Annotated in this window: 49 protein-coding genes and 1 other RNA gene (1 of these 50 only partly in view); 25 read left to right on the top strand and 25 right to left on the bottom strand. The window is 40.1% G+C overall.

The window, feature by feature from the left end; all coding sequences use genetic code 11:
- The 4 genes in view from cydD to ATS71_RS15920 are tightly spaced (at most 12 nt apart) and all read right to left on the bottom strand, a layout consistent with a single transcriptional unit that may run on beyond the window.
- On the bottom strand, positions 1 to 858 hold the start of the coding sequence (cydD, locus tag ATS71_RS15935) for a thiol reductant ABC exporter subunit CydD (RefSeq protein ID WP_058405702.1). The gene continues 930 nt to the left of window position 1, outside the view; 858 of the gene's 1,788 nt are visible here — the first part of the coding sequence; the start codon lies at positions 856 to 858; its stop codon lies beyond the left edge, outside the window.
- Positions 848 to 1,012, bottom strand: a complete 165-nt coding sequence (cydX, locus tag ATS71_RS15930; protein WP_006793620.1) for a cytochrome bd-I oxidase subunit CydX — start codon at positions 1,010 to 1,012, stop codon at positions 848 to 850. The genes cydD and cydX overlap by 11 nt, the downstream gene beginning before the upstream one ends.
- 12 nt (positions 1,013 to 1,024) lie before the next feature.
- Complete coding sequence (cydB, locus tag ATS71_RS15925; protein ID WP_058405701.1) at positions 1,025 to 2,164, bottom strand: cytochrome d ubiquinol oxidase subunit II; 1,140 nt, start codon at positions 2,162 to 2,164, stop codon at positions 1,025 to 1,027.
- 2 nt (positions 2,165 to 2,166) lie between these two features.
- A complete protein-coding gene (locus ATS71_RS15920) occupies positions 2,167 to 3,741 on the bottom strand; it encodes a cytochrome ubiquinol oxidase subunit I (protein WP_058405700.1) in 1,575 nt (524 codons plus the stop codon).
- Between the two features lie 299 nt (positions 3,742 to 4,040).
- Here ATS71_RS15920 and lpxB point away from each other — a divergent pair, with 299 nt between their 5' ends.
- From lpxB to ATS71_RS15890, 6 genes are all read left to right on the top strand, one after another.
- Positions 4,041 to 5,198: a lipid-A-disaccharide synthase gene (lpxB, locus tag ATS71_RS15915; protein ID WP_058405699.1), complete on the top strand. Its 1,158-nt coding sequence runs from the start codon at positions 4,041 to 4,043 to the stop codon at positions 5,196 to 5,198.
- Positions 5,188 to 5,790 (top strand): ribonuclease HII, encoded by a 603-nt coding sequence (gene rnhB, locus ATS71_RS15910; protein ID WP_058405698.1) that lies wholly within the window; start codon positions 5,188 to 5,190, stop codon positions 5,788 to 5,790. Before lpxB ends, rnhB begins: the two co-directional genes overlap by 11 nt.
- 3 nt (positions 5,791 to 5,793) lie before the next feature.
- Positions 5,794 to 9,285, top strand: a complete 3,492-nt coding sequence (gene dnaE / locus ATS71_RS15905; RefSeq protein WP_058405697.1) for a DNA polymerase III subunit alpha — start codon at positions 5,794 to 5,796, stop codon at positions 9,283 to 9,285.
- 16 nt (positions 9,286 to 9,301) lie between these two features.
- Positions 9,302 to 10,258 carry an acetyl-CoA carboxylase carboxyl transferase subunit alpha gene (accA, locus tag ATS71_RS15900; RefSeq protein WP_006793614.1) on the top strand — a complete coding sequence of 319 codons (957 nt, stop codon included), beginning with the start codon at positions 9,302 to 9,304 and terminating at the stop codon, positions 10,256 to 10,258.
- Between the two features lie 91 nt (positions 10,259 to 10,349).
- Positions 10,350 to 11,654 (top strand): tRNA lysidine(34) synthetase TilS, encoded by a 1,305-nt coding sequence (gene tilS, locus ATS71_RS15895; RefSeq protein WP_058405696.1) that lies wholly within the window; start codon positions 10,350 to 10,352, stop codon positions 11,652 to 11,654.
- Complete coding sequence (locus ATS71_RS15890; RefSeq protein WP_058405695.1) at positions 11,655 to 12,005, top strand: hypothetical protein; 351 nt, start codon at positions 11,655 to 11,657, stop codon at positions 12,003 to 12,005.
- 65 nt (positions 12,006 to 12,070) lie between these two features.
- Here ATS71_RS15890 and ATS71_RS15885 read toward each other — a convergent pair whose 3' ends face one another.
- Positions 12,071 to 12,967 carry a GGDEF domain-containing protein gene (locus tag ATS71_RS15885; RefSeq protein WP_058405694.1) on the bottom strand — a complete coding sequence of 299 codons (897 nt, stop codon included), beginning with the start codon at positions 12,965 to 12,967 and terminating at the stop codon, positions 12,071 to 12,073.
- Positions 12,968 to 13,100: 133 nt separating this feature from the next.
- On the opposite strand from ATS71_RS15885, the gene ATS71_RS15880 reads away from it, so the two are divergent.
- Entirely contained in the window at positions 13,101 to 15,074 is a 1,974-nt protein-coding gene (locus tag ATS71_RS15880; protein ID WP_058405693.1) for a monovalent cation:proton antiporter-2 (CPA2) family protein, read from the top strand.
- Between the two features lies 1 nt (position 15,075).
- Here the strand turns inward: ATS71_RS15880 and ATS71_RS15875 are convergent, their stop codons facing one another.
- Entirely contained in the window at positions 15,076 to 16,221 is a 1,146-nt protein-coding gene (locus ATS71_RS15875) for a patatin-like phospholipase family protein (RefSeq protein ID WP_058405749.1), read from the bottom strand.
- 237 nt (positions 16,222 to 16,458) lie between these two features.
- Between ATS71_RS15875 and ATS71_RS15870 the strand changes: the two genes are divergently transcribed.
- From ATS71_RS15870 to ATS71_RS15860, 3 genes are all read left to right on the top strand, one after another.
- Positions 16,459 to 17,331 (top strand): DUF3014 domain-containing protein, encoded by an 873-nt coding sequence (locus tag ATS71_RS15870; RefSeq protein ID WP_058405692.1) that lies wholly within the window; start codon positions 16,459 to 16,461, stop codon positions 17,329 to 17,331.
- Between the two features lie 138 nt (positions 17,332 to 17,469).
- An RNA gene (gene ffs, locus ATS71_RS18525) (signal recognition particle sRNA small type) lies at positions 17,470 to 17,566 on the top strand.
- Between the two features lie 195 nt (positions 17,567 to 17,761).
- Complete coding sequence (locus ATS71_RS15860; RefSeq protein ID WP_058405690.1) at positions 17,762 to 20,524, top strand: hybrid sensor histidine kinase/response regulator; 2,763 nt, start codon at positions 17,762 to 17,764, stop codon at positions 20,522 to 20,524.
- A 54-nt stretch (positions 20,525 to 20,578) separates the two neighbouring features.
- Here ATS71_RS15860 and ATS71_RS15855 read toward each other — a convergent pair whose 3' ends face one another.
- Both ATS71_RS15855 and zigA read right to left on the bottom strand, forming a co-directional pair.
- Positions 20,579 to 21,268: a DUF1826 domain-containing protein gene (locus tag ATS71_RS15855; RefSeq protein ID WP_058405689.1), complete on the bottom strand. Its 690-nt coding sequence runs from the start codon at positions 21,266 to 21,268 to the stop codon at positions 20,579 to 20,581.
- Positions 21,268 to 22,467 (bottom strand): zinc metallochaperone GTPase ZigA, encoded by a 1,200-nt coding sequence (gene zigA, locus ATS71_RS15850; protein WP_058405688.1) that lies wholly within the window; start codon positions 22,465 to 22,467, stop codon positions 21,268 to 21,270. Before zigA ends, ATS71_RS15855 begins: the two co-directional genes overlap by 1 nt.
- Before the next feature lie 223 nt (positions 22,468 to 22,690).
- On the opposite strand from zigA, the gene ATS71_RS15845 reads away from it, so the two are divergent.
- Positions 22,691 to 24,826, top strand: a complete 2,136-nt coding sequence (locus tag ATS71_RS15845; RefSeq protein WP_058405687.1) for a TonB-dependent siderophore receptor — start codon at positions 22,691 to 22,693, stop codon at positions 24,824 to 24,826.
- Positions 24,827 to 24,855: 29 nt separating this feature from the next.
- On the opposite strand, the gene ATS71_RS15840 is transcribed toward ATS71_RS15845, so the two are convergent.
- The 8 genes from ATS71_RS15840 to ATS71_RS15810 all read right to left on the bottom strand — a co-directional run bounded on the left by ATS71_RS15840 (position 24,856) and on the right by ATS71_RS15810 (position 31,464).
- Entirely contained in the window at positions 24,856 to 25,935 is a 1,080-nt protein-coding gene (locus ATS71_RS15840; protein ID WP_058405686.1) for a mechanosensitive ion channel family protein, read from the bottom strand.
- A 103-nt stretch (positions 25,936 to 26,038) separates the two neighbouring features.
- Positions 26,039 to 26,440 (bottom strand): DUF6691 family protein, encoded by a 402-nt coding sequence (locus ATS71_RS15835; protein ID WP_058405685.1) that lies wholly within the window; start codon positions 26,438 to 26,440, stop codon positions 26,039 to 26,041.
- Between the two features lie 3 nt (positions 26,441 to 26,443).
- Positions 26,444 to 26,857 (bottom strand): YeeE/YedE family protein, encoded by a 414-nt coding sequence (locus ATS71_RS15830; protein ID WP_058405684.1) that lies wholly within the window; start codon positions 26,855 to 26,857, stop codon positions 26,444 to 26,446.
- Position 26,858: 1 nt separating this feature from the next.
- Complete coding sequence (locus tag ATS71_RS19225) at positions 26,859 to 27,071, bottom strand: hypothetical protein (RefSeq protein WP_235591514.1); 213 nt, start codon at positions 27,069 to 27,071, stop codon at positions 26,859 to 26,861.
- Positions 27,072 to 27,158: 87 nt separating this feature from the next.
- Positions 27,159 to 28,118 (bottom strand): OmpP1/FadL family transporter, encoded by a 960-nt coding sequence (locus ATS71_RS15825; RefSeq protein ID WP_235591513.1) that lies wholly within the window; start codon positions 28,116 to 28,118, stop codon positions 27,159 to 27,161.
- A 219-nt stretch (positions 28,119 to 28,337) separates the two neighbouring features.
- Positions 28,338 to 29,768 (bottom strand): sugar porter family MFS transporter, encoded by a 1,431-nt coding sequence (locus ATS71_RS15820; RefSeq protein ID WP_058405683.1) that lies wholly within the window; start codon positions 29,766 to 29,768, stop codon positions 28,338 to 28,340.
- Positions 29,769 to 29,804: 36 nt separating this feature from the next.
- Positions 29,805 to 30,899, bottom strand: a complete 1,095-nt coding sequence (locus tag ATS71_RS15815) for a FecR family protein (protein WP_058405682.1) — start codon at positions 30,897 to 30,899, stop codon at positions 29,805 to 29,807.
- Entirely contained in the window at positions 30,892 to 31,464 is a 573-nt protein-coding gene (locus ATS71_RS15810; protein WP_058405681.1) for an RNA polymerase sigma factor, read from the bottom strand. Before ATS71_RS15810 ends, ATS71_RS15815 begins: the two co-directional genes overlap by 8 nt.
- 351 nt (positions 31,465 to 31,815) lie before the next feature.
- Here ATS71_RS15810 and ATS71_RS15805 point away from each other — a divergent pair, with 351 nt between their 5' ends.
- The 5 genes from ATS71_RS15805 (at position 31,816) to ATS71_RS15785 (ending at position 38,981) form a co-directional block, all read left to right on the top strand.
- Positions 31,816 to 35,109 (top strand): TonB-dependent receptor, encoded by a 3,294-nt coding sequence (locus ATS71_RS15805; RefSeq protein ID WP_082653640.1) that lies wholly within the window; start codon positions 31,816 to 31,818, stop codon positions 35,107 to 35,109.
- Positions 35,110 to 35,179: 70 nt separating this feature from the next.
- Positions 35,180 to 36,736 carry a tryptophan halogenase family protein gene (locus ATS71_RS15800; protein WP_058405680.1) on the top strand — a complete coding sequence of 519 codons (1,557 nt, stop codon included), beginning with the start codon at positions 35,180 to 35,182 and terminating at the stop codon, positions 36,734 to 36,736.
- Positions 36,737 to 36,774: 38 nt separating this feature from the next.
- Positions 36,775 to 37,515 carry a SapC family protein gene (locus ATS71_RS15795; RefSeq protein ID WP_058405679.1) on the top strand — a complete coding sequence of 247 codons (741 nt, stop codon included), beginning with the start codon at positions 36,775 to 36,777 and terminating at the stop codon, positions 37,513 to 37,515.
- A complete protein-coding gene (locus ATS71_RS15790; RefSeq protein WP_058405678.1) occupies positions 37,508 to 38,227 on the top strand; it encodes a DUF6445 family protein in 720 nt (239 codons plus the stop codon). Before ATS71_RS15795 ends, ATS71_RS15790 begins: the two co-directional genes overlap by 8 nt.
- Positions 38,228 to 38,552: 325 nt before the next feature.
- Entirely contained in the window at positions 38,553 to 38,981 is a 429-nt protein-coding gene (locus ATS71_RS15785) for a DUF6491 family protein (RefSeq protein WP_058405677.1), read from the top strand.
- A 128-nt stretch (positions 38,982 to 39,109) separates the two neighbouring features.
- Here the strand turns inward: ATS71_RS15785 and ATS71_RS15780 are convergent, their stop codons facing one another.
- Complete coding sequence (locus ATS71_RS15780; protein ID WP_058405676.1) at positions 39,110 to 39,604, bottom strand: phosphatase domain-containing protein; 495 nt, start codon at positions 39,602 to 39,604, stop codon at positions 39,110 to 39,112.
- A gap of 89 nt (positions 39,605 to 39,693) precedes the next feature.
- On the opposite strand from ATS71_RS15780, the gene ATS71_RS15775 reads away from it, so the two are divergent.
- The 3 genes from ATS71_RS15775 (at position 39,694) to ATS71_RS15765 (ending at position 43,967) form a co-directional block, all read left to right on the top strand.
- Positions 39,694 to 41,931 carry an exonuclease domain-containing protein gene (locus tag ATS71_RS15775; protein ID WP_058405675.1) on the top strand — a complete coding sequence of 746 codons (2,238 nt, stop codon included), beginning with the start codon at positions 39,694 to 39,696 and terminating at the stop codon, positions 41,929 to 41,931.
- Between the two features lie 134 nt (positions 41,932 to 42,065).
- Positions 42,066 to 42,947 (top strand): hypothetical protein, encoded by an 882-nt coding sequence (locus tag ATS71_RS15770; protein ID WP_058405674.1) that lies wholly within the window; start codon positions 42,066 to 42,068, stop codon positions 42,945 to 42,947.
- A gap of 66 nt (positions 42,948 to 43,013) precedes the next feature.
- Complete coding sequence (locus tag ATS71_RS15765) at positions 43,014 to 43,967, top strand: surface lipoprotein assembly modifier (RefSeq protein WP_058405673.1); 954 nt, start codon at positions 43,014 to 43,016, stop codon at positions 43,965 to 43,967.
- Here ATS71_RS15765 and ATS71_RS15760 read toward each other — a convergent pair.
- Entirely contained in the window at positions 43,951 to 45,297 is a 1,347-nt protein-coding gene (locus tag ATS71_RS15760; protein ID WP_058405672.1) for a S8 family serine peptidase, read from the bottom strand. The two genes, ATS71_RS15765 and ATS71_RS15760, sit on opposite strands and share 17 nt — an antisense overlap.
- A 140-nt stretch (positions 45,298 to 45,437) precedes the next feature.
- Here ATS71_RS15760 and ATS71_RS15755 point away from each other — a divergent pair, with 140 nt between their 5' ends.
- The 3 genes from ATS71_RS15755 to ATS71_RS15745 are packed head-to-tail and all read left to right on the top strand — an operon-like array spanning position 45,438 to position 47,207.
- Positions 45,438 to 45,929: an RNA polymerase sigma factor gene (locus tag ATS71_RS15755; protein WP_058405671.1), complete on the top strand. Its 492-nt coding sequence runs from the start codon at positions 45,438 to 45,440 to the stop codon at positions 45,927 to 45,929.
- The gene (locus ATS71_RS15750) at positions 45,926 to 46,669 is read left to right on the top strand and encodes an anti-sigma factor family protein (RefSeq protein ID WP_058405670.1); all 744 of its coding nucleotides are present in this window, start codon (positions 45,926 to 45,928) and stop codon (positions 46,667 to 46,669) included. Before ATS71_RS15755 ends, ATS71_RS15750 begins: the two co-directional genes overlap by 4 nt.
- Positions 46,670 to 46,694: 25 nt before the next feature.
- Positions 46,695 to 47,207, top strand: a complete 513-nt coding sequence (locus ATS71_RS15745; protein WP_058405669.1) for a CC0125/CC1285 family lipoprotein — start codon at positions 46,695 to 46,697, stop codon at positions 47,205 to 47,207.
- A 17-nt stretch (positions 47,208 to 47,224) separates the two neighbouring features.
- Here the strand turns inward: ATS71_RS15745 and ATS71_RS15740 are convergent, their stop codons facing one another.
- Entirely contained in the window at positions 47,225 to 48,109 is an 885-nt protein-coding gene (locus ATS71_RS15740) for a DMT family transporter (protein ID WP_058405668.1), read from the bottom strand.
- 103 nt (positions 48,110 to 48,212) lie between these two features.
- Here ATS71_RS15740 and ATS71_RS15735 point away from each other — a divergent pair, with 103 nt between their 5' ends.
- A complete protein-coding gene (locus ATS71_RS15735) occupies positions 48,213 to 48,737 on the top strand; it encodes a sel1 repeat family protein (RefSeq protein ID WP_058405667.1) in 525 nt (174 codons plus the stop codon).
- 2 nt (positions 48,738 to 48,739) lie between these two features.
- Here the strand turns inward: ATS71_RS15735 and ATS71_RS18520 are convergent, their stop codons facing one another.
- The 6 genes from ATS71_RS18520 to dinG are packed head-to-tail and all read right to left on the bottom strand — an operon-like array spanning position 48,740 to position 53,579.
- The gene (locus ATS71_RS18520) at positions 48,740 to 48,892 is read right to left on the bottom strand and encodes a YbaM family protein (RefSeq protein WP_082653639.1); all 153 of its coding nucleotides are present in this window, start codon (positions 48,890 to 48,892) and stop codon (positions 48,740 to 48,742) included.
- Positions 48,876 to 49,157 (bottom strand): late competence development ComFB family protein, encoded by a 282-nt coding sequence (locus ATS71_RS15730; protein WP_058405666.1) that lies wholly within the window; start codon positions 49,155 to 49,157, stop codon positions 48,876 to 48,878. Before ATS71_RS15730 ends, ATS71_RS18520 begins: the two co-directional genes overlap by 17 nt.
- Before the next feature lie 51 nt (positions 49,158 to 49,208).
- A complete protein-coding gene (locus tag ATS71_RS15725; RefSeq protein ID WP_058405665.1) occupies positions 49,209 to 50,108 on the bottom strand; it encodes a histone deacetylase family protein in 900 nt (299 codons plus the stop codon).
- Positions 50,109 to 50,117: 9 nt separating this feature from the next.
- Positions 50,118 to 50,726, bottom strand: a complete 609-nt coding sequence (locus ATS71_RS15720) for a primosomal replication protein (protein WP_058405664.1) — start codon at positions 50,724 to 50,726, stop codon at positions 50,118 to 50,120.
- 1 nt (position 50,727) lies between these two features.
- The gene (locus tag ATS71_RS15715) at positions 50,728 to 51,504 is read right to left on the bottom strand and encodes a TSUP family transporter (RefSeq protein WP_039038085.1); all 777 of its coding nucleotides are present in this window, start codon (positions 51,502 to 51,504) and stop codon (positions 50,728 to 50,730) included.
- Positions 51,504 to 53,579, bottom strand: coding sequence for an ATP-dependent DNA helicase DinG (dinG, locus tag ATS71_RS15710; protein ID WP_058405663.1), 2,076 nt, complete (start codon positions 53,577 to 53,579; stop codon positions 51,504 to 51,506). The genes ATS71_RS15715 and dinG overlap by 1 nt, the downstream gene beginning before the upstream one ends.
- Positions 53,580 to 53,639: 60 nt before the next feature.
- Between dinG and ATS71_RS15705 the strand changes: the two genes are divergently transcribed.
- Positions 53,640 to 56,000 carry a DNA polymerase II gene (locus ATS71_RS15705; RefSeq protein WP_058405747.1) on the top strand — a complete coding sequence of 787 codons (2,361 nt, stop codon included), beginning with the start codon at positions 53,640 to 53,642 and terminating at the stop codon, positions 55,998 to 56,000.
- Between the two features lie 331 nt (positions 56,001 to 56,331).
- Positions 56,332 to 57,671: TonB-dependent receptor plug domain-containing protein (locus tag ATS71_RS19220; RefSeq protein ID WP_235591512.1), on the top strand; the 1,340-nt coding region annotated here is incomplete at its 3' end.

The following is a 57,671-nucleotide window of genomic DNA, read 5'->3' as shown; positions in this document are numbered from 1 at the left end:
AGAAAAGTCGAGGGTGCCGAAAAACAGTCTAAAGCCAATAATAACAGCCACCAAGGCTACACTAATGGTAGCTAAAAACTCCAAAGCAAAAGACGATAAAAACGCAATTTTTAATACGCCTAGTGTTGTATGTCTAAAGTCATCAGAAATTTTAGCGATTTGTTTTAATTCGGTTTGCGTTGCGTTAAACAGTTTTAATTGTGTTAATCCCTGAACTCGATCAAAAAAGTAATTACCAAGCACTGCGAGTTGTTGCCAACGTTTTTGATTTAGAGCTTCTGCTTTAGAGCCGACTAAAATCATAAAAAAGGGAATAAGTGGGGCCGTTAATAAAAATATTAATCCCGCTTTATAATCGGTTGGAAAAATAACAACCAATATTGCCAGTGGAATAAGGGCACTGTAAGCAACACCAGGTAGATACTTTGCGTAATAGTCGTGAAGTTCTTCTACACCATTGTGTAATGTATTTAAGGTTGCGCCTTGACCGTGTTGCTCAATGTAACTAGGGCCCAGTAAACTTAATTTAGTTAAAAGTGTTTGGCGCATAACTGATTTGATTTTAAGTGCAGCCAATGCGCTTAGCCTTTCACTTAGTGCTAAAAAAATTGCTCGTAATAAAATAATGCCTGCAAGTGGCCAAAGTAAATGGGCTACTTGAGCAAGGCTTTCACCTTCAAACATTACATTATGAATAGTTTGAGCAAGTAAATAAGCACCTGTAATCATTAAAATGGCGTTAAAAGTACCTAGCGCAATACTGAGCTTTAACCATAATGAGGCGGGTTTACTTTGTGTTTTTAAAAAAGCGCGCAGTGTTTGCTGCTGCGCGCGATTTGGTCGGGGTTTAGTCGTCATTGTTGGTCGAGTTAGCCTCGTTCAATAAATCATGCATCGGTTGTTCATCATCAGCAATGCTGTTTTTATTTTGATGAAATTCATACCACATTACATTTATTACGCCTAAGGTACAGGCTAAAAGTACACCTAAAATCCAAGCAAAATACCACATAGTTTAGTCTCCTTAGTAGCTGCCATGAGTGTTAGTTTCAATTTCTTCTACGGTTACTCTGCGCCACATTTTTACGTAACACCATGTTGTGTAAGTTAAAATTAATGGTACAAAAATGGCCACGGCTACAAGCATAATGTTAAGTGTTTTATGGCTCGAAACGGCGTCCCAAATTGTTAAGCTAATATTAGGGTTGTTAATTGATGGCATAATAAACGGGAATAATGAAACGCCCGCAGTCATAATGACACCCACTAGCATAAGTGCTGTTGAAATAAGCCCTAACGCTGGTTTATTGAGCTTAGAAAAAATTAGCGCGCTCAGCGCCATTGCAAACGCCAAAATAGGAAAGGTCATTGTCCATGAGCGTTCTGCATAATTATTTAGCCAAGCCCCTTTTGCTGTTGTAACCACTTTAGCTAGCGGATCAGCATGGCCTTGAGTATCGCCCATAGACACAATTTGGTAGCCATTCAAATTAGCAACCCATGCCCCCGCAGCTGCAAATAAAATAATAAATGCAATTAATGCATAACGTCCATACTGGCCAGAACGCTGTGCAACTGCATCAGCCGTTCTAAGTTGTAACCACATACCAGCATGGGCAATTAACATAGCCACACTAATTAAACCTGCAAGCAGTGCGAATGGGTTTAGCAAGCCAAAAAATGAACCTTGGTAACTCACACGTAACAGGTTATCGATATTAAATGGGACACCTAAAAATAAATTACCAAATGCCACACCAAACACGAGTGCTGGAATAGCGCTACCTGCAAACAGGCCCCAATCCCAGTTATTACGCCAGCGTTTAGAGTCAATTTTAGAACGATAATCAAACCCAAGTGGTCTAAAAAAGAGGGCAAATAGTACAAGCATCATTGCAAAGTAAAAGCCCGAAAAAGCGGCGGCATACACCATGGGCCAAGCAGCAAATAACGCGCCACCGGCGGTAATGAACCATACTTGGTTACCATCCCAGTGCGCACCAATTGTGTTAATGACAGTGCGTCGTTCTAAATCTGTTTTACCTACTAGACGAAGGAGCATAGCAACCCCCATATCCATACCGTCGGTAATTGCAAAGCCGATTAAAAGCACCCCAATGATCAACCACCACAACATTTTTAATGTTTCATAATCAAAAATCATGATTATTCTCCTTTTGCTTGTGTGTTGTTTGGCAGCTCAAAATGATATTTACCAGTGTGTAATGAGCTAGGGCCTTTTTTAATAAAGTGAATCATTAACCAGCCTTCAACAATGGCAAGGCCTGTATAGAAAATAATGAAACCTGTTAAGCTAATTAAAATATCGTTGACCGTCAGTGATGACGTTGCTAAGAAGGTTGGCAATATTTCAGAAATAGCCCAAGGTTGGCGGCCATATTCTGCAACAATCCAGCCAAATTCAATCGCAATCCATGGCAATGGAATACTTAATACAGTGGCCCAAAGCAGCCAGCGTTTTTGTTCAATTATACGGTGTGCGTTGTAATAGAATGCTAATACAAACACCGCAAGCATAGCCACGCCACAGGCAACCATGATCCTAAACGACCAAAACATAGGGCCTACTTTTGGAAACGAATCTTTTACTGCTTTTTGAATTTGCTCATCTGTTGCATCAACAACATCTGATGTATATCGCTTAAGCAATAAGCCATAGCCTAAATCGTCTTTTACTGCGTCAAATTTAGCAATGTTTTCAGGCGTATCTTCGCCATTTCTGAGTTTAGTGAGGTAGCCATAAGCAATCATACCGTTACGAATACGTACTTCATGTTTTTTCTCTAGATCAGAGATGCCCATTACTTGCTCATCTAAAGAACGCGTAGCAATAATGCCCAATGCATAGGGTATTTTTACGGCTGCATGCGTTACTTGCTCTTCTGAGTCGGGAAAACCAAACGCAGTGAATGCAGCGGGCGCTTCTTCTGTATGCCACTCAGCTTCAATTGTCGCTAATTTTACTTTTTGAATTTCACCGACTTCGTAGCCTGATTCATCACCGAGTAAAATAACACATAAAATTGAGGCTAAGCCAAACCCCGATGCCACCGAAAATGACCGTTTAGCAAACGCTAAATCGCGGCCTCTGAGTATGTACCAGCTGCTTATGCCCAAAACAAACATAGATGCGGCAACATAGCCCGCCGACACGGTATGAATAAACTTAACCTGCGCTACGGGGTTAAATACCAGTTCTGCAAAACTGGTCATTTCCATACGCATTGTCTGGTAGTTAAACTCAGCCCCTACTGGATTTTGCATCCAACCATTCGCAATTAATATCCATAAAGCCGATAAGTTTGTGCCCAGCGCCATTAAAAAGGTAGCACCTAAATGTTGACGTTTAGACAGCCTATCCCACCCTAAGAAGAACATTCCCACAAAGGTTGATTCTAAAAAGAATGCCATTAACCCTTCAATAGCCAGAGGAGCACCAAATACATCGCCCACATAATGGGAGTAATAAGACCAGTTAGTGCCAAATTCAAATTCCATCGTGAGGCCTGTGGCAACACCAATGGCAAAGTTAATGCCAAATAACTTACCCCAAAACTTAGTCATATCACGATAAATTTCGCGACCAGTCATAACGTAAACTGATTCCATAATAACTAAGATCCAAGTCATACCTATTGTTAACGGTACAAATATGAAGTGAAAGAGTGCAGTAATGGCAAACTGCAGTCGCGATAGATCCACAAAGGTTTCATCTATCATTTTATGCTCCTTGAATGTGACGGATTAACTGGACAATGAGGTATTGGCAGAGTTAATTATTAAGTGAACTTTCAGTAATTACTGAAAGTTTGTAATATTATTCACACTTGTTCAATACTTGTCAACATATATTAGTAAAACTTAATATATTATTTGTATGCTACATCAGTATTAAAAGTAAACAACAATAGAGATTATATTTATAGATAAAAAACGAGTTGTTTAAAGCGTTTAATCACATACCAAAACGCGGTAAACTAAACTTATGACGCCCGATTTAAATATGAACCAAAAAGCAAATGACTAAAGAAAAAAAACAACTACGAATAGGTATAGTGGCAGGTGAACTGTCGGGCGATATTTTAGGCGAAGGCCTGATAAAAGCATTAAAAATATATTTTCCAGACGCCACCTTTGAAGGGATTGCAGGGCCAAAAATGCAGGCGCAAGGCTGTAAAACGCTTTACGATATGGATGAGCTATCGGTAATGGGGTTGGTTGAAGTGCTAGGGCGCTTGCCTCGATTACTTAAAATACGTAAGCAATTGGTTCAACATTTTGTAGATAATCCACCCGATGTATTTATTGGAATAGACGCCCCCGATTTTAACCTACGCGTTGAGAAACCGTTAAAAGAGGCTGGTATTAAGACCGTTCAATACGTGAGTCCGTCTGTTTGGGCATGGCGCGAAAAACGCATACATACAATAAGCGCTGCTACTAACTTAGTGCTTGCATTATTACCGTTTGAAAAAGAATTTTACGATAAGCACCAAGTACCGTGTACGTTTGTAGGGCACACATTAGCTGACGATATAGCGCTTGAGCACAACGACAGCCAAGCACGTGCGGAACTAGGGTTAAGTCTTGATGACAAAGTACTTGCGTTACTGCCAGGTAGCCGAGGCTCTGAAGTAGGCTTACTAAGCGAAACCTATATAAAGACAGCTGCGCAGTTACAAGCGCAAAACCCCAACCTTAAAATTGTAGTGCCGCTGGTAAACGAAAAGCGCAAAGCGCAGTTTACTGATATTTTAAATGCCACAGCACCTAGCCTTAATATTAGTTTGTTAGATGGGCAATCAAAATTAGCGATGCAAGCGGCAGATGCCATATTACTTGCATCAGGCACCGCCACGCTAGAAGGCATGCTCTATAAAAAGCCCATGGTAGTGGGTTATAAAATAAAGCCGATGAGTTATTGGATTTTTAAAACTTTATTCACCTTTAATATTAAGTATTTTTCACTGCCTAACTTATTGGCCGATGAAGAACTCGTGCCTGAATTTTTACAAAGCGAATGTAACGTAGCCAATTTAACAGGCGCACTTACACCTATGCTAGAGACAGATAACAAACAATTAAAAGCACGGTTTTTAGCAATTCATGAAAAAATTAGATTAAACGCCAGCAAACAAGCAGCGCAAGCTGTAGCGGAGTTAATACATGCAAATTGAACGACCTAATGTAACCTTAATTGCCGGTGTAGATGAAGTAGGGCGCGGCCCGCTTGTAGGTGATGTTGTTACCGCTGCGGTAATACTCGACCCAACTAAACCTATTGCAGGTTTAGCCGACTCTAAAAAGTTAACAGATAAAAAGCGCCAAGCATTGGCTTCAGAAATAAAAGAAAAAGCACTGTGCTATGCCTATGGGCGTTGCAGCCCATCAGAAATTGACGAGTTAAATATTTTACACGCTACCATGCTTGCTATGAGCCGCGCAGTTGAAGGGTTAAGCACACAGCCTGAATTTGTATTTATAGATGGTAATCGTTTACCGAAATTAACAATGCCGGCACAAGCGGTTGTTAAGGGCGATAGCCTAGTGGCTGAAATATCAGCAGCGTCTATTTTAGCTAAAGTAGCGCGTGATGATGAAATGGTTGAACTCGATGCACGCTACCCACAATATGGGTTTGCAGGGCATAAAGGTTACCCAACTAAAGCGCACTTTGCAGCGCTTGAGCAATACGGCGCAATTGACGAACACCGTAAAAGCTTTAAGCCTGTACAACGTGTGCTAATGCAAGCTAAGGGTGAGGCATAAACCATGGCTGCACCAGAGTTTGTACATTTAAGGGTTCACTCAGACTTTTCGATGGTTGATGGCTTAGCCAAAACCAAGCCAATAGTCGCTAAAGCGCAAGAGCTTGAAATGCCTGCGCTTGCTATTACCGATCAAATGAACTTTTGTGGTTTAGTGCGCTTTTATGGCGCCACGCACAATGCGGGTATAAAGCCGATTGTTGGCGCTGATTTTTGGCTGCGTAGCCCTGAATTCTCCGATGAACCATGCCGTATTACAATTTTAGCTAAAGACAATGTAGGTTATAAAAATATAACGCTATTAATTTCTGAAGCGTATCAGCGGGGTCATGTTTTTCATCGCCCAGTCATCGACAGAGAATGGTTAGCTAACCACAAAGAAGGGTTAATTATCCTATCTGGCGCGAAAGATGGTGATTTAGGTAAGGCGCTTTTAAAAAATAACCCTGGTGTTATTGAATCCGTTATTAGCTTTTACAAGCAGCACTTTAGCGATCATTACTATTTAGAATTGGTTCGCACAAATCGTCCACTTGAGGAAGACTACTTACACATGGCGGTAGAGCTTGCCGCTAAAGAGCAGTTACCCGTTGTAGCAACCAACGAAGTGGTATTTTTAAAGCCCGAAAATTTTGAAGCGCATGAGATTCGAGTTGCTATTTTTGATGGATACACCCTTGATGATAAGCGCCGTCCAAAACGTTTCTCAGAAGAACAGTACCTAAAAACGCCTGAGCAAATGGCTGAGCTATTTAGCGATATACCCGAAGCACTGCAAAATACTGTAGAAATAGCCAAACGCTGTAATGTGACTGTAAAGTTAGGCGAATACTTTTTGCCAGATTACCCAACAGGCTCTCTTAATATAGATGAGTTTTTGGTTAAAGTTTCAGAAGACGGCCTTGAAGAACGTCTCCAGTTTTTATTCCCAGATGAAGAAGACCGTAAAGTAAAACGTGTTGAATACGACGAACGTTTAGCAATAGAGCTTGGTGTAATTAACCAAATGGGTTTTCCTGGTTACTTCTTAATCGTAATGGAGTTTATTCAGTGGAGTAAGGATAACAATATTCCGGTAGGTCCAGGGCGTGGTTCGGGTGCGGGTTCATTAGTAGCATATGCACTTAAAATTACCGACCTCGATCCGCTTGAATTTGACTTACTCTTTGAGCGATTTCTAAACCCTGAACGTGTATCTATGCCCGATTTCGACGTCGATTTTTGTATGGATAGACGCGATGAAGTAATTGATCACGTATCGGCGCTTTATGGGCGGGACGCGGTATCGCAAATTATTACCTTTGGTACTATGGCGGCAAAAGCGGTAATACGCGATGTAGGCCGTGTACTTGGCCACCCTTATGGCTTTGTTGATCGTATTTCAAAGATGATCCCAGGCGATCCAGGGATGACCCTTGCCAAAGCTTTTGAAGTAGAGCCGCGCTTACAAGAAGCCTACGACGGCGACTCTGAGGTAAAAGATTTAATAGACATGTGTCGCATCCTCGAAGGGTGTACGCGTAATGCCGGTAAACACGCCGGTGGTGTTGTAATATCGCCGACCACCATTACCGACTTTGCTGCACTTTATTGTGACGATGAAGGTAAGTTTCCGGTTACCCAGTTTGATAAAAACGACGTAGAAACCGCAGGCCTTGTTAAGTTCGATTTCTTGGGCTTACGTACCTTGACCATTTTGCAGTGGGCAGTAGATATGACCAACGTGCGCATGCAGCGCGAAGGCAAAGATCCTGTTGATATCAACACCATTCCACTGGATGATAAAAAAAGCATAGAGCTATTACTGCGCGCCGAAACAACGGCAGTGTTTCAGCTAGAATCGCGCGGCATGAAAGACCTAGTACGCCGCCTTAAGCCCGATTGTTTTGAGGATATGATTGCACTCGTGGCGTTGTTTCGCCCAGGGCCACTGCAATCAGGCATGGTAGATAACTTTATTGACCGAAAACTCGGCCGAGAAGAAATCTCATACCCAGATGCGCAATACCAACACGAAAGCTTAAAACCAATACTTGATCCGACATACGGCATTATTTTGTATCAAGAACAAGTAATGCAAATAGCGCAAGTGCTCGCAGGCTATACGTTGGGTGGCGCTGATATGTTACGCCGTGCAATGGGTAAGAAAAAACCCGAAGAAATGGCAAAGCAGCGTTCAACGTTTGAAGATGGCGCGCGTAATAATGGTATTGACGGCGAACTAGCCATTAAAATCTTCGACTTGGTAGAAAAGTTCGCAGGTTATGGTTTTAATAAATCTCACTCCGCGGCCTATGCATTGGTGTCGTACCAAACACTGTGGATGAAAACGCACCATCCGGCAGAGTTTATGGCTGCAGTAATGTCTGCTGATATGGATAACACCGATAAAATAGTAATTTTGGTGGATGAGTGTGAAAACATGAAACTCACCTTATTACCGCCCGATGTAAACGCGGGTGAGTTTAAGTTTACGGTAAATTTGCAAGGTGAAATTGTTTACGGTATTGGCGCTATTAAAGGCGTGGGCGAAGCGCCCGTAGACGCTATTTTAGAAGCGCGCGCAAAAGGTGGCCCGTTTAAAGATTTATTTGATTTTTGTGCTCGCGTTGACTTGAAACGCTTAAATAAACGGGTTACTGAAAAATTAATTTATGCCGGCGCGCTTGACCAATTAGGGCCAGAGAAAACCCAAGCAGGGCGTGCAACGTTACTGGCAAGTTTAAAAGATGCCATGCGCGCAGCCGATCAGCACAACAAGGCAGAGCAACTAGGGCAAAGTGATTTATTTGGTTTATTAGCCACCGAGCCTGATGAAGTTGAGCAAGCCTTTATTAAGGCGACGGGGCTGACCGACAACGAGTGGTTAGAGGGTGAAAAAGACACGCTAGGTCTTTATTTAACAGGGCATCCGATAAATCAGTACCGAAAAGAACTTAGGTATTACACCAGCGGAAAGCTGGTGGATTTACAACCAACTAATCGTGATGTACTCTCAACCGCTGCTGGTTTGGTTATTTCTGCTCGCACCTTAATTAATAAAAAAGGGAACCGCTGGGGCTTAATAACTTTAGATGACAAGAGCGCCCGTATTGATGTACGCTTGTTCCCAGAACAGTTTGAAATGTACCAAGAAATGCTGCAAGTTAATAATATCTTGGTAATATCTGGACAGGTCAGCTTTGATAACTTCTCTGGTGGCATTACAATGACCGCCAGAGAAATAAACACCATTGCTCAAGCGCGTGAAAAACGCATTAAAGCGATTAAAATGACGCTGAACATGGTGCAAATCGAGGCAGGTTTCTTCGATAAATTACAAAAAGTACTCGAACCTTATAAAATGGGAACGTGTCCGATCAAGGTTTATTACCAACGCCCCGATGCGTTGGCGCAATTAACCCTAGGGATCGAATGGTGTGTCACGCCGAGCGACGACTTAATTCATAAGTTATCACTTATGGCGGCACAAAATGTAGAACTAGAATTTAACTGATTAGGTAGTTTAGAGCATGAGCCTCAATTATCTTGATTTTGAGCTTCCAATTGCAGAATTAGAAGCAAAAATTGAAGAATTACAAAGCATAAGCCGCGCTGGCGAGTTAGACCTTGAGTTAGAAGAGGAAGTCAGCAAATTAAAAGAAAAAAGTGCTAAACAAAAAGAGGAAATATTCTCAAATTTAGGCGCTTGGCAAGTATCACAGTTAGCACGTCATCCGTTGCGTCCTTACACTCGAGACTATATCGAGCGCATTTTTACGGAATTTGACGAGTTTGCAGGCGATCGTACATTTGCTAATGATCCGGCTATTTTAGGCGGTGTTGCACGTTTAGATGGCGAACCAGTGATGGTTATTGGCCAACAAAAAGGGCGTGACACAGCTGAAAAAATCAAACGCAATTTTGGCATGCCAAAACCAGAAGGTTACCGTAAAGCACTACGCTTAATGGAAATGGCTGAGCGCTTCAAAATGCCAATTATGACCTTTATCGACACACCAGGTGCCTACCCAGGTGTGGGCGCTGAAGAGCGTGGTCAGTCTGAAGCAATCGCACGTAACCTTAAAGTAATGGCTGCACTTAAAGTGCCCACTATTTGTACGGTTATTGGTGAAGGCGGTTCAGGTGGTGCATTAGCCATTGGTGTTGGCGACAGAGTTAACATGTTGCAATACAGCACGTACTCGGTGATTTCGCCAGAAGGGTGTGCATCAATTTTATGGAAAAGCGCAGACAAAGCACCACTTGCAGCAGAAGCCATGGGTGTAACGGCAGAGCGCGTTAAAGAGTTAGACTTAATCAATAACTTAGTTGATGAGCCTTTGGGTGGCGCGCACCGCAATTACGATGCAATGGCGCGTAACTTAAAAACGCGTTTAAAGCGTGATTTAGCAGACTTACAAGCGCTTTCGCTTGAAGACATGCTTGATCAACGTTACAAGCGTTTAATGTCGTTTGGTTACTGCTAACAGTAATTACTGATATTAAATGTTAAAAAAAGCCGCCTATGCGGCTTTTTTGTTTTAAAATACATTAAATTATAATTTTATAGCGTGTTGTATGCAGTCATCAGCCATTTACCAGCAATTAAAAAAGTCATTAAGTAGCTATATTAAACAACCTAATAGTGCATTTACTGTTGCGCTTTCAGGTGGGGTAGATTCGGTTGTGTTGCTGCATTTAATGAGTAAGCTAAAAAGTGAAGTTGATACGATTACGCTCAGTGCTGTGTATGTTAATCATGGGTTGAGTAAACATGCTCATGATTGGCAACAGTTTTGTAAACGCTTATGTATAGATCTTGGCGTGTCATTTCAGGCAGTGAGTGTCAATATAGCGGTTCAATCACGAACAAGCTTAGAAGCTCAAGCACGTGATGCTCGCTATAAAGCGCTCGACGAGCAAAGCCCAAAAAACAGTATTATATTGCTAGGGCAACACTTAAACGACCAAATAGAAACTTTTTTACTGCGTTTAAAACGAGGTTCTGGTTTAAAAGGTCTCGGCGCTATGCATCAAAAGCGCGTATTAAAAAGTGGCAGAGTGTGTTTTAGGCCACTTTTAGATGTGAAACGAAGTGAAATTGAAAGCTTTGCTGCACAATATGGTATTGATCATATTACAGATGACTCCAATACTGATGAGCGCTTCGATCGTAACTTTTTGCGCGCCAGTATTGTACCCGTACTTGCAGAACGGTTTGATGGCTTTGAACAGTGTGCAGCTCGTAGTATTGAGTTACTTCAGCAACAACAAGCTCTACTTGATGAATATATTTTTACTGATTTAAATCAAAGCTTAAATGCGCAACAAGCGTTATGTATTAACAACATAAAGTCATACAGTGAGCCGCGTTTAGCGAATGTGGTAAGAGCGTGGCTTGGTTTGTTTACTGAAATAATGCCATCTCAAAAGCAGTTGTCACAAATTATCAACCAGGCAATAAATGCTCAGGCCGACGCACAAATTCAAATTGACTTAGTTGATGGACAAGTTAGACGCCATCAAGGGAGTTTGTATTTTGTAATTCAAAATAACATTGTGAATGATGATAAGTTAATCACTTATGAACTCACCCTCAATGATGGCCGCATATTAACAAAGCAAAGCGGTGCAGGAATAAGAGCGCCGTATGCTAATGAGCAGGTTTCAGTAAGGTTTAATTGCAATAGCGCTCGTATAACACCACTAAAAAAGCCAGGAAGCAACACCGTTAAGCACTGGTTTAAAGATGCAAAAATAGCGCCTTGGCTTCGAAGTCATGTGCCGCTTATTTTCTACAACGACGAATTAGTCCAAGTGGTTGGCTATTTTATAAGTGAAAAACATTATGATGAAAATGGTATTTATTGGGAGTGTAAATAAATGAGTAAACAGCCACATGTTGGGTTATCGCTGGTTAATAAAGCCCCATTAGGCATGCTATTTACAGCCCTAATAGCGTTAGTTGCTAATGTATTACTCGATTTGAACATTGTTACTTTAGCCTATGCTATTTCGGGTGGTGCTGTATCAGCAGTTATTTTAATGGCTTACTGGTTAGGTAAAGGCGGCATATTTTTTATACTAGGGGTGAGTTTACCATTAGTTTTAGTGTTATTTACGCCTCTGGGTACCGCCACTGCCTTAATTAATTTAGTGAGTGGTTACTTTTTTGGTTTTTGTGTAGCGCTTACTATTTATAAGTTTTTACCCGCAAAGCCTATTAAACAATAGGGTCGCGGTTTGCATAAAAAAGGCCCCGCGGGGGAAGCGAGGCCTTTTTTAATTAAATCGTTAAGTTAATATGCTTTAGCGCAATTTCTACCAGACGCTTTAGCTTTGTACAATCCTTTATCTGCTCGTGAGAATAATTCTATATCGCAGTCTTTACTTGTCGCTAATGTGTAACCAATACTTACCGTTACGCTGTATTTAGACATTAAACTTGAGTGTTTTACAAATTGCATAATGCGTTCAGAAATCACTTTGTTAGTTGTAAACTCAGGGTCTTCAATTAGTATTGCAAATTCATCACCACCAAATCTAAATACAGTATCTGTCGCACGTATACTTGAATTTAATACAGTAGCAAATTCTTTAAGTGTATCGTCACCAATTTTATGACCAAACTGATCATTGACCTGCTTAAAGTTATCAAGGTCTAATAACATTAAACTGAAAGGGCGTTGATAACGACGACAGTTTTCTAGTTTTTGAGATAAAATGTCATTAAATTGACTACGGTTATTTAGACCCGTTAGAGAGTCTTTTGTTGCCAATTTAAGAACGCGGCTATACATCATCGCATTACGTAGCGGGTAAACCAGCGCTGAGTGAAGCGCCCGTAGCTTGCTTTCAATTGCTTTGCCTAAAGGGTATTTACTAAAGTAAATAAGTTGCCCTAAATGCTCTCTTCCAATTGCTAAATCAAAAATATAGGGTGTACTGTTTGTATCACTTTCAGACGTTTGTGCGTTACCAAGCGTTGATTGAAACTGCAACCCCGTAAAGTTTAAAAGCTTTTTTGTAAACTTTGCATATATGGCTAATACATCTTCAATAACTAAGCTAGTTTGTAGCTCAGCGACTAACTCGTGTGTTGCCGTTGTTTCGTGATTTGGTGTGTGCTCAGCCGAAAACGGCAAAAAATCGCCGCGACCAGAGACACGTTGCGTCAAAATATGGACATTTTCCATTAAATTCTCCCCCGAGGGTGTTGCTTTGCCATTATTAAGCGATTTCTATGCCATATTTTAAAACTAGCTTAAAAACAATTGCTTGCTATATTTAAACTACATCCCTTAGTTTAATTGACGCCGGAGGCCAAATTTGCAAAGTATTAATGCTCAGTTTTTTGGCTTGCTTGTGGCTGCCGTAATTTTTGTGTGGTTTTTTAAGCGTATCGGTTTGCCGCCAATTTTGGCGTACCTGGCAACAGGTGTTTTAGCAGGCAGCCATGGCGTTGGTTGGTTGGAACATACGCACGAAATAGACTTTGTTGCAGAGCTAGGCATTGTATTTTTGCTTTTTAGTTTAGGGCTTGAGTTTTCAATTTCCCGATTAATGGCAATGCGCAATATTGTATTTGGATTAGGGTCACTGCAAGTGATTGTAACCAGTTTAGTGCTCATTATAATTTTGTATTGTTTAAACTTTAGCTTGCTTACCAGCTTTACTATTGGCTCTATTATGGCGCTGTCTTCAACGGCAGTCGTTGTTAAATTACTAAAAGAAAGTGGAGAACTTAATCAGCGCAGAGGGCAATTAGCAATAGGTATATTGTTGTTTCAAGATATTGCGGTCGTACCTCTACTTATTATTCTTCCCTTATTTGCCGCAAGCGATTCACAAACAATTGGATGGGCGTTGGCTTTTTCTTTAACTAAAGGGGCTTTTGTTTGCGTACTGCTTTGGGCTATTGGTAAGTGGGTACTGCCTAAAGTATTTAACGAAATAGCTTTAGTACGAACCGATGAGCTATTTGTACTGACTACGCTACTCGTTGCTTTATTTGCAGGGCTACTCACTTATATGTTTGGTTTATCAATGGCGTTAGGTGCATTCCTGGCCGGTATGATGCTAGGGGAAAGTCATTACAGACATCAGCTTGAAGCAGATATACGACCATTTCGCGATATTTTAATGGGGCTATTTTTTGTAACCGTAGGTATGCAGCTCGATTTACTTTATGTATTAAGTAATGGCGTTATTATCGTTGCTGCCTTACTAGGATTGTTGGTTTTAAAAATAGCCGTGGTTGCTATTAGTGCACAACTAATGGGTGAGCGAAAGCATGACTCATTAGCGTGTGGGATTATGCTGTGGCAAATGGGGGAGTTTGGTTTTGTGTTAATTGCTTTAGGGAGACAGCACCAACTATTAACAAGCGAACACATTTCATTTTTAATTGCGCTTGGCGTGTTATCAATGGCGTTAACCCCATTTTTAATTGAAAAAACACCCACCATTTTAAGGCGTTTGGGGTTATTAAATAGCCCAAGCGTAGCATGGGATAGCGAGCCACAAGTAAGTATGCTTTACACAAATCATGTAGTCATTTGTGGTTTTTCGAGGGTAGGGCAAACAATAGCGCGTTTTTTAAAACCAGAGGCAATTGAATATGTTGCTGTAGAAAGTAACCCCATACTTGTGCAAGAAGGAAAGGCAGCGGGTGAGCCTGTAATATTTGGCCACGTTAAACAAAAAGATATTTTAAAGTGTGCCGGTGTAGAGCGTGCACGCTTGGTGATTATTACATTTACTGAATTTGACCAAACACAAATAGTGATAGACGCAATAAAGCAAATCGCACCCGAGGTAAAAATACTGATACGTACACGAGACGACAGTCAACTTGAAAAGCTTCGTGAGCTTGGTGTAACGGAAGTAGTACCAGAATCACTTGAAGCAAGTTTAATGATAGTCTCGCATGTTTTATCTATGTCGGGTGTCCCCATGAGCCGAATTATTAGGCGTGTTAGCGATGAGCGAAGAAATCGCTATCAGTTTCTACAACGTTTTTTTACGGGCGAACATATAAACAATGATGAGGGGAATTCAGATAAGTTAGAATATTTACATGTGGTTGCTCTTCCCGATAAAGCACATGCGGTTAATAAAAGCATACACGAGCTTAATTTAGTAAAACGCAGGGTGTCTATAAAAGCATTGCGACGCCAAGACCGAGAAATAGACGCCCCTTCAGATCAAATTATCCTGCTAGCAAACGATATACTCGTTTTACAAGGTAAACCACGGCGGGTAGAACGAGTAGAACACTTTTTACTAGATGGCATTGAATAAGTTAATCGAGCCCTAAAAACGCCCTTATTTCGGGTAGCTTAGCCATACCGTCTTGATACCCTATTTCCATTAAATGTTGGGTGTAGCGTTTTTCAAATAATAAGTAACTAGTTAAACTTGATTGAGAGTGTTTTTTAACACCAATAATTCGCAACAATACTTTTATCGCCCATGGCATATCGTTGTAATACTGCGCCGCAATGACATTAAAATTTTGTGAGGGATTAATAATAAAGCTATCTATTTGTTTTAGCTCTTGGTGTTTATCTCGTGCAGGTAAAAGCCCCAAAGTGCGGTTTATTCTGCCTAAACGTTCTAAATCTGACTGCATGGTGTCGGTAAATACACTATCAAGCAAGTGCCCTGCAACAGCCGAAAGCCCGGGGTAATGTGCAGAATACCCCGGTGGATGCGGCTCTTTAGGTTCATCGACACCAATAATAAATATTTTTTCGGCGCCTAAATGTATTGATGGGCTAAGCGGTGACAGTTGATGTATAGAGCCGTCACCAAAGTAATGGTTATGAATATTAACGCTTGGAAACACCATTGGAATAGCACTTGATGCCATTAAATGATCAACATTGATGCGTGTAGATCGTCCTTCACGCTTAGCTCTTTGCCAAGGTGTTTGCGTATTTGATTGAAAAAAAGCAACCGAGTCACCCGTTGTGTAACTTGAAGCGGTAATAGAAAGAGCTTCTAAATAGTTACGGTGTAAATTACGCTCTATGCGGTGAAGGTCTAAAATCTCGTTAAGTAAGCCACGCAAAGGACGATTATTCAGTAAGCTCGCAGGTGGGTGGTTAATATGTTCGGATTGAAAACTGGTTAAAATATTACGCGCAATGTGACCAAACACACTCAAAAAATCACTTTTGTAGACCATAGAGGTCGAAAAGTTTTTCCATACAGATTCTAATTTACGCACAGCTAAATGAGCGCAAGAGGCATAACACGCTAAGGCCGCAGAATTTATAGCTCCGGCAGATGTACCATTAATTATTCTAAAAGGAAGAGGTGCGGTACGTGGCATGCTATGAGCTAATGCTTTTAAAACACCTACTTGATACGCAGCTCTAGCACCACCACCGGTAAGTAATAAGGCTGTTTTAGGCTTTTTTGGATCTATTTGCTTAATTTTCATATTGGTGGTTAAACTGTTCAACGTCTTTACTTTATTTATCAACTGTAAGTCTTTAAGCTAGAAGAATCAAAGGATAACTGTTCTTGAAAAAGTGCTTGCTTTTTTATAGCGCAATTTAATGCGCAATTCAGGCCGAATAATTTAAGGTATTAATTTAATAAAAGCCCGAACAGAATGAATTTAATCCACTTAGGCTACTCTAAGTGATATCGCATTTTAATTTTTTATGGAGTTAGTATGTCAGACTCATCAGATGTTCAAAAACGCTCACCAAACAGTAATCTACTTCTTGCCATTATTACGCTAATTGTTGTTGCCTGTGTTGTTGCTTTCTTATTACTCAAACCAAGTGACGAACCAGTGTCGAGAACAGAGGTAACAAAGCCGATAAAAGAGCAGCCAATAATGGAACTTAAGCCATTAAATGAACCAGATATAATTGAGCCAGAAGAGCCAACAGCCATTGAGCAACCCGCAGAGCTCGAAGTGCCAGCGCAGCGAATAGTTGAACCAGAACCAGAAGTAGCTACGCTACCTGCCTTAAATGATAGTGATACTGTGGTTGTTGCTAAAATTGACGAGTACTTGAGTGACTCTGTTATGAGCCTATTGGTCACTGATGATGTTATTCGCCGAGGTGTTGTTTTTATTGATAACTTAGCCCAAGGTAAAGTTGCTAAAAAACATAACCCTGTTATCAAACCCCAAGAAAGCTTTAGTGTCAGCGAAGGGGACATTTTAACCATTGATCCGAATAGTTATGAGCGTTATACACCTTATGTAAAAGTATTTACGAGTATGAGTGCAGCGCAAGTGGTCCGATTGTATGAAGAGTACAAGCCACTTATTAATGATGCATACACAGAAATTGGTTACGGCGATGATGAGTTTAAACAAACATTGAACGACGCAATTGATTTACTGCTTGATACACCAGAACCAGAAGGCGCCTTACCACTTCTTCGTGACTCAGTGACTTATCAGTATGCGTTTTCTGAATGGGAGCAACTACCCGCAGCTCAAAAGCAGTTATTACGTATGGGTCCAGAAAACATGAAAAAAGTGAAAGGCGCATTACGTAATATAAAAGCGCAATTAGAGAGCAATTAACAGCCACAAATTAAATTTTAATACGGCGATTGTATATGAAGTATGCAATCGCACTTTCTTTTTTGATTATCCCTTGAATAACACAGCAAAAGTAGAGATAATCCCTCCCGCGCCAACCAAGGCCCTCAATGGTAGTCTTATTGGTCCTCTCGCAACACTAGCAGGCGAACCTGGTCAGGCCCGGAAGGGAGCAGCCACAGTTTGTGACGTGTGTGCCGAGATGTGGCTGGTAAGACTGCCACCCAAATTCCTCATTTGGGTGACAACCTCTCAACTCATTTAAAAAATTATAATTAAATACCAGTAGTTTATTTTCTGTTGTTCCCTCTGTTTCTACCTTATAGACAACACTTAGATATTGCGCAATAATGAAATAAAGCGTTAACGTTAACGCTACACATGTTAAATCAGATGCCCAAGGGTTGTTGTAATGTCTCAAAGAAGTAAGTGGGCACTAGCTATTTTATTAGGGTTAATAGGCGGGTTGGTTAACCTTTTACCCCTGTATTTTTTCGATAGTTCTGAATTTTTATTTGGACAAATTTTTGTTTTATGCAGCTTAGTATTCACTGGGTTGCGCTACTCCTGTCTTACGCTTGCGATTGTCTCGAGTTTTTTACTTTATAGGTGGGGCCACTGTTGGCCCAGTGTAGTGTATTTGCTTGAGCTTTTATGGCTTTATACTTTCTGTTTGAGGCGTTCAAAACCCATTTTACCTTTAGGTGCCGTTTTTTGGTTTTTAGTGGGGCTGCCTATTATTTGGGTGATAGGGCAGTTTGTAATGGATTTAGCGTCGCTGACGCTTATTGTTGCAGTGTTTAAATACCTGGTAAACGCATTAATCAGCTTAGCATTGGTTGATTTGATTAGTATATTTGTTCCTTATGCTAGCCGTGCTTATCAAGGACGTCCACTGGCTCGTATTCTTAGTTATGTGGTCAGTGTTATTATTGTTTTGGTTGTGCTTATTACAAGTGTTTTTTTGGTTAACGACCATCATTCGCGTATAGAGTATGAGGTAAATGCGCAGCTTGAGGAAAAAGCAAAATCTATTAGCACACAGTTGAATGACTATTTGCAGTTTCATAAAAACGCGGTGGTAATGAGTAGTGATGCCATTGGGGGTGGGATTGATATAAAACAGCAGCTCACACAGTTAATGGATTTATACCCAGGTTTTACTACGAGTTTATATGCAATGCCAAATGGGTATGTCGCTAAAAGTATTCCTGAAACATTACTTGCAGGGCTTAGTGAGGAGAAGCGATTTGTAAACGACCGACCGTATTTTTCACAAGCTCAACAGTATCCCAAAGGTTACAGTAGTGGGGTGTTTCAGGGGCGTGGTCTTGGTAATGAGCCTATAGTTGCTCTTTCTGCACCAATATACAAAAATAACGAGTTTTATGGTGTTGTAGAGGGCTCTTTAAAGCTAGAGCGCTTAGAGCAGTATATTCCAAATTTGTTTAATCAAACTGGTGAGCTAATTATACTCGATGCTGAGCAAAGAATTGTTTTTAGCTCTTTAGCACAATTTCAAATACTGGCTGATTTTAAGACGTTAGATTTTACAATAAGCAACCTGGGCGATAATCAACTTTTTCGTTCTGTTAATAATGAAGTATTTCATACCAATCAGTATGTTGATACTAGTAGTCAATGGCAAGTTATTACGTTTTACAATCGTAAACACTTAACTAAGGTGGTAGCAACAGCTTGGCTACCAACAATATTGTTTAGTGCAGTGTTGATTTTTTTAGTGGTGTTGTTTATACATCATTTATCTAATTTATTAGTTCAGCCAATTATTGGTTTGACTAATTTAATGTATGGTTTTAATAAATCAGACAAACAACACTTTAATACAGAGTCTAGCTGGTACGAAGTGCTGCAGCTGCAACAACAGTTTAAAATGTTGGGGAATGCGTTAAGGGACTCAATAGAAAGTTTACAAGCGTCTAATATTAAAAATCAGGATTTAAATAAACAGCTAAGCCAATTTAACCAGCAGTTGGAAGTTAAAGTGGCTGAGCAAACAGATGAGCTAACAAAAGCAGTTAAATCAGCTAATGAGGCTAATAAAGCTAAGTCACAGTTTTTGGCCAACATGAGTCATGAACTGCGCACTCCTATGAATGGCATTTTAGGTATGGGAGAGGTATTACTGCGAGATACCACCCTTACAGATGATCAACGCGAGCTGCTTGAAACACAGCAAAAAAGCTCCAAAAATCTACTACAAATATTAAATGATATTTTAGACTTTTCTAAAATTGAAGCAAACGCCATGCAAATTAGCCCGCGAGCAACTTTGCTTGCTCCGTTTATTGAAAATATTCATTCGTTATTTTCGCCAATTATTCACTCCAACGATGTTGAGTTTATTATTCAACAGAGTCCCGACTTACCCGATTGCGTAAATGTAGACGACTTACGTTTAAATCAAGTAATTATTAACTTATTGTCTAATGCGCAAAAGTTTACTCAGGCTGGGTTTGTGCGTTTATCGTTTGATTACAGTGATCAGCAGCTCACGGTAAGTGTGTCTGATAGCGGTATTGGGATCGAAAAAGAGCAGCAGTTATTACTTTTTAGTGAATTTACTCAAGCAGATGCTAGCGTAGCACGTAAATATGGCGGTACAGGCCTTGGGTTGGCTATTTGCCAAGGTTTGATTAAAAAAATGGGTGGTGAAATAACCTTAAATAGTGTGCCAGGTTTGGGTAGCACTATTAAGTTTTCAATAAATGCCCCTAAAGCGCAAAGTGTCGATTTAGCAAAGCCGGTCCAAGCACAGTCGCTACCAGACTTGCTAAATAAGGATATTTTGCTGGTGGAAGATAACCCTATAAACCGCCAAGTAATTGCAAAAATGTTAGAGCCAACAGCTGTTACTATTACAATGGCAAACGACGGTTTAGAAGCGCTTAAAGCATTAAAAAGTAATGTGTTTGATTTAATTTTAATGGACTGTCAAATGCCTAATATGGACGGTTATGAATGTACTATACGCATTCGCGAAAATGAAATAGGTGCAGATGAACGGGTTCCAATTATCGCCATTACAGCCAATGCATACGAAGAAGATAAGCAGCGTTGTTTAGATGTAGGTATGGATGACTTTATTTCAAAGCCAGTTAACTCTCAGGGGTTATATAGCGTTATTGCTAATAATCTTATAAAGATAAATTAAGTATAATTTATAAAGGCCTGACAAAATATGGCCTTTATAAATGGCGCTTTAATTTCATATAAAATCGAGGGTGAGCAATAACCGTTGCTCGTTTGCAGTCACCGGTGGCGAGCGATGCACTAGCCCTGCACCTTCGTTTTCATCCCAGTACTCGCCTTTAAGCAGGGCAACATCACCTTGCTTGAGTTGATTAATATTATTTAGGCTTTTAAATAAGCCAGACTCTTCATCGGGCTTACCTAAATTACCAGTACCAAGTTTTGAGCGCTCTACATCGCTGTGATTTAACCACTGCGTAGCTACACCTTGATAGGTAGTCACTAGCCGGCACGGAATTTTGTCTACATGAAAACGCGGGCACATGGGTTTATCTAATATTGTTAGCCTTAAACCGGCGCGTTTTAAATCAAACAGGCAGCAAAACATTTCAACCAACAGTGCGATATCTTCACACAGCGCTTTAACTTCATCACGGTTATTATCTTCTGGCTTAAATGCTTTTATTAATTGGTCAAACGCATCATCGGGCGATACAGCAAGTTCTAGTGGCTTTAAAGTATTTGCGCTAATGAGCGTATTAACTGCATTTGTTAATGCTTGGTCAAGGTCTCTTTGCCAAATAACAATGTTAGTGTCTTGGTTATAAATTTGTGGCAATACATTGGCGTCACACTCTTTAGCTGCTTTTCGGTACAGTGGTTCATCCGGTTTTATTTGCGCAGTTAGTGGGGCTAGGGCATTCATTACTCTTCCTCCCAAATAGGAAACGGGTCGTTATAGGTTCTCCAAAAATCTTTACCTTTAAGTACGGCATCTTCTGGGAGTAGGCAGTCATCAAGCGCTTTAATCATGGCTTGTTGATTCAAAGATTGACCAATAAACACTAGCTCTTGGCGCATGTCGCCAAAGGGTTCTACCCATTTACTGTTTATATCAGCAAGTATTTCGGGATCTGTGGGCCAGTCTTTTTTAGGAATTGCTTTAAAAAACATACCAGCAAATCCGTAGTGAGCAATACCGCCTGCTTGGCTCCATTGCCCGCAAAATAAAGGCCGAGTAGCCAGCCAAAAATACCCTTTAGAACGAATGAGCTTACCAAACTTTTCGGTGCTATGAAGAAAGTTATAAAACTTTTCTGGGTCAAATGGGCGGCGCGCAGTGTAATTAAAGCTGCTAATACCATACTCTTCGGTTTCGGGAATATGTTCACCACGCATTTCTTTAAGCCAACCCGGCGCTTGTTGGGCACGTTCAAAATTAAATAAACCCGTGTTTAGCACTTCGTTAATATTAATATGGCCGTTTGAAATAGGGATAATGTTAGCGTGAGTGTTAAGCGTATTTAAAATGGCAGTGAGTTTATTTAATTCATCGTTTGTAATTAAATCCGTTTTACTGATTAAGATTACATCGGCAAATTCAACTTGGTCAACAAGTAGGTCGGCTACGCTTCGTTCGTCGTCTTCTCCTAACGATTCGCCGGTATCTTGTAAATCATTTGCTTGTTCGTAGTCGTTTAAAAAGTTAACGGCATCAACTACCGTTACCATAGTATCAAGGGGGGCAATATCACCCAGTGATACGCCATTTTCATCGGCAAATGTGAAGGTTTCGGCTACCGGTAATGGCTCAGAAATACCGGTTGATTCAATAACGAGGTAATCAAAATGCCCCTCTTTGGCAAGTTTGCCCACTTCAACAAGTAAGTCTTCTCGTAGGGTACAGCAAATACAACCGTTGCTCATTTCGACGAGCTTTTCGTTACTGTGATTGAGCGATACATCGTTTTTAATAGTGGCTGCATCGATATTTATATCGCTTATATCGTTAACTATAACAGCCACTTTTTTACCTTGCCTGTTATTAAGAATATGGCTAAGTACAGTGGTTTTACCGGCCCCCAAAAAACCTGATAACACTGTGACGGGCAGTTTATTTATCATTTAATAATCTTACTAAATTACAATTTAAGGTATGTTATATTATATCAATTTTGTATTCCAGTAATGCTAATTAATTTTTTAATGCTGAGCTGCAAATTAAATGTGTTACTCAAATACTTTTCATTCGAAAAAGAAGGGGGAATATGGAATTATTTACATTGTACATGGTAATGATAGTCGTTATCATTCGCGTTGTTTTTTTAAGCCTCTTCACTGGATCAACATGTTTAACCAAAAATATTTGGCGCTCAGTATTGCTGCGTCTTTTTCTGCTTTTTCTAATGTGGCATTTGCCGAGCAAAATAACGAGATTGAAAAAATAGAAGTAACAGGCCGCGCTCAGCAGTTTTACCTAGAAACCGAAAGTAAAATTGGGACTAAAACGGATTTAGATCTTATTAAATTACCGCAATCTGCGCAGTTATTGACCGAGCAACTTATTATTGACCAAGCCGCGCGCGACATTACCGATTTATACCGCTCAATAGCAGGGGTAAGTGAGTACAGCTATTCAGGCGTTACTTTTCGTGGATTTAGAGACGATGCCAATGTATTTTACGATGGCGTACGCGGCGATCCGTATTCGGGCTTTGGTGTACCACAATTGTTTAATGTAGCGCGTGTCGAAGTATTAAAAGGCCCAGCCTCTGCGTTATATGGTGGCGGTGAGCCAGGCGGTATGATCAACTACGTGACTAAAAAGCCTTCATACACGCAAAGCAAAGAGCTAAAACTAACGCTTGGCAATTACAACACGCATGGTGCATCACTTGATATGACCGGCGGTTTAACCGATACCATGGCGTATCGTATAGGTGGTTATTACGAGGAGCAAGACAGCTTTCGTAATAATGCAGATTCAAAAAATACCGAGTATACCGGTGGTTTATTATTTGATTTAACAGATTCAACCACACTAACCACAAGTGTTGACTACATCAAACAAGACCTAGATGGTAACCGTTTACGTGGTGTACCGGTAGATGAGAACGGTAATTTTTTAGTTGACCCAAGTTACAACGCAAACGAAGCATTTGACTACCAAGATATGGAAGCGTTAGTACTGCAGGCCGAGCTAAAGCATTACTTTAATGATGATTTTTCTGTAAGTAGCACACTACGTTACATGGATAACGAACGCGGCCAAGCGTACCATGAGTCGCAAAGCTGGGTAGATGTAAACGGCGATGGTGAAGCAAACATTGATGACGAAACCATTAAACGCGAATACCGTAAGCAATACCGCGCAAACGAAGAAACAAGCTTAACGACTGACTTTGTTTATAGCTTTGAGCAAGGCCAATTAACGCACCAAGTATTATTTGGCGGCGACTACCACACAGTCGATACCGAGTACGATTACTTACGTGCCCGCTATGAAGCAAACGGGGTGGCTAATTTAAACATATTTGACTTAAATTATGGCGAAACCGACCCAAGTACTTATAACCTTACCGACATGAACCGCGATGGTGTTGAAACCGACCGTTTTGGCGTATACGTACAAGATATTGTAAGCATTAACGAGCAATGGACTGTTATTGCAGGCCTGCGCTACGATTATTTTAAAGAGCTAAACAAAGAAACCGGTTACAGTTATTCAGATAACGATGTAACGCCGCGCGTGGCTGTTACCTACCAACCCGTTGAAAACACATCGGTATACATAAATTACTCAGAAAGCTTTAACCCAGCATCGTCGGGCGATCAAGAAGACGTAGAGGGCGAGGGTAATTTAACCCCAGAAACCGGTAAACAAACCGAAATTGGTATGAAAAACAAATGGCTTAATAGCAAAATTATGAGCACCTTTGCTATTTACCAAATTAATAAAGAAAACGTAGTAATGAGCAACCCTGACGACACTGGCGCGGGTGATGGCATTGCAGCACTTTTAAATATTGGTGAGGTAGAAAGCCGTGGGTTTGAAACAACGCTGGTGGGCGATTTAACCGAGCATTGGACGGTAACGGCTAACTACGCCTACAACGATACATTGGTTGTTGAGGGGGTAACGGGCGATACTATTTCAAGCACCTACGGTGATGGCTCTCGCTTTGCTAATGCGCCGCGTCACCAAGCTGGTTTATGGTCGCGTTTTGCGCTTGATAACATCGATTCGTCTATTGCATTTGGCGCAAATTACGTAAGCGAGCAAATAAGCCAAGACGGCCAAAAAGTTAAATCCTTTACTGTATTTGATATGAGCTGGACTACTCGCTTTGACGATGTTTTATTAAGTGTAAATATTAATAATCTATTCGATAAAGAATACGCAGTAAGTGGCTTTAGTGAGCGTAACGGCCATTTCCCGGGCAGCCCACGTGAAATAGTAGGCCAAGTGACCTATAAATTTTAAAGTAAATTAAGCGCGAGCTTATCTCGCGCTTATTTTTTATCGCTATTAAAATTAGCCGCTTCTTGCGATGTATTAATGGCTGTAATAGGGAAGGGGATCACAATACCTTCTTGGTTATAGCGTTTATGGAGCGCTTTGATAAAAGCAGATTTAACCCAAAATCGATTAAAGTACTCTTTTGCGCGCAGCATTACGGTAAAATTAATACTTGAGTTATCAAAGGTGTGATACACCACAAAGGTATTGTAATCATCAACGCCCCACTCATGGTCAATCAATACTTGGCGAGCAACTTCAAGCGTTACCTGCTCTACAAACTCTAAGTCTGAGCTGTAATGCACGCTTACATCAACAGGTACACTCAACTCTTTTTCGGGATAAAAGTAATTAATAATACGCGATTTAGAAAGCTGACTATTAGGAATAATAATCATATTATTTGGCAGCATTTTAACCCACGTAGAGCGCCAACCAATTTTTTCTACAAAGCCCTGCTCCTTTGATTCAAGCTCAATAAAATCCCCCACACGTATGGGTTTATCTATAACAAGCTGTACGCCCGAAAAAAAATTTTCAAGGGTGGGTTGCAGGGCAAGTGCAACGGCAAGCGAAGTAATACCAAGAGATGCAATGATAGGCGTAATAGAAATACCCAAGGTGCCCAATAAAACCAACAACCCCACCGAAAAAAGAGTAACGCGAATAACCCCCTTTATAATACTTTGAGAATTAAAAATAACCGCAGATTGTTTAGCGTAGTGATTAACGGCGCCAATAACAAAGTGATTTAAAAAAAATATAAGGGCAAGTAAAGCTAATACAATATTAATGCTGTTGAATGGAATTCGCTTTGCTAACTCGGGGTCAATAACGAATGTATCGTGCTCTAAAATGGTGATTAGCACAATAATTGTGCAAAGTGTTAGTGGCTTAGATATTGAGTCTAGAAGTAATGTGTCGAATGTAAATGTTGTTTTTGATGTCCATTTTTTTAGCCAGTACATTATAAAAAAACGAATAAAAAACAACAGTATAGTTACAAATAAAAGGTAAGCTATCGTACTCAACCAAGGGGTGTTATTAATAACGTCAAGCGTATTTTTGAGCATAACTTAAACCTATTAAATATAATTATATTTAATACAGCAAGTTATGTACCTATGTTTGAAATAAAGAGAAGTGTATTGCCGAGATGAGCTCGGCAATCGTTACTCATATTTTTTTAGCTACCCACATTCCACCCAATACAGAGGCAAAAAACAGCCAAAACTCCATTTTGAATGACACCAGTTGAACTAAGCCGGGGCCAGGGCAAATTCCGCTCAATCCCCACCCCAAACCAAACAAAACAGAGCCCGTAATTAATCTACGATCTACATTTTTTAGATTACTCAGGCTAAATGCTTCACCAAATAAAGGGGTATCTTTTTTAGAAACCCAAAACCACGCCAACATCATTATTCCCATGGCTACCGCCATTACAATAATTAAACTGCCATCCCAGCTTTCGCCAAAGGTCAAAAAATTAAGTACTTTATCAGGGTTGGTCATCCCGCTAATAATAAGGCCTAAGCCAAAAATAAAGCCTAAAAATACCGATGTAATTGCTTTCATGTTTTATCCAACTAAGTTAGCAGTTATTACAGCAACAAGCATAAACACACATGTTGAAACCCAAGAACGTGTAGAGAAACGCGACATACCACACACGCCATGGCCGCTTGTGCAGCCATTGGCAAATGACGTGCCAACACCCACTAAGAGCCCCGCTATAATAATTAACCACGGCGGTAGGCTTAACTCGCCCTCTAATAACTCAGGCGCAATAAGTGAAGTGGCAACGCCCGCAATTAATAAGCCTGTAATAAAGCACACTTTCCACACATTATCGGGTTTTAGTGGAGTAAACAAAGATTTAACTAACCCTGAAATACCGGCCACTTTACCAAATAAAACAAGTAATAATGCACATGAAATACCAATTAAAGCACCGCCTAAAGCGGCGGATAAAGGCGTAAATTCAGTTACCATTTTATATTCCCCAAACAATTGATACACCAACACCTGATTGGTCCATTTCGATTGCTAGTTGCTGGTTTAGCGCTAAAAAGTTAGCACCTGATACCTTTTTAGCTGGCGAGTAAAAAGCCATAGCATTTAATTGTACATTGTCGCTAATTTTATGGCTAAAACCAGTTGTAAAATGCCACTCTTGTACACCCGGTGCTAAAATATTAAATAACACCTCAGACGACGGAATAGGCTGTTGAGTGTAAGAAACACCAAAGCGAATTTTTTGTTTCGCAGTACGCTGCCACTGATAACCTAATTTCTATATATCCATATCTTCCCAGCCAAACCCTGCACCTGTTGTTGCACCTAACGGTGCAGACATTAAGTTACTTATTGGGTTGGCAATGCTTTTAACTTCACTGTAGTTTATTTTTTGCCAATCGAATACAAGTTGGTTATTTGGTGTAATTTTATAGGCGGCACCAATTTGAATTGAGGTAGGTAAGTCAAAGCCACCGTCTTCTGCGAATAAACCTTTATAGCTATCAAACTCTTCCATAGACACCGACGAGCGGTAACTGGCACCCCAGCTAAACGATGTGCCTACGGTTTGAGTTATGCCCACTTGCACACCTAAGCCTGTGCTGGTGTCGGTGCCATTATTAGTTAAATTTTCAGGCGATTGCGAAAAAGGGGCAAAGTTTCCCAGGCCTGTCGCTTTAAATTGTTGCACAACATAAATAGGTGAAACCCCCACTTTTGTTTGCTCGTTTAATTTATAGTTAATAGTTGGACTAATAAATAACTGTTTTAAATCAACGCCTGTTGTGCCAGCGTAAAATGTACCTTCAGGCTCAGAATTGGCGCTGTAGTCGGTGTTCATACCGCCATTGCCGTAAACCAATAGGCCAATATTTATTTTGTCATTTAACTGATGGCCAATAGCAAATTCAGGGATGGCAAATAACGTGTTATCACTTTTTTGGGTTTTTGCTTCAAGATAAAGCGCATTAGGATAAAACGTATCTACAGATGATGCTGTGTATTTTCTATCAGGTGAAAATAGCTCTAATCCCAGTGACATTTCTGTCCCATTTACAGTAAAACTGGCTGGGTTATTAGCACCAGACATTAACTCTTCAGATAGCGCAACCCCTGCACCTGCCATGCCTTTGTGGGTCATGCCATAGCCATGAGTAAAATACCCATTGGTAGCAAATGCGCTAAATGTTCCTAATGTGCATGTTAATGCAAGGCCTGATACTAACTTATTTTTCATTTTGATAGACATACGTAGTGAGAAAACGCGGACAATAGCTAATTTTCTATATTCAAAAAAAGGAATATAAATCGATTACTTATAGTAAAAAAAATATTTAGCGTGTGTGTTTAACCCAAAGTTTAGCGAGGTAATGGCTTAAGCCTTTTATACAACCATTAAATCAATCATTTAGCTAAAAAATACAAAGCGGTGAGAGGATTCACCGCCCTAGATTAATTACATAGACTCAAGTGTTTTACCACGGGTTTCTGTAATGTATTTAGCCACAAAAAATATACTAATAAGTGCCGATAAAGCGTAAAAGCCGTACGCACCTGCAAGGCCAATATTAGCCAACATAATAGGGAAGGTCATGGTAATGGCAAAGTTAGCAATCCACTGTGCGCTTGCAGCAACCGCGAGGGCTGCGCCACGAATTCGGTTATTAAACATTTCGCCTAATAACACCCACACAACAGGGCCCCAACTTAAGCCAAAAAATACCACAAATAAGTTAGCCATTATAAGCGCAAACGTCCCCATGTTATCGCTAAGTGCAAGCTTGCCTGCTTCATCAAGGCCTGCGCTGCCAAATATATAAGTAAGCGCACTTAAGCTAATAAACATGCCCACACTGCCTACAAGTAATAGTGGTTTACGGCCAATTTTGTCAACTAGGGCAATAGCAATAAAGGTCGATACAACATTCGTGGTGCCCGCTAATACATTTATAAATAGCGATTGCGACTCGTCAAACCCAGCGGCTTGCCAAAGCTCTGAGCCGTAATAAAACACCACGTTAATACCTACAAATTGCTGAAATACGCTAAGCGCAACACCCGCCCATACAATAGGGTGTACCTTTTTACTGCCATCGATAAATAAGTCGCGAATACCCGGCTTTTTATCACTGTGCAAGGAGCGTTTAACATCGCTTATTTGCGCATCAACGTTGTCGTTCGAAATTTTACTAAATACCGTTTTTGCATCGGTTACTTTACCTTGCGCCACTAAATAACGAGGCGACTCAGGAATAAACAACACTCCCACTAAAAAAAGTATTGCAGGCACCAGCTCAGCCCAAAACATCCAGCGCCAAGCGGCTATATCAAGCATTAAAATATTTTGCGCGCTGCCTGCTGCATCAGCAATTAAATAGTTACTTAAAAACGCAGCAAACAAACCCAATACAATAGCGAGTTGTTGAAGTGTAGCTAAACGACCACGAAGGGCTGGTGGCGCAACCTCTGCAATATAAGCTGGCGCCAATACCGATGCAGCTCCAATACCTAACCCACCAAATAAGCGGTAAAAAATAAACTCGGCCGAGCTTTCGCTAATGCCCGAACCAAATGCGCTAATAGCAAAAATAATCGCGGTGATGATCATAATTGCACGGCGGCCAAACTTATCAGCCAGCGGCCCCGCTGCAAGTGCACCTAATGCGCAGCCTAATAATACCGAGGCTACATTAAACCCTGTAGCCACACTGCTTGAATTAAAAGCATTACCGAGTGCCGACACCGTGCCGTTAATAACGCCTGAGTCAAAACCAAATAAAAAGCCACCAATAGCAGCAACGGCCGAGATAAATATTACGTAAAAAAGAGAGCATGTGCCCAATGTGTGCGCCGAGCTATTAGTGCTCGGCGAAAGAGGTGATGTCATAATTGTGTGTCCTAGTTATTATTATGGTGTACTTTGCTATATTGAAACGTGTGGTGTTGCGTATTTTAAACGAATTTTATTTGGGCTGACTCTTTCATAATCAATATTAAAGTTATTGTTTAATACTTCCAACAGTCCTTTAATATCGCCTGTTTTAAACATGCCGGCTACTTGCACAGTTTTGAGACGGTCATCTTCTGAAAGCTCAAAATCTATATTTGTATAGCGGCTGATTTCAGCCATGGCTTCAGCAAGTGATTCACCTCTAAATATCAAGCTACCTTTGCGCCACGATAATCTAGCGGCTACATCCATAGGATCAACTTTTTCGACCGCTTTAGCAATTTTACCTTTAAAGCTTAAGTCAAGTTTTTCTCCCTTTGACACCGAAGTTGAGCTAGTTGATAAGTACTGACCTTGCTTATTTGTTCCTTGGGAAAGATTGGGTAACGATTTGGCTTTTTGTTCTGCAACAAGGACTTTGCCATCTGTCACAATGAGTTCTATTTGTTTTTTACCCACCTCTACATTGAATGCGGTACCAACAGCTTGAATAACTTTATCACCCGCGATAACGCTTAAAGGGCGCATTTTATCGTGAGCTACATCTATATGAATTTCGCCACGCAGTAGATTTATTACGCGAGAGTGCTCGGTATACCTAACTTGAACAAAGCTATTAGTGTTTAAGGTAATTTTACTTTTGTCAGAAAGCAGTATGTCCTTACTTTCACCTACGTTGGTTTGAAAATTAAGTTGTTTCGCAACCACTGCTGACTGATTAACTGGGTAAAAAAATGAAAAGTTAAACGCTTCTTGAAAAAAGCTAAGTGCAACAGCTAATAAAATAGAGGCAGCTGTCGCACCTAACCACACTGGGAGACGTTTTTGTTTTACCGGTGTTTGTGGAAACAGATCTGACAAACGGCTGAGATCGCCCATTTTGTCCCACAGCTTTGCTACTTCAAGTAACACCTCTACATTTTTATAAGATTGTGCTAACCATTGTTTTAGCGCTTGTTCTTCGGGCTTAGTCAGCCCACGGTCAAGTTTAGCTAGCCATTCACTTGCCTTATCAAGGCGCACATCGTCGCTTAAATTTCGCTCGTTTATATGATGAATATTAGTCATTTCCACCTCCTGCATTTAGCTGCGAAGAAGTATTTGGTTGCCCATAAACACTTTTTGTAGATTGACGCATAAATTGCGTACAACGTTTCATGCCTGTTGCTATATGTTTTTCCACGGTACTTTCACTAAGGTTTAATTGAGCAGCAATCTCTCGCTGCGAATAACCATACACTTTTTTTAATACAAACACTTTACGGCACTGCACGGGTAAAAGCCGTATGGCCTCACAAAAATTAGAAAATTCACTATCGGTTAGTGCTTTTTCGTACATTTCGTCTTGCTGGTGCTCTGCTAAGAGTTGCTCTAACGCTTCCATGTTGTCGATGCCATCGACTAGGCGTATATTGGCTTGCTTTTGGTAATCGAGCGCTAAGTTTCGCGCCGTTTTGTAAATAAAAGATTTTGGTGAGCTTATGTTTTCAGTGTTTTTAATCTGACAAATTCGCACATAAGTTTCTTGCACTATATCTTCAATTTCATGTGGTGGCACTATGCGTGCAACTACACTTGATAGACTTTTGCGCGAGGCCAAATAGACCTTATAAAAAAGTGTGTCTTTCGTCATTTAGTGTGTGTCTCGTGTGTGTTTACGGCAATTATTGTTATTTTATTTGCCAATACAAACTAAGACGAATGGTAAGAAAAAATCCGCCATTAAATTAAAAAATAAATCAGTATTTTATTTTTTAATTTAATGTTCACTGACCGAACGAGGCATAAAGCTTGTAATGTAAAGGCGAATTGTACTACAGTTTTTGCCATTACTAGTACCCTACTAGGTAATGACTATTCGCTTTGAAAATTTAAATTTTTAATTAATAAGTAAAAAATTGCAATGTGGGCTGTATTTTTAATTGTTTAAAAATATTGTTAAAAGCGCAAACAATAAAAATAATAAAGGCATAAAAAATTTAGTATGGCTGGTCAAAAAAATAATTTATTAAATAAAAATAAAAAATATTTATGGAGGAAAATAAAAAGTCACTCGTCTTTGTTCTGTGTATGGCCAAAAACTATACGCAAGGAATATTTAAATTTGCCGCTTTGTTTACCTATTTATGTACTGGTTTTTAGCTTACTCACCACCGAGGTAAAAGCGAGTACTGTAAACGATAAAGCAGTGTTTAATATTCCCAGACAAAGGGCCGATTTATCGCTAATAAATTTTGCCGAGCAAGCCGATATTACTTTGCTTTTTCCGCTGGATAAAATTCAGCAGTTACAAACAAATACTATTGCTGGCGAGTATTCAATAATAAACGCGTTACATATTTTACTCGATGGCACAGGGTTGCAACCGCATGTTAGCGAAGATGGGCAAATATCTATTTTAATAGACCCAAGTTTCGAGAGAACTGACAACATGGCTAACTATAAAAAAAATGGCGTGTCGAGTGCTGTACTAGCCGTACTAAGCACAATGACAACGCTTCCTGCAGTAGCAGAGACAGCAGCACAAGAACCAGAAATAATTGAAGTACGTGGAATTAGAGGCTCGCTTGGTCGAGCTATGGATGCAAAAAGAGAAGCGGGTGGCGTGGTCGACTCCATCTCAGCTGAAGATATTGGTAAATTTCCTGACACAAATTTAGCTGAGTCTTTACAGCGTATTACCGGGGTTTCAATAGACCGTTCAGGCGGCGAAGGGCAGCTCATTACGGTACGTGGTTTTGGCCCGCAGTTTAATACAGTCCTGGTAAACGGACGCCAAATGGCATCTGAAAACCAAAGCCGTGCGTTTAGCTTTGATACTATCGCATCAGAGCTGGTTAAAAGCTTGGATGTATTTAAAACCTCAACAGCCACAAAGCAGTCAGGCGGTATTGGTTCAACAGTTAATGTAAATACAGCGCGACCATTTGCAATTAGCGGTTTTAAAGTTGCGGGCAGTGTTAAAGGTATTTACGATGAAAATAGTGAAGAAACCACGCCTGAAATTTCAGGCTTAATTAGCAATACGTTTAATGATGACACACTAGGTGTGTTGTTTGCTGTTTCTCGTCAGGAGCGCGAAACACGCTTAAACCAGGCACAGGTAGACGGTTGGTTAGAAAACGTGGGTGTCCCAAATCCGCAAACTCAAAGCGGGCAAGCATATACCGGTAATATTTTTTCGCCGCGTAACTACGATCATAAAGTCACTACAGAAACACGTACACGTACTAATGCAAACTTAGTTATACAATATGCACCTTCAGATGATTTAGTTATAACAGCCGATGGGCTTTATTCTGATTTTGATGTTGAAGCTGACACCACGTCTTACGGGCATTGGTTTACAGCGCCAAACTTAGAAGGCTTTGGCGGGGCTGCAGGGCCAACTGTGGACCAAAATGGCACAGTGGTAGATTTATATCAAGAGGTAGGCCTTGCTACCGATATGCACGCTAAAAAGTTTGATCGCTTAACAAGCTCTAGCGCACTAGGCTTAAACTTTGATTGGCATGTAAACGATAACTTAAATATGAAATTTGATTTGAGCCATTCAAAAGCCGAGCGTGAGGCTAATAACGGCGGTGGCGATCAGTTATCGTTGATTGGCTATGCTAACCGAGTTCGATTTGAAGTAGATGGTGGCATACTACCTTACGCAAGTGAGTTTGCCTCTGCTAATCCTAATATTTATAGCGGTCAGCAAGAACTTGATGGGGTTGCTTATAACCCAGCAGTTACGCCTGATGGTGTATCTAATCATTTAGATACCGCCAATAGTCGAGCACACGTAATGCTTCGTCGTGGTTGGGCTGTAGAAGATACCGTGGATCAGTTTCGTTGGGATAGCATTTGGCATAACGATGGTAGCTCAGGCTTAGTCTCGGTCAAGTTTGGTGCTATGTATTCAACTGAAACTAAAAACCTTGATCGTTGGGATAACGAAGGTGTTGGTATTCACTGTACTTTTTGTGGTTACCCGGATAACCCAAGCATGGATGGCTTAGCACAATTTGTATTTGATGCAGGGGATGACTTTTTAGGCGATGTAAGCGGCAGCGGTCGTATGCCAACGTCATGGCTTGCACACGATGGCGAAGCAAACTTTGCGTACCTTGAGCAAATAGCTGCGGCGAATGGTCAACCTATTAGTTTTGATGCAGTTAAACGTAATAAGTCGTTTGAGATAACTGAAGATACTTTCTCGTTTTATACTGAGTTTGATTTTGAAGCTGAGCTTGCAGGCATGCCTTTATACGCAACAGCGGGCTTTAGATACGAAAGCACTGATGTAAAAGTAAAGGGGACCGATGAGCCAGTTAGTGCGTTAACCATTCTAGATAAAACAGAAATGCTTGCTAACTTTGGCGCTGTAGAAAATATTTCAGCCAGTTCAGATTATGAAGCTATTTTACCTAACTTTAGTGTAAAGCTTGAAATAAGCGATGAGCTAATAGCACGTGCCGCTGTATCGCAAACAATTACACGGCCAACACTCGATAGTATGTCGCCTGTAACAGTCATCGAAACAACTCGCCAAGGCGGCAATTTAACATCAAGCTCTGGTAACCCTGCACTTGAGCCATTTACCTCTGATAATTTAGATTTATCATTAGAGTGGTATTACGCGGATGCTAGTTATTTATCTGCGGGTTACTTTAGAAAAAACGTTGCTAACTTCATTATTAATACGACCGAAGACTTAACTTTTGAGTTGTCTGGTGGCGGATTGTTAACTGACCCCTCAACAGGTAATGATGTAGATAACCCCGATGCTGCCGATTCAACGGCTGTATTTACTAATACATTACCCAATAATAGTGAATCGGCGATTGTTGATGGCTGGGAAGTAGCCTTACAACATAGTTTTGATAGTGGCTTTGGTTTTATGGTTAATGCAACATTTGTAGACAGCGATGCAGAGTTAGACTCTGCCGATATAACTCAAGTTTTTGCATTAACAGGCTTAAGCGACTCTTATAATGTGGTTGGCTTTTATGAGAATGGCCCATTTCAAGCGCGTTTAGCCTATAACTGGCGCGATAGCTTTGTACAGTCGCTAACACAGCTAAATGGTGATGGTGTAACCATTGTAGAAGATTACGCACAACTTGATGCTAGTGGAAGCTATGACATTACCGAAAATGTATCGGTATTTTTTGAAGGTATTAACTTAACCGAAGAATACGTGCATAAGCGTGGTCGTTTTTCTAACCAATTACTATTGGTTGAAGACAGCGGGCGACGTTTTGCGTTAGGTGTTCGTGGTAGTTTTTAACTTTAATTAATAAAGTGGCTTTTACATTTAGTAATGGCCACTTTTTAACTATGCCTTTCAGGTAACAAGTATGAACCAGCAAGATAAAAAAATAAAAACAGTGGTTGTCGTTGGTGGGGGTATAGCGGGCTGGCTAACAGCCGGTCGATTAGCGGCGCACCATAAAAGTAATACCCCGGATGGTCTTAATGTTGTACTCGTTGAATCTCCTAACGTACCAATTATAGGTGTTGGCGAAGGCACTTGGCCAACCATGCGCAGTACTTTAATAGCGCTTGGCATTAGCGAAACCGACTTTATACGTGAGTGCGAAGCAAGCTTTAAGCAGGGGGCAAAATTCGCCAAGTGGGTGGATGGCAGCAATGATGATTTTTATTATCACCCATTAGTTTTGCCACAGGGCTTTTCAAAAACAGATATGGCAGGCCATTGGTTAAATAACACCGCTGAGCCAGCATCTTTTTCAAATGCAGTGTGTTACCAAGAAGCTATTTGTGAGCAAGGGCTTGCTCCAAAAACAATTCGCACCCCAGAATACGCAGCTATAGCCAATTATGCCTACCATTTAGACTCTGCAAAATTTGCCGTTTTTTTACAAAAGCATTGTACGCAGCAGCTTGGCGTTAAACATATTTTAGCCGATGTGATGCAGGTTAATAGTGCTAATAATGGCGATATTGCAAGTGTTACCACAAAGCAACAAGGTGAAATTAGCGGTGATTTATTTGTTGATTGCACCGGCTTTTCTTCATTGTTATTAGGTGAGCATTATAAGGTGCCTTTTAAGCCGTGCGATGACGTGCTATTTATTGATACCGCCTTAGCAGTGCAAGTCCCTTATGATAATGAAGATGAGAGTATTGCATCTCACACAATCTCAACAGCGCAAGAAGCGGGTTGGATATGGGATATAGGATTACAGCACCGCCGTGGTGTAGGTTACGTGTATTCGAGTAAATACAGTAGCGAAGCTCAAGCACGAGAAAAGCTTAAAGCGTATGTGGGCGATAAAATAGAGTCGTTAACAGTTAGAAAAATCCCGATTAAAAGTGGCCATCGCTCACACTTTTGGCAAAATAACTGTGTTGCGGTTGGGCTTTCGGCTGGTTTTTTAGAGCCACTTGAAGCTTCTGCATTGGTATTAGTAGAAATGTCAGCACAGATGATCAGCGAACAGCTCCCCCATACCCGAGATATTATGGATATTACCGCCAAACGCTTTAACGAGACGTTTACCTATAGGTGGGAAAAAATAATCGACTTTTTAAAACTGCATTATATTTTATCAAACCGTGACGATAACGCATTTTGGCGCGACAACAGAGACCCAAAAACGATTCCTCAAAGCTTACAAGATCTAATGAAGTTGTGGCAATACCGTGCTCCTGCTGATCACGACTTTACAAGTAATAATGAGGTGTTTCCAGCGGCGAGTTATCAATATGTTTTATACGGTATGGGCTTTAAAAGTGATTACAGCACAACTGCCTATATGCTTAAAGACAATGTTTTCGCTAAAAGTCAGTTTGATAAAAATAAGAGCATGATAAACCAAGCAGTCACTAACTTACCCAGTAACCGAGAGCTGCTTAATAAAATCAAGCGCCATGGTTTTAGCGCTATTTAGCTTAAAAATTTACGCATAAAAACAATAAAGAGACACGCATGGAAAATTTAGTCGCATTAGAGCAAAGTGCTCATCAGCATATAAAAATAGACACACAAAAAGCACAATCACACGCTAAAAATCTTAATATGATCCCCGTAGTTATGGTGGAGCTTAGCCAAATTGCCGTTCAGCAGCCTATAGTTTTTGCAAAAAACTCAGAAACAGGCGAGTTTACACTCAATGCTTTATTAGGCTTTGAGCAACATGAGAACTTGTTTTATCAGCAATCACAGTGGCAGGGCGTATATTTACCGCTTCAGTTACAGCGTCAGCCATTTTTTGTTGGTGATACGCATGCGCAGCAAACGCAATACCCTGTGTGTATTAATTTGAATAGCCCTGCAGTAGTTGATAACTCTGCGCAAAGCGAAAATAATTTAGAACCAATTTATACCCAAAGCGCAGAAGAAAGTGGCTATTTTAAACAAATAAAGCAGTGTTTAGGGCATTTACTACAAGGCGAATTAGACAATAAAAAGTTAATCGCTGCGTTGTTAAAGTATGATCTACTACAGCCATTATCGCTTGAAGTAACGTTTGAAAATAACCAAAAAACAAAGTTAAACGGCCTATACACTATTAATCAAGACAAACTCGCACAACTTAATAGTGAGCAAATTACACTTTTACATCAAAGTGCTTTATTACCTGCTATTTATACAGTAGTAACCTCACTTGGCCAGATATATCCATTAATAGAGCGTAAAAATGCGGTGCTTAATTTAGCCGATGATTGATTTTACACTTAACAAAAATATGGCGTTACAGGTACACACTGTAGGGGAGGAAAAAACCCCAATTATTGTTATTGATGATTTTGTGAATAATGTAGATGCACTTATTAATTTTGCTGTGTTTTCTCAAAATGCGAGGGAAACATTTTGCACACAAGAAAGTGACTTTTACCCAGGAGTAAGAAAAGCAGCACCGCTTAGTTATATAGAGCAGTTAAAAGCGCTAGCGCCAATTATTAATTCACACTTTAATATGGCAGATAAAAGCGAGTTTGATGTAATACTTTCTGCCTTTTCAATTGCATGTACAGAGCCTGATAAACTCAGGCCAATACAAATGCTTCCCCATTTTGACACACCCAATATGAATCAACTCGCTATGGTGCATTTTTTATGTGATGAAACACATGGGGGGACTTCATTTTATAAACATAAAGCCCTAGGGTATGAACGTATAACAAAAGAGCGACTTATTCCTTATAGGCAAGCTATAAAGCAACAAGCCATGGCGCAAAAGCTTCATAAAAACCCACATTATATAACTGGCAGCACAGTTTTGTTTGAGCAAATTTCCAGTGTAGAGGCAAAGCTAAATCGAGTTCTTATATACCCAAGCAACTTATTACATTCTGGTAATATAAATGCGGCTAACGGTTATGCCTGCGATCCAATTAATGGGCGTTTAACTATTAGTAGTTTTGTAGTCATGTGCTGACTATTAATGTGTTGTTTGCAGCGGCTAGACGCTAATTTATATGATTATAAATTGATTTTTATAAATGGTTTTTAGAATTCATATATCTTAAAGTTATAAAAGGTGATTTATTGCCACCTCTTTTATGAAATAAAACGCTTTAAATTTACCCAAAACATTAACAAAAAGATGACAAAGATAAAATAATATTCTATTGTAAGAATGGTTGTATGTTTTTTGTTCTTTTTAGGGTGAGTGTAAAAATTAAGCTCTACTAAGTTGTATGTTTTCGCAATAAATATACATTTGTAATCTACCTAGTTATTTTAATTAAAAGGGATAATTTATGAAAAACAGTTTAGTTATTACATTAGCAGCAACAGTGCTTTTAGGCTGTTCAGCCACAAGCAATATTTCACTCAAAGAAAAAGACCAAGCATATGCAAAGTACTTGTCTGAAGAAAACTTAGCAGGTGAAGATAAAATCAATAGCTTTAGGTTTAAAGGTTGGAAACCACTTTCTGATAAATTCTTAATTATTTCAGCGGCACATAAAAAAGATTATTTGATTGAAACCCAGGGCACTTGCCATGACCTAAATGAATCTCATGGAATTGAGTTAAACCGATTTTCTAATTTTGTTATACATAAGGAAGGGGATTCAATTTCTACCATTGAACAACCTACAAAAAAATGTTTTATAAAATCGATTTACCCACTTACTGCTGGCCAAACGGAGCATTTAGAAAGTATTGGAAATCCTATCCAAAGTTGAATTTAATAACAATAATAGTTGACCTTTTAAGGTCAACTATTATTTAAGAAACGTTGAATAAACGCATTTTTAGTTCTAGATTTAAAATCAAAAGCGCATGCCAAGTTAATGTTACGCCTCGTAAATACCTAAATCATAAACTCTTCAAAGTACTCTTTTTGCAATTCTATAGTAAGCGCTTTAGGGCGAATGCCTTGTACAAGGCTGTATACCTCTTCTTTTGTGTAACCAGCCGAATTTAAAATAAGCGCAGCGACCAACCCTGTGCGGCCAGTGCCGCCTTTGCAATGTATGGCAATGGTTTGTTTTTGCTGTATGGCTTGTAACATGTCGGTTTTGTGGGTGTTCCAGCTTGATATAAAAGGCTGTTTGGGTGCTTCGTCGTCATTTATAGGTAAATGAAACCAGGTTATATCGTGCTTTTTGCACTCACTATTAATTGTTTGTACGTTGTTTTTTTCAAGCTCCTTTTGCGGCATAAGTGACAGCAGCATGTGAGTGCCAGCCGCCTTTAATGTAGCGATTGAATCAGCAAGGTTTTGCGTTTTTGTACCAGGGCAAGGCGTAAAAATAATATTTGCGCCGTTATTGAGTGATAAAACATCGTACGGGTGCGCGCTCATGGTAAGTCCTTTATTTTTAATAAATTTACTTTTATACGCTCACTATAGCGTGTTTTAGTTACAAGTTTAAGATTGAATAATAAGCACAAATGCTAGATACTGTTTTTATATACAGTTGTGGCGATGTTATGAAAAAAGAATTACCAGCAAAATACTATTTAGCGCATTTTAGAGAGCTTATTGAGTTTGTAACAAGTAAATGTATGCATTTACTTGAGCCTAAACATAGTGAATTTATTTGTAAAATTAACCAGCTTGATGAACAAAGCCAATGCATGTTGGCACGTGTGTATTCGCGCAAGCCTTATTTAGTGCAGGCACAATCGCTCAATTATGAAGAAATAACCTCGCCGCATCAGGCTATTTATACCCTAAAAACAGTGGGTATTTTATATGAGCCAAACGCGCAGCATTACACGCTTCTTATAGCGCATTTAACTAAGCCCATGCTGGTGGAGTTGCTTAGTAATTACAGCGAGCAAGTAAGCTTTAAAAAAAGCGCAGCCAAAGGAGAATTAGTCACTATTGCGTGCCAATTTTTTAGTGAGCGCACAGATGATCTCGCCCCTTTATATAGTCAGTATGTCATTAATAACCGTGAAGATTATTACGAGTATTTTGAGTTTTTATTTGCAGGGCGCTTAAGTAGTGGCGATGTAAATCATCAAAACCGCTTTGTTATGCGCGATTTAGGGTTAACCGCAACCCGCGAAGGACACAGCGAGAGTTTGTCGCGCTTTAATACACTCGCTGAGGCGCAATCTAATTATGTTTTAAATCGTTACCGTTTAGCGTTTAAAAACATAGGCAAAACAGCCGGTAATACAAAAGATGAAACCTTGGATGACAAAACCCCTTACACCGAGCTTGCGCATTTAGTTTTAGCGCAACCGGCGCACGGTGCACAAGCGCACGACCTTAAAAACAAACTGCTGGTTAGGCTGTATAAACAACTTAAAAATACCGATAGCGAACTTGCCTTTAGCTTACTTGAAGGGTGCACCGATTATGCTGAAGCCCAAGAAATTCAAATAAGAGAGCAATACCGTTTAGGTAATAAAGAATGGGTAAAAGCGCAGCTAGAACAAATAATAGAAAACCCGCTCACTGACGATTTACTGTACTTTGCTGATGACTTTTTAATGCGTAAGTTTAATAAACAAACGCGTTCGCGCTTAAGCACTATGCTGGCCGACACCCAATGTGTGCTTGAAATTGACGAAATTTACCGAGGCGATGTAGAGCAAGGCGTAAATGAGCATTACAGTGCAAAAGGGTTAACGGTTTTTAATACCGAAAACACCTTATGGCAAAGCTTATTTGGTTTAGTATTTTGGCACGAGTTGTTTATAGAGTCGCCGTACCCGCCGTGTAATGAATTTGATATTTACCCGCAAGTTTTGCAGCTTGGTAATTTTTATGAAGCACAAAGCACGCAAATTAACGCACGTTTAAAAAGCTGTAGTACTAATCAGGCGCTGCTTAATTTGGTATGTAAACATGCCGCGCAATACTTTGAGCAGCCCAACGGCTTATTTAGATGGCGCAGCAATTTATTAGAGCCACTAGAGGCGCTTATTTTAAACAGCCCGCTTGAAGCATTAATTGCGCATTTAACGGCCATGAGCAAACAGTATTTGCAGCTAAAAGATGGCTACCCCGATTTAATGGTGATTAATAATGGCCAGGTACATTTTGAAGAGGTAAAAGCCCCGGGCGATAAGCTTAGGCGCAACCAACTTACCACTATTGATAATTTAAAAAATGTAGGCTTTACGGTACATATTGCCGCAGTTAAATGGTTTGTAGACCCAAACCGTGTTTACAGTGTGGTTGATATAGAAACCACCGGCGGCTTAAAAGGCGGTAACCGTATTACCGAAATTGGCATTGTTAAAGTGCAGCACGGTAAAGTAATTGATACCTGGTCGACACTTGTTAACCCGCAGCGCCATATACCCGGCTTTATTACTAAGCTAACCGGCATAAGCGATAGTATGGTTTACAATGCACCTGTATTTGCCGAGATAGCACAGTCACTATTAGATAAACTCGCAGGCAGTATTTTTGTAGCTCATAATGTAAACTTTGATTACGGTTTTATAAAAAAAGAGTGCGAGGTTGCAGGGCACTTTTTTAAAATGCCAAAAATGTGCACCGTGGTTGAATCGCGCAGAGCGTTTAAAGGGCTAAAGTCGTATTCGCTTGGTAACCTTAGTGCGCATTTTAATTTAAATTTAACCAGTCATCACCGTGCATTGGCCGATGCAACTGCCACTGCTGAGCTTTTATTGCTGATACAAAATAGTGAAACGCTAACGCAGTAGCGTATTATCTTTTTTTAAGTGTATGAAACTTAAATAATAAATAGTTTTATTATAAATTTTTAATTTATTTTGGAATAAAGTGTTTTTGTAAATCGTCTTCTTTATGTCAATCCGACAAACTAGAGGACAAAACAATGACTAAATTAAATAAAATTGTAAGTGTAATGATGTTAAGCGGTGTGTGTACTTTTACAGGTGCAGTGCAGGCCGTTGATATTGAAATATCTCAGTCAACGTCGGCGCAGCAACAAACATCTACATCTATTGCGCTTTCACAAAACGGTTTAACAGCCAGTGGTAGCAATAACACAAACGTATCTAACGATATACTAGTAACGGCTGATGACTCGCAAGATACAGATTCAACGGCGAATAATACGCAAACTCCAGCGCAAGAAAGCAGCGAGGCCGCAGAGCCTGCAAATTCAATAGTTGCATCTGCAAGCGGATCTTTAAATAACGCATTAAATGCATCGGCATCGTCTTTAAATGCCACAGGCAATACCACAGTTAATACAGCGCTTGATGCAACATCGCAGTTAACCTCATCGGCAGGTAATTTAACGACGGCTGTGAGTCAGTCGTCATTACTTTCTGTTACGTCTGATCAAGGCGCTCAGCCTGATACAACCGATACACCAACAGATGCCTCTTTACTTTCAAATGTGAGTAGCGCTTCCGATTCAGTAACACAAGCTGATGCAACAAATGCGCTTAATGCGGGTGAGCTTACAAACCAATTAGCAATGACTAGTTCGGCTGCAAACTCAGTGAGTTCTGCACTGCAAGTGGGTGATGCAATTAATACCAGTAATGAGGTAGTAAGCAGTGTTCAGCAATCTTTAATTGCCAATGTGCAAGATAGTACGGTTAGCAGCTTACAAAGCACAGTACAACAAAGTGTTAGCGGGCAGGTGAGCGCAGCGGTCACGGATCAAATTAGTAACGATGTAGCACTTAGCACCGCAAGTGAAGTAGTAACTAACATTACTAACGATTTAGACCTAGGTCTTTAATACGGCCTAAGCGTATATGCACAAATGCCGAATAGGGAAACCTATTCGGCCTGTTGGAGAATAAATATGAAAGCAGTTATAACCGCCACATTGTGTGTTTTTAGTGCCCAAGCGGTGCTTGCACAAACCAACCACGTTAAAACACCTGAGCAAAATAAACCCTTTAAAAGTAGCCTTGAAGTAAATGCAGATGCAGAAGTTGGGGTATTAAGTAACTCGGCGCTCTCTGTTCAGGAGCTTGACGATATTTCGTCGCAAAGCGACAGCGGCATAAAAACCGCAGCAGGTGTTAATGCAAAATGGCAATTAACTAAAAGCGCTAAATTAACCTCAAGCTATAAGTTTGAACAACAAGACTACGATGAGTTTGATCAATACGATTTAGACCTTCATCAATATGGTTTAGATGGCAGCTACAGCTTTAATAGCCATGAGGTAGGGGTTCGTTACGACGGCGCAAAAGCAAATGTAGATGGCGAAACATTTTTACATTTTAATCAAGCTAGTGCTTACTATGGCCACTTTTTAAACCCACATACGTATTTGCGTACGAGCATAAAAACCAAAGCTAAACGTTTTGCTACTGCAAAAGCACGTAATGCCGATGGTGTAGGTGCCGATGTAGCGCTTTATCATTTTATAAATAATGGCCAAACCATGCTAATGGCAGCGCTAAGTGCTGATAAAGAAAACGCCGACGACAACCAATATGACTTTAATGGCTACGGTTTTACTACTAAAGTTACGCACAAATTTACGGCCTTTAATATGGCTAACAAAGTGGGCGCAGGCTGGCGTTATCAAAATAAAGATTACGATGAGCAAACAACGAATGAATTTTTTGAGCAAATACCGTCGCGAGATGAGCACCGAAGTATCGTTAATGCGTTTTATAACCTAGCTGTGTTTGAGCACGTAACACTCATAGCCGAGGCTGAATATGGTGATTACCAATCAAAGCTTAGTAGCAATACCTATACTCAGTCGGTTTTATCGGCGTCAGTTAAAGTGCACTTTTAGGTGGGTAAATGGCACCGTAACCAAAGGTGGTGTCTTTGCCTTGCTCGCCTAAATCTTTGGCAAGTGATGTAAGCTCGTTAAGTGCTTTGGTTTTATTATTACCATGCTTTAACAATAAACAACTTAATGCCGCGCTTACATGCGGCGCCGCCATTGACGTACCCGACTCCCTTCCAAATTTTCCATTGCCTTGGCTTGTAACAACATTTACACCAAAGGCTGCAAAGTCTATGTAATCACCTTTATTTGACCATCTATAAATTTGGTTTTTTGAATCAATAGCACTTACCGCTATCACGCTTTTATACGCGCCTGGGTATAACGGCTGCGACGCCGGCCCTTGGTTACCAGCAGCAGCTACAATTAACACGTTTTGTTTTATTGCAGCAGTAATACTTGCTTCTAAAACTGCGTTATTTGGCCCCGTTAGGCTCATATTTATTACGGGTATTTTATTACTAACTAGCCAGTTAAGTGCCTCTACTATGGCAAATAAAGTAGCCCCTTGTGCATATTCAGATTGCCTATAAAACACCTCTGCACTGTAAAGCTTGGCACTGCCTAAAAGCGGGCTAAGTTTTGCTCCTTTACCCGTAATTAAGCCCGCTATGGCGGTGCCGTGCAAATTTGGCGAGCTTAACCCTTTAGGTAAAAAGCTTTGCGTGGTGATATTTGTACCTTCAAAAGCACTGTGTTTGGTATTAATGGCGCTGTCGATCATGCCAATTTTTACGCTTTGTGTGCAGTAGGGGGTAATAGAGTTATTTGGTGTTACTTCTGCGGTAGGCTCGCCTGTTTGCGCTTGATATATGTGGTTTCGGTCAAGTATTGCAGACTCATCTAAGTTAAGCACTTTTAATAACTCATTTTTAGAATTAACACCTTGGGGCACGTTAAAGCGCACTAAGCTCATATTAAGTGCGTTGTAATTTTTTACCGATACGATGGTTACATTTTGCTGCTTTAGGGTATTAAGTTGTTGGTTATTTGCCATTAATAACCATTGGCGCTCTATTGCTCTAAAGCCGTTTTCTAGCTCTACTTCAACAAATGCAGTGTTTTGGCTATTTATATTAATGTTAAGCACATTGGGTAAGCTGCTAATTGGCTCACTTATTTGCGCTTTTAGTTCATCAATTGATATTTGTGGAACAGGCACCGGAAGCGGCAGGCGCTGTGCACGCTCTATAGTTTGTTCAATACGCTGCTCTATAGGGTTTAGCTGCCCAAGCACCTGATCGACTTTTACTATATTGGCTGAGCTCGTTGCGCTAAATATGCAAAGCGAGGCGACTATTATGTATTTAACGCGGACTTTTTTCATGTTCATAGTGGGTTACTTTTATTAAATTTATCATGCTAGTTAGTTAACGTTTAACACATAAAAATATTTCATTATTCAAATTCTTTTGATTATTTGGGAATAAATGTTTTTTTGAATCGTCTTCTTTATAAAAGGGGTAAAAATCAATGAACGAAACATTAAAAACCTTATTGCCCATGCTTAGGCGCTTTGCCTATTCGCTGACGGGTAGTAAAGCAGATGCAGACGATGTAGTGCAAATAACAATTGAAAAACTATTAGTAAAAGGCATTCCGGATGACGTTGAGCCGGCTAAATGGGCATTTAAAATTTGCCGCAATGTGTGGATAGACGAATACCGCTCACGCAAGGTAAGGCAAAATACGGCACAGGCCGATATATTACCAGAGCCAATTACAAGTAATGAGCAACAAACACTTGAAAACAAACAAATGCTTAAAAATGTAAATACAGCACTTGGGCAATTACCCGAAGAGCAACGCGCCATAGTATCGCTAGTGGCAGTGCAGGGCATGGCCTATAAAGAAGTAGCACATACGCTAGATATACCTATAGGCAGTGTAATGAGTAAATTATCGCGAGCACGCAGTACTCTTTATAACTTGATAAAACCCGACTTTAAAAAGGAGCAAGTATGAACATTAACGACGAAACACTTAGCGCCTTTTTAGACTCAGAGCTCAGCGAGCACGAAATGGAGCAAGTGCGTAAAGCCCTTGAAACCAATGATGAACTAGTAATGCGACTTGCAGAACTAAGCGAAGTAGACATGCTAGTAAAAGAGCACGCAACACGTATTGACGACGCACCCCTTAGTGACTCATTAGCTAAAACGGTTGCAAAGCTCGATACGCCAACGACTAAAAACACGTCAAATAGCAATGTAGTGGCGTTAACGCCTTGGCAAACGGTTAAGCAATCGGCTAATAAAAGCTTAGCAATAGCTGCAAGCATTGCCGTGGTATTTGGTATAGCAATGACTAGCTATTTACAGCCTCATAACGCACAAAACTTATTCGTGGCTAGTAATACAGCCTCAGCGCTTAACACACAGCTTAGTAGTAGTGTGTTTGAGCAAAGTGATGGCTCAGTATTTAGCGCGCAGCTTAGTTTTAAAAATCAGCAAGGTGAGCTTTGTAGGCAGTATGTACTAAGTTCAAACAATACAACGCAAACAAGCATTGCTTGTAAAACACAAAGCGGTTGGCAAATTAAAGCGCAAACAGCCGCGCAGCAAAGTAATAATGGCGCGCAATATCAAACGGCGTCTAATAACAGTGAGTTAGATACTGTTATAGACAGCATGATCAGCGGCGCACCACTAGATAGAGCGCAAGAGCAGCAAGCAATTAGCGCAAAGTGGCAGTTAAACAAATAATAATGTGTATAAAACGAGGTGAATTATGAAAACATCTATTTTAATTATCAGCATTTTACTTATGGCGGGTTGTGCTTCTAAACCTGATTACCGCGCCGCGAATAATGGCTCACAAGGTTACAGCGAGCAAAAAATTAGCGACGATCAATACCGAGTAGAGTTTAAAAGTGTGTCAAATAATGTAGCCGATGCCGGTGATTATGCATTATTACGCGCAGCTGAGCTTACCCAAGCGCAAGGCTACGACTGGTTTGTTGTAACTAACAAAGAAACCTTTGTTGAGTCTAAATCGCAAGCCTCCACGTCATCTATTAGTGCATCACAAAGCCAGCAATATGAGCGAAGCTGCGGTTTATTAACCTGCGAAACACGCGCACGCCCAACAAGTAGTGTAGGCGTACAGGTAAGCAACCATGATAAACGCAAAGAAGTGCACACCCTTATTGATATTAAAATGGGCAAAGGTATAAAGCCAAACGAGAACAGCTTTAGCGCCCAAGACTTAATTGAAAACTTAAGCAAAAAAGCACAAAAGTAAGCGCTTTGTAAAAGCACTTAGCGTGTTTTAGCTAAGTGCTTTTTTCGTGGTAAAAATCCAGTAACCAGCATAGTGCCCACAATGACAAATAATGCGCCTAGTAACGTATTTGGCCCAATTTGCTCATCTAAAATTAAATGCCCCCAAAAAATGCCAAATAGAGGAATTAAAAACGTGACCGTTAAAGCAGAGGTTGGGCCAATATCGTCAATAAGTTTAAAAAATAGAATATAAGCAAGCGCTGTACACACTACGCCAAGGGCTAAAACGCCGAGCATAACGTGGGTGGTTGGCACTTCACGCATTGGCATAAATAAAATAAGGGGTAGTACCATAAAACTCGCTGCCCACATTGAGCCGTGTGCGTTATCGAACGGTGCAAGCTTTGGCGCATTTTTAGTGTAATGGGATGCAATGGCATAACAAAGCGAAGCGCTTAATGCTGCTACTATGGCGATTATTGATTGGCTATTTAATACAAAATGATTTTGCCCAACTAAAATTGCCACGCCTATTAAACCCAGTAGCAAACCTAAAACCATGCTTTTTGTGGGTTTGGTTTTACTCCAAATAATACCCACCACCGCGCCCCAAATGGGGGTTGTAGAATTTAAAATAGATAACGTAGATGCGCTAATAGTTTGCGCAGCGTACGCAAATAATAAAAAGGGAAGGGCAGAATTAAGCGCACCAATGATAAAAAAGTGCTTGGTGTGTTCAGTAAACGCCAAGCGGCGTTTTAAGTACAGTGCAACTATAAATAGTGTAACTGCGGCAAAGCCAACTCTAAACTCAATTAATACTGCAGGCCCTAAGCTGTTAGCCGCCATTCGCATAAATAAAAATGACGCGCCCCAAATTGAAGCCAGAAAAAATAATCTAAGTAAACTTGCTAAGCTCATGATAATATTTTAGTTATACGATTAGGGGTATAGAATAACAGGCTTTGCAAAGAGTGTAAGCCAGATCCGGTACTCGCATATTAAAAATAATAAAGGACGAATTATGGTTAGACATCTGTCAGTTGCGGCAGTTTTGGCACTGAGTTTATTAAGTGGGTGTGGGTCAACCCTAGTTAATTTATACAGCGACAATACAATGAAGAAAAAAGAATACAATGGGATTAAAGCGTATAAAAAAGGGCTATACGAGCAAGCTTTTTATGATTTAAAGGAGCCTGCATCGCTCGGTTATAAAAGTGCGCAGTACACGCTAGCATTCATGTTCTTAAAAGGCCAATATTTAGAGCAATCAACCAAGCTTGGTATGGGCTGGTTAGGTGTAGCTGCAGAAGCTGGCGTTGAAAATTGGTCACAACAATATGATACTTTTTATGCTGCTGCAACAATAGAAGAGAAACAGCAAATAGATGCAACTGTTGCATTGTACATTGAGCGATTTGGTGTTGAGGCTCAAAAAATGACGTGCCGTAGGTCAACAACAGCTAGGCGTACATTTGGCGAAATTAAAATTGATTGCAGTAAACGTGACGCTGCTGTCACTGTGTATGAAGTAGACACAATTGAGTGAAGCTAGTTGTTAACTAGCTTCTTTTCAAAGTCACTTTTTACTATATCGAGCGCTTTTAATACTTCTTCGGGCTCTACATCGTGCTGCTCTAATATCATAATTAAATCAACAGCAAGTTTAATATGCGTTGGGGCTTCCTCAAGAGGCTTGGTCATTTAAATTTTTCTTTTTAGATATTTGACTAATAGCCACATCAATAGCTGTTTGCACACGTTCTTCCATATGTATGCGCTCAGCTTGTGGTAAATAAAACGCCATATCAACGTCGTAACGAATGTAGCGAGGTGGAAGTTGGTTTAATACAGTACAGCAAAAGTCAGCCATAACGTCGTCATCATATTTTTCGTCGAGTTTTCGTTTTATGATTTCTTCAACAACAATCTTTTCGTAATAGTTATGTATATCGTCGTGTAATCGCATGTTCCTACCGCTTTGTTATGTTCCATTTAGATAAGTCTATACTAAGGATTGTTATAAATCGATAGCCGCTTTAAATAGTTGTTTGTGGACGTTGATTAAGCTGTCTAAATTACGCTGATAACCGCCGCCTAAAGCACACATAAGCGGAATGTTATGTTGCTTACAAAAATTAAGTACAAAGTAATCTCGTTCATAAACGCCTGTTATAGATACATTTAATAAACCTAACTCGTCCTTCGTATAAATATCTGCCCCCGCGTTGTATAAAATAATGTCTGGTTGATGAATGCTTACACACAGCGCGAGCGCGTGTTGTAATGTGTCGAGATACTCATCGTCGCCAGATTTAGCGGGTAGAGAAAAGTCGTAATCAGATTGCTGTTTTAAACGGGGAAAATTTTGCTCGCAATGAATTGAGCAAGTAATAATGTTTTTATGGCTTTGCTGGTTAATAATGTGTGCTGTTCCATCGCCTTGGTGCACATCGCAATCAAAAATTAGCACCGTTTTGGCTTTATGGGTGTTTAATAGGTGCGCGGCTGCTATGGCTAAATCGTTAAATATACAAAAGCCACTGCCGTAGTCACCATAGGCATGATGGTAACCACCACTTAAATTACAGGTTAGTCCGCTTTTTAAAGCCTCCGCTGCTGCTTGAATACTTCCACCGACAGACAGTAATGTACGCTCAACTAGTTGAGCCGAATAAGGGAAACCCATCTTTTTAATCGCTTTATCAGATAAGTTACCGGTTAAAAAATTATTTATATATTGCGTACTGTGGCATAAGGCCAATTGCGAGAGGCTTGCCTTGGTGGGCTGCATGAATGCGGTTGGCAAAAAGCCTAAGTGCTCTATTTCGGTTTTAAGTCGCTGATATTTTTGAATTGGAAAGCGGTGCTTTTCGGGTAAAGGTAAATTTGAATAAAGAGGGTGGTAATATAACTGCATGAAAAAGCCCTAACGGAGTTGTTGTTTTTCCACTTGTTGTATTTTGTCTTCGGTGGCTGAAATGGCTTTTCGGCATCGACCCAAGCGTGCGTGAGTACTTAAAATTTCAAGGTTAAGCTTTTGGGCTTTTGCTGGCGATGCTTTTTCCATTTGCATTTTTCGCTCTTCTATCATCAGCATTAAGCGGCGTTCAAATTCATGGTTTTGTTTTAACTCATCGTAAAGCTCGTGGGAAGACTGCATCACTTTTTTTACAGCTTGCTTATAAACAGCTTGTTTTGGGCGAGGTTTAAACCGACTTTTATTTTCTTTTTCCCAAATTGGCGTTGATTTAATAACATTGAACACGGCCTGAACCTGCGATGAAATACGCTCTAACGCATAGGTGTATGCATGGCGGTGATCGCTTGGTGGTAAGCTTGCTACTTCTTCTTCTATTTCGTTAACGTAATCAACTAAGCTCATACTTTTAGTTTGAAATACAGCGCGGTCAAATAGGCTAGGCTGTGCTTGCATATAGCGATTTTTAGCAAATAATTTAGCTCTATCAAATTGCTCAGCTTGTTGCTTAAGCGAAGTCACTTGTTGTCGTAGCTTGTCTAATGCATTTACTTGCATGTTAAAAGTAAGCCTCATAAATGAGTTTTAATGCTAAAAGTATAACCATGGTATTAAAAACAGGGCGTATAAATTTACTACCAAACCTAATTGCAGAGTGCGCACCAAACCAGGCTCCTAACATAATAAAAAAGCCCATTGTTATACCAAGCAAAAAGTTTACATGCCCTAAAGCTACAAAGGTTATAAGAGAAATAAAGTTAGACACAAAGTTCATAGAGCGGGCTAAACCGCAATTAAGAAGCAAGTTCATTTTATAAAGCATGCCGTTAGACGCGGTCCAAAATGTGCCGGTGCCTGGGCCTGCTAATCCATCAAAAAAACCGAGTGCTAGGCCTTGGACCCACTGCTTTACTTTCATTGCATTGTTGAGTTTTGGTAACTCATCACCTTGTGTGGTGCTCAAATTTCCAAATAAGCTGTAGCAGGCAACAACAATAATTATAATTGGTAGCAACTTATTTAAAAAGTCGATGCTTAAATAATCAACAATAACCGTACCTAATAGCGCGCCTATTGCGGTTGCAATAATTGATGCCAACCAAAACTTGGGGCTAAAAAGGTTTTTTTTGTAATAGGTAAAACTTGCTGTTAACGAACCAAAGCTCGCAGCGAGTTTATTAGTACCTAATGTTAGGTGCGGTGGTAAACCGGCCGTAAGTAATGCGGGCACGGTTAACATGCCACCGCCACCGGCTATTGCATCTATAAAGCCTGCTGCCAATGCAACAGCACATAAAATTGCCCAAGTTGTCGGGTCGAGTGCGAGTTCAAACATTAATAGTCTATTTGTCTTTTAAATGGTGGTAGGGTGTCGAGCATGGCTTTACCGTAGCGTTTGGTTACTAAACGCCTATCAAGAATAGTAATACAGCCTTCGTCACTCTCTTTTCGCAGCAGTCTACCACAGCTTTGTACCAATTTCTTAGCAGCATCTGGGACTGTAATTGTTAAAAACGGATTACCGCCTTTGCTTTGCACAAATTCTGCTTGCGCTTCTTCTATTGGAGAGGTAGGCACAGCAAAAGGGATTTTTGTGATAATGAGGTTCTCTAAATATTTACCAGGTAAATCAAGACCTTCTGAAAGACTTTGCGTACCAAATAAAATACTACCTTTACCGCTATCAATATTTTGGCTGTGTTTTTTAAGCAGTGCTTCTCTCGACATCTCACCTTGTACTAATAAGTTAAAACCTTTTGTTCTAAGAAACTTTGCTACATGGTCCATTTGCCAGTACGAGGCAAACAAGACTAAGTTTGCCTTTTTAGTGCTTAAATACTCTGGCAAAGTGGTTGCTAAGTGATTGCTAAAGTCTTTATCGGTAGGTTCAACTTTAGACACAGGAATGCGTAATGTTGCCTGTTTTGGGTAATCAAAGGGCGAGGGAACCTTTATAAATTTAACGCCTTCCTCTTTTGCTAAACCACTTTCATAAGCAAAATGGTCAAACGAGCCAAGTGCACTTAATGTGGCAGAACATAAAACAGCGCCGGCGCACTCGTTCCAAAGTTTGTCTTTTAGGTAGTAGCCTACTTCAATGGGGCAGTCGCTTAAAAGGTGGTCATGATGACTTTTGTATTCAAGGCGTTTTATCCAACGTGCGTGGGGTATGCCTTCTCCTTTGTTGGCATAACTAAACCATAATTTATTTAGTTGCTCTAAGCGATTAATGTAGTGACCGCTTTCAGCAAGAATAGGATCGGCAACATAAGGTTTTATGTCGCCGTCGCTCACATCTTGTGTAAGGGTGTCGTGCATTTTATTTAAACAACGTAGTGCATCTTGTGTGGCTTCGCTTATATCTTTTGCTTTGCTGTGAAGCGACTTGGGGATTTCACCATGTTCAAAACGGTATGTGTCGTCTTTTGAATATTCAAAGTCAGCATTATCAAGAATATCTCTCACTACTTTTAGATCTTTATTTGCATCGTTTATACTATCGCAAAGCTTAAAGTTTTGACCTATGGCTCTTTGTCCTACTAGTGTTTTTGCCATTTTTCCGCTGAATTTAGTGAGCTTATCGAGCCATTCTATTGTGCCTTTAATGGTTGCTGCAGCAGACGAAAAGTCGCGTGTTATATGGGCTAAATGGTGTGCTTCATCAATTACATAAATAGTGTTGTCTGGTTCGGGTAAAATTTTACCACCGCCTAAATCTAAATCAGCCAGTAGCAAAGAGTGATTAATGACCAACACATCCATTTGCATAAGTTGTTGGCGAGCTAATTGAAATGGGCAAGTCAAATGCGCTTTCATTTGACGTTGGCAAGCATGCTTGTCGCAAGCAATTAAATTCCAAACTCTGTCGGGAATTGTATCTGCCCAGCTATCTCTATCGCCTTGCCATTTTTTATTTACGTAAGCATCGTATAGCTCTTGCAAGCATTTGCTTTCCATATCACTCAATGGAGAGGTAAGCGTTGGCATAAAGTCCATTTGAGTTTGGCTATCACCATTAACAGCATTATGTAGTTTATGGGCGCAAATATAGCGGTGGCGTCCTTTAACTAAATCAAACTTAAAGTCGAGCCCAGAATGTGTTTTAAAAAAAGGCAGTTCTTTTGCAATTAATTGCTCTTGCAATGCCACTGTAGCCGTAGAAATTACTAGCTTCTTTTTTTGTGCCAATGCTAAAGGCAAGGCTCCCAAACAATAAGCAAGTGATTTACCGGTACCTGTGCCAGCTTCTATGACGCAAATTCGTTGTTTTTTGTGATACTCACCAGCTAATGTTTTTGCAATTTCTGCAACAAGGTAATTTTGACTGCTGCGCGGCCTATAATCATTCAGGTTTTTAGCCACATGCTGATGCACTTGCCTAATAGTTTTTTTTAGAGAGTCAGAAAGCATGGAATGATTTGCCTAAAGTATGTATATAATTACAGTGTGTATATTAAGTGGGATCGTGCATTGACACAAGCAATCTATCAGGGCTTTATTTTATCAAGGCAACAATATTCGTCTAAACATAGTGAGGGGATCACACTATGCTATTGGCTTGCATCCGATCACGGCCCAATTAAAGTTGTTATTGAAAATCAGCAAGCTGTGTTTTTTATTTCACAAGAACAACAGCAACATGCCCAGCAGTTATTAGATAAAGCACGTATAAGTGTTAATTTTAAAACAGTTGAAATGAGTCACTTTAGCGGCAAAGCCTGTGTTGCCTGCTATTTTAACAATACCAGCAGTCTTTATAAGGCACGAACATTATTTGAAAACACCATAACTATTTACGAGGGTGATATTCGCCACAGCGATCGCTTTTTAATGGAGCGCTTTATTAGAGGTGGTGTTTGGGTTACTGGAGATGTTAGTCAAAAAAACGGCTTTTTACTTATACAAAACGCAAAGTTGAAAGCAAATACAGATTACACGCCCAAGCTTAAGTCGCTGTCATTAGATATTGAATGTGATGGGGAAGGCGTGCTGTTTTCAATTGGTCTTGTTGGGAATGGACTTGATTGCGTTTTAATGATTGGCGAACCAAACAATCATAGTGAACAAATCAACATTGACTGGTGTTTAGATGAGCTTGAGTTACTTACAAAGTTACATATTTATTTAAGTAATAATGATCCCGACATTATTATTGGGTGGAATGTTATAGAGTTTGATTTTACAGTACTTAATGCCCGTGCTGAAGCGCTTGGAATTTCCCTTAAATTGGGCAGAGATAGCCAACCAATTAATATCAATACGGGGCACTATACACGCCTTACGTTGCCAGGAAGATGTGTTGTTGATGGAATTGACACTTTAAAAAATGCGACTTACCACTTTGATAATTACTCTTTAGGGAACATTGCCGAAAAAGTATTAGGTGAAGCCAAACTAATTCAATCAGACAACCGGTTAGGCGAAATTATTCGTCAATTTAATGAGGATAAACTAACTCTAGCGGCTTACAACCGCCAAGACTGTATTTTAGTTAATCGTATTTTTACTAAATTAAACTTATATGAATTTGCTATTGTTCGCACACAGCTAACAGGTCTAGAGCTTGAACGAATGGGTGGCTCTGTAGCTGCTTTTACTAATTTGTATTTACCCTTGCTGCACCGCAGTGGTTATGTAGCCCCTAATTTAGGCGACCATGGCTTATCTTTTGACAGCCCAGGTGGCTACGTGATGGACTCATTGCCTGGGCTTTATAAAAATATTCTGGTTTTAGATTTTAAAAGTTTATACCCCTCTATTATGCGCACTTTTTGTATTGACCCTCTAGGATTAATAAAAGGGTTAAATGCTCCTAATGATGCAATACAAGGCTTTAATAATGCAGTGTTTTCTCGTAGTGAGCATCATTTACCAAAGCTAATTGAATACCTAACTAAAACCCGTCAAAACGCCAAAGACACCAACCAACCAATGTTATCGCAAGCAATTAAAATTATTATGAACAGCTTATATGGTGTGCTTGGGTCGAAGGGGTGTCGATTTTATGATCCTAGATTATCAAGCTCTATTACATTGCGTGGCCATGAAATTATGCAAACTACGCGTAAATGGATGGAAAAGCTTGGGTACAGCGTTATTTATGGTGATACGGATTCTATTTTTGTAAAAGTGGACGACAATTTAACTGCAATGTGTTGCCATAAAATTGGTAATGAATTAATGGCTCATATTAACCATAAATGGGATCAATATATAGCAACGCATTTTAATTTAAAAAGCTATTTAGAGATTGAATTCGAAACCCACTACAGCCCCTTTTTTATGCCTACTATTCGGGATAAAAAAACGGGTTCTAAAAAGCGTTACGTCGGTAAAACAACAATAGATGGTGAATCTAAAATAGTTTTCAAAGGAATGGAAACTGTTAGAAGCGACTGGACGGAATTTGCCCAAGAGTTACAAAAAGAGCTGTTTGAAGCCTTATTTGATTCACACTTTGAAATTGCTCAACTTGACGAAATAGTAAAAGATTATACCAAACGATTGTATAGCGGAGAGTTTGATCAAAAGCTTGTTTACAAAAAGCGCCTTGGTCGACATTTAAACGATTACGAAAAAAATATCCCGCCTCATGTACAAGCTGTAAAAAAGTACAAGGCAGAGCATCCTGACTTTGAAGTTAGACGCGGGCAAATTATAGAGTACGTTTATGCAATTAAAAGCGCGGAGATAAGTACAGGAAAAAATACACTCAATTACCCATTATATCAACAGAGACAGCTGGTTCCGATATCGGCAGCAATATTTGATGCTTTAGCAATAGATGATAAAAATAACAATCAGGGGCAACTTTTGCTGCCTGATTTTTGAGCTTTTTGCTCAATAAATTTACGTTAAACGACAAAACCAGCAAAAGTTAACATTTTAATTAGAAGTAAAAAAAGCAACATACTGTTAATGCATTTAATTTAATTTGTATATTTTTTTGTTTTTTAACAGTATGTTAGATTTAATTTTTTTCTGGTGGAATTAACGTTTAGCTATTTTTAGTAATTAATTATTAACGCAACGTTAATTCCTTGTTGACCTTGCTCTTTCACTAGTATTATCATTGAAGGCACAGTCATTGGGGTACTTGATACGTTTTGTACCGCTAGACTGAAAAAATTATAATTAATAAATGTATTCCTGGGAGAATCAAATGTTAAATAACAAAGTTTCAAAAGCAGTTCGCTTAGCGATCGCTTTTGGCGCAGCATCTACAGCTGCATTTTCAGCAAGTTCTTTTGCTGCAGAAGAAGATTCTGCAGAAAAAGTTGAGCGTATTGAAGTAACTGGTTCACGTATCAAACGTGTTGACATGGCTGGTGATTTACCAGTAACAGTTATCGACCGTACTGCAATCGAGCTAAGCGGTGAAACTTCAGTAGCTGATTTATTACGTAACACTACATTTAACAGTCTGGGTTCGTTCCGTCCGCAGTCTGGTAGCTCTGCTCAAGGTGCTACTACAGTAAGCTTACGTGGTTTAGGTTCTGATCGTTCTTTAGTTTTAGTTGATGGTCGTCGTTTACCTAAGTCAACTCTTACTGGTTCAAGCCAAGATTTGAACTCAATCCCTATGGCCGCAGTTGAGCGTGTTGAAATCCTTACCGATGGTGCTTCTGCACTTTACGGTTCAGATGCTATCGGTGGTGTAATTAACGTAATTTTACGTAAAGATTTTAATGGTGCAGAAGTTACTTTAGGTTCTGGCCGCATTGAACATGAAGGCGGCGACCGTGAAAATGGTTCTGTACTTTTCGGTGCTTCTTCAGACAACTCTCGTGTACTTGCTGGTGCATCTTGGAGTGGTCGTGACATTGTTTACGCTCGTGACTTCCCATGGTACAGCCCAGGTGGTTCAGTTTATTCAAATAACTTCACAACATTCACAACTACAGATGGTGAAAGAGCAAGTAATTTTGATTTCTTCTCTCCAGAAGCTACATGTGAAGGCGTAGGTAACGAGAACTTTTACCGTATTGGCGCACGTTGTGGTTTTAACTTCGCAGCAGTATCTGCTGATGAAGCGTCAATCAAAAACCGCTCAGCTTTCGTTAAAGCCACTTACGATGTGAACGATGACTGGAGTATTTACACAGACATCAACATCGCACAAACTAAATCATTTGGTCGCTATGCTCCAGGCTTGGATACAACAGCATACGATGCATCACCTGATACAGTATTTATCAGTGCAGATAGCCCTAACAACCCAACTAACCCTAACAGCCCAATCTACGATGCTTCTCTAGAAATGGAACAGCAAGGTCTAGATTTCTGGCATCGTTTTGCTGCGTTAGGTAACCGTGACAACAGATTATCTACAGAGCTTAAAGATATCGGTTTTGGCGCTAAAGGTATGATTGGTGACGTTTCTGTTGAAACAGGTGTTCGTAAAACAATCAACGAAAGCCATAACGTAGGTACAGGTTACATCCTTCGTAGTATTGCTCGCCAATACATTAACGATGGTACTTACATGCTAAATGACCCGTT

The organism is Pseudoalteromonas sp. H71, assembly GCF_001468485.1.
Lineage (GTDB): Bacteria > Pseudomonadota > Gammaproteobacteria > Enterobacterales > Alteromonadaceae > Pseudoalteromonas.
This window is presented reverse-complemented; position numbering and strand designations above follow the sequence as displayed.

Coding starts and splice junctions, on each gene's coding strand:
- ATS71_RS15780 (WP_058405676.1), bottom strand. CDS start 39,604: ATGAGCGCGCACCCGTACGATGTTTTATCACTCAATAACGGCGCAAAT.
- ATS71_RS15825 (WP_235591513.1), bottom strand. CDS start 28,118: ATGAAAAATAAGTTAGTATCAGGCCTTGCATTAACATGCACATTAGGA.
- ATS71_RS15820 (WP_058405683.1), bottom strand. CDS start 29,768: ATGACATCACCTCTTTCGCCGAGCACTAATAGCTCGGCGCACACATTG.
- ATS71_RS15745 (WP_058405669.1), top strand. CDS start 46,695: ATGAAAACATCTATTTTAATTATCAGCATTTTACTTATGGCGGGTTGT.
- ATS71_RS15765 (WP_058405673.1), top strand. CDS start 43,014: ATGAAAGCAGTTATAACCGCCACATTGTGTGTTTTTAGTGCCCAAGCG.
- ATS71_RS15775 (WP_058405675.1), top strand. CDS start 39,694: ATGCTAGATACTGTTTTTATATACAGTTGTGGCGATGTTATGAAAAAA.
- ATS71_RS15840 (WP_058405686.1), bottom strand. CDS start 25,935: ATGCTCAAAAATACGCTTGACGTTATTAATAACACCCCTTGGTTGAGT.
- ATS71_RS15795 (WP_058405679.1), top strand. CDS start 36,775: ATGGAAAATTTAGTCGCATTAGAGCAAAGTGCTCATCAGCATATAAAA.
- ATS71_RS15890 (WP_058405695.1), top strand. CDS start 11,655: ATGAGTAAACAGCCACATGTTGGGTTATCGCTGGTTAATAAAGCCCCA.
- ATS71_RS15755 (WP_058405671.1), top strand. CDS start 45,438: ATGAACGAAACATTAAAAACCTTATTGCCCATGCTTAGGCGCTTTGCC.
- cydB (WP_058405701.1), bottom strand. CDS start 2,164: ATGATTTTTGATTATGAAACATTAAAAATGTTGTGGTGGTTGATCATT.
- zigA (WP_058405688.1), bottom strand. CDS start 22,467: ATGATAAATAAACTGCCCGTCACAGTGTTATCAGGTTTTTTGGGGGCC.
- ATS71_RS15805 (WP_082653640.1), top strand. CDS start 31,816: ATGGCTGGTCAAAAAAATAATTTATTAAATAAAAATAAAAAATATTTA.
- ATS71_RS15790 (WP_058405678.1), top strand. CDS start 37,508: ATGATTGATTTTACACTTAACAAAAATATGGCGTTACAGGTACACACT.
- ATS71_RS15875 (WP_058405749.1), bottom strand. CDS start 16,221: ATGAAAATTAAGCAAATAGATCCAAAAAAGCCTAAAACAGCCTTATTA.
- accA (WP_006793614.1), top strand. CDS start 9,302: ATGAGCCTCAATTATCTTGATTTTGAGCTTCCAATTGCAGAATTAGAA.
- ATS71_RS15800 (WP_058405680.1), top strand. CDS start 35,180: ATGAACCAGCAAGATAAAAAAATAAAAACAGTGGTTGTCGTTGGTGGG.
- ATS71_RS15750 (WP_058405670.1), top strand. CDS start 45,926: ATGAACATTAACGACGAAACACTTAGCGCCTTTTTAGACTCAGAGCTC.
- ATS71_RS15860 (WP_058405690.1), top strand. CDS start 17,762: ATGTCTCAAAGAAGTAAGTGGGCACTAGCTATTTTATTAGGGTTAATA.
- ATS71_RS15920 (WP_058405700.1), bottom strand. CDS start 3,741: ATGATAGATGAAACCTTTGTGGATCTATCGCGACTGCAGTTTGCCATT.
- cydX (WP_006793620.1), bottom strand. CDS start 1,012: ATGTGGTATTTTGCTTGGATTTTAGGTGTACTTTTAGCCTGTACCTTA.
- ATS71_RS15760 (WP_058405672.1), bottom strand. CDS start 45,297: ATGAACATGAAAAAAGTCCGCGTTAAATACATAATAGTCGCCTCGCTT.
- ATS71_RS15855 (WP_058405689.1), bottom strand. CDS start 21,268: ATGAATGCCCTAGCCCCACTAACTGCGCAAATAAAACCGGATGAACCA.
- ATS71_RS15730 (WP_058405666.1), bottom strand. CDS start 49,157: ATGCGATTACACGACGATATACATAACTATTACGAAAAGATTGTTGTT.
- ATS71_RS15845 (WP_058405687.1), top strand. CDS start 22,691: ATGTTTAACCAAAAATATTTGGCGCTCAGTATTGCTGCGTCTTTTTCT.
- ATS71_RS15785 (WP_058405677.1), top strand. CDS start 38,553: ATGAAAAACAGTTTAGTTATTACATTAGCAGCAACAGTGCTTTTAGGC.
- ATS71_RS15830 (WP_058405684.1), bottom strand. CDS start 26,857: ATGGTAACTGAATTTACGCCTTTATCCGCCGCTTTAGGCGGTGCTTTA.
- ATS71_RS15740 (WP_058405668.1), bottom strand. CDS start 48,109: ATGAGCTTAGCAAGTTTACTTAGATTATTTTTTCTGGCTTCAATTTGG.
- ATS71_RS15770 (WP_058405674.1), top strand. CDS start 42,066: ATGACTAAATTAAATAAAATTGTAAGTGTAATGATGTTAAGCGGTGTG.
- dinG (WP_058405663.1), bottom strand. CDS start 53,579: ATGCTTTCTGACTCTCTAAAAAAAACTATTAGGCAAGTGCATCAGCAT.
- dnaE (WP_058405697.1), top strand. CDS start 5,794: ATGGCTGCACCAGAGTTTGTACATTTAAGGGTTCACTCAGACTTTTCG.
- rnhB (WP_058405698.1), top strand. CDS start 5,188: ATGCAAATTGAACGACCTAATGTAACCTTAATTGCCGGTGTAGATGAA.
- ATS71_RS15735 (WP_058405667.1), top strand. CDS start 48,213: ATGGTTAGACATCTGTCAGTTGCGGCAGTTTTGGCACTGAGTTTATTA.
- ATS71_RS15815 (WP_058405682.1), bottom strand. CDS start 30,899: ATGACTAATATTCATCATATAAACGAGCGAAATTTAAGCGACGATGTG.
- ATS71_RS15885 (WP_058405694.1), bottom strand. CDS start 12,967: ATGGAAAATGTCCATATTTTGACGCAACGTGTCTCTGGTCGCGGCGAT.
- ATS71_RS15870 (WP_058405692.1), top strand. CDS start 16,459: ATGTCAGACTCATCAGATGTTCAAAAACGCTCACCAAACAGTAATCTA.
- ATS71_RS15835 (WP_058405685.1), bottom strand. CDS start 26,440: ATGAAAGCAATTACATCGGTATTTTTAGGCTTTATTTTTGGCTTAGGC.
- lpxB (WP_058405699.1), top strand. CDS start 4,041: ATGACTAAAGAAAAAAAACAACTACGAATAGGTATAGTGGCAGGTGAA.
- ATS71_RS15720 (WP_058405664.1), bottom strand. CDS start 50,726: ATGCAAGTAAATGCATTAGACAAGCTACGACAACAAGTGACTTCGCTT.
- tilS (WP_058405696.1), top strand. CDS start 10,350: ATGCAGTCATCAGCCATTTACCAGCAATTAAAAAAGTCATTAAGTAGC.
- ATS71_RS18520 (WP_082653639.1), bottom strand. CDS start 48,892: ATGACCAAGCCTCTTGAGGAAGCCCCAACGCATATTAAACTTGCTGTT.
- ATS71_RS15725 (WP_058405665.1), bottom strand. CDS start 50,108: ATGCAGTTATATTACCACCCTCTTTATTCAAATTTACCTTTACCCGAA.
- ATS71_RS15810 (WP_058405681.1), bottom strand. CDS start 31,464: ATGACGAAAGACACACTTTTTTATAAGGTCTATTTGGCCTCGCGCAAA.
- ATS71_RS15715 (WP_039038085.1), bottom strand. CDS start 51,504: ATGTTTGAACTCGCACTCGACCCGACAACTTGGGCAATTTTATGTGCT.